Raw genomic sequence first — 57671 nt, forward strand, 5'->3', positions numbered from 1 at the left:
TGTTCGCCTGCTGGGCCATACGGAACAGTGCCCGTGCGTCGGGCTCGAAGCCGTGCTTGTCCCTGTAGTCGGCGACCAGCTGGGAGAGCCTGTGGGTCACCTCGCGACGGCGGGTGCTGAACTCGGCGACCTGCTCCGGGGCGACCCCCGTCAGCGACCAGCCCTGCCCGTCCGGGCGCGGCACCCACTCCGTGCCCAGGGTGCGGGTCAGCCGCTCCATGAGCGCACGCTCACCGACCGCGCTCGCCTGCGCGCGGACGCGGAAGACGGCCTGCCCGTCCAGGGAACGCCAGACGCCGTCCTCACACGACTGCCGGTTGAGGACGGCCTGGTGGACGTGCAGCTGGGGATCGCCGTTACGGGAGGTGTGCTGCAGGAAACTCGCGACGACCCACCCTCCGGCGGGGATCCACCGGCCCGTGCTCTGGCCGTTCACCTTCTTGCCGTGACGACCCGCGCGCGCCCACCCGGCCAGTCGCCGCGTCTCCTCCATGGCGACGGCCGCGCCTTCCTTGAGCGCGTCCTCGACCTCGCGCGCGGCCCTGCGCGCCCGCTCAGCCCGCTCGGCGTCGCCCGAGGCCTCCGCCTCCTGCGCCAGGGCGAGCAGCCCGGCGTGCAGGAGGGTGACCGTCTTGTCCGCCGAGAAGGTCAGGTCGAGGAACTGGAGCGCCTTGCGCTCCTCCCTGCGCGCCTCGATGCGCAACTGCTCCCGGCGCTCGGGCGAGGCCTCCGGCTCGGCGGCGAGCTTGGCCTCGAGGAGGGCGTCGAACGAGGCGTAGGTGGCGGGCTTGCGCCCCAGACGGGCCTTCGCCTCCCGGGGGACCGCGGAGTTCCGGAAGGCGGGGTCGCGCGGATCGAGGAAGTCCCCGTAGAGCTCCTCCATGACCGCCGGGTCGACCTCCGACCCCGCCCGAAGACCGAGCTCCTCCGCGCCCGGACCCGACCAGAGACCGGGCGGCTCACCGTAGGCGTGGGCGGCGTCGAGGTAGAGGTTCTCCGCTCCCGGGGCGACGGTCCTGGCGAGGTAGAGGGGGTCGTAGCCCTTACCGACCGTGAGGATCCCGCCCACGCCCCACCCCCTTCGTCGCCCTGGATCCGCTTCGAATCCACCCCACCGCACACACTTATATTACCCGAAATTTACTAATGCATCGGTGTGAAGCCACCGAGGGAGTCGGATGCACGACTACCGTGGGTCACGGCGGGGTCGTTCCACCGTGACCCAACATGGTACCTCTTTTTGGTCACGAGCCTTCGGGCTCGGTGTACTCAAGCTCGCCGCTGGCGAGCTTGGCGGCCTCGGCCCGTGTGACCGGACGGACCTCGACCGCGAGAATGCTCGCAGCCTTCAGCTCCCGCGCGATGGCGGCGGCCTTCCTTCCGCTCGCCGCGTACTGGCACCCCTTCTCCTGGGTGTTGGGGTCGTCGTAGACGACGGCCTTCGGTTGCGCCACACCCTTACGGGAGGAACGGGGTTCGGGCTGGGGCGCGGACTCCGCCCCGGACCCGTCGCAGCGCTGGAACCCGTCGCCCTTCCTCCAGTCCCACACCACCGTGTACCCGAGCAAGTGGGCGTCGATCTCGGCGGGCTGCATCTTGCGGAACGCGATGTTCCACGCTCCCCGCGCACGCAGATCCTCGTGAACCTCACGACGGGCCTCGACCTCGACCATGGGCTTGACGCACGTTTCACCGTTGATGGTGTAACGGACCTTGTACTCACTGTTGGTGGGGTTCACGCTTTCCGCCTTTCGTCGTCCCGACCGCCTTACACTTAACATGATACCTCAATAGCTGGCGGTTCAACCCACGAAAGAGGCATCATGTTAAGTGACGCGCGTCACACAGCGGGTGTGGAGTGTGCGGCGCCTGCGCCGCACGTCGTCCCGTCCGCTTCCTCCCGTCACCCGTCATCCACGCTTCGCGCGAGCGCGCCGGTCGTCGGGGTGCATAAAGGAGGAGGAACGACGACTGTTGCGCCTCGGCGGGCGGTGTGCTGGTCTCCGATGGATGACGGGTGACGGGAGGAAGCGGACCCCCAGCCACCGACCGGGGTGCCGTGACAGCGGTCCCCCTCCCTCCTCGATCCCCGATTCCCCGCCGGAGGCACCTCGGTGACGCCCGCCCTGTGGGAGGAGGGCACGCCGTACCGCCGAAGAGGCCTCAACGGGCCGGCGTCACCGCCGGTCGCCGATCTTGGCCTTGAGGTAGACACCCGCACTGACACACTTGGTGAGGATGTCGCCGTCGTCCTCCCGCAGAGTGAGCCGCCAGCACTCCGAGCGCGTCTCGCGGACCCGCTTCTGACCGACGACGACCTCCCTGCACCGGCGGTTCTTCCCGGTCCCGGTGCACCGTGTGACGGTCTTGTCCTTCGTGACCCAGGTCGTGCCCCGGGGGATGTACGTCTTGTCGATGACGGTCGCGGGCTCGGAACCGCAACCCGTGAGGATCAGGGCCGCGACGGCGCCGGCGGTACCGCTGACGAGGCGGTGGTGGGACTTCATGGGGTTTCCCCTTCCTGGGCGGTCTGTGCTCGGGCCGAGGGCCTGCCCCGGCACAGGACCGCCCGGCGGGGGGGGGGGGGGGGGGGGGGGGGGGGGGGGGGGGGGGGCCGGCGGCGGGGGGGGGGGCGCGCCCGCCCCCCCCCCCCCCCCCGCGCGCGCGGCGCGGGGGGGGGGGGGGGGGCGCCCCCCGCCCCCGGCGCCCCCCCCCCCCCCCCCCCCCCCCCCCCCCCCCCCCCCCCCCCCCCCCCCCCGTCTGCCAGGTTCTCGGTGCTGGACAGGCCTCCACGCCAGAACTGACCACCCGGGAAGGCGCGAAGCCACGGGACCGGCCCGCGAGGATCGATACAGTGCACGGGACCGGGGCACGGCTCGGCCCGCGGGGGTCACGCCCGGGAACACGGGTCCGGGCACACGGAGTGGCGGGGATTCAGCACCCCGCGGGACGCTCCCCGCCAGCTCCCGCGGAACGCTCCTCGACGGAGTCGCGACGTTCGCGGGGCATGCGCGGACGGTCGGACGTCCCCGAGGTTCCTCCGGCGGCGCGGGCCTCGCCAGTCGGGGGTCGGGGGCACGACGAGGACCCGTCGCGGGACAATGCCGGAGGTTTTCGGGCGAGCGCACTCGCCTCGCGTGCGGTGTGCCGATCAGCTCTCCGGTGGTGTGTGGTGGGTGCCCGCCAGGGCACCGCGTGGGAGGCCGCGCCAGCGGGCTCCCACCGACAAGAACTGCCGGCCCCGCCAGGGGCCGACCACGGCCCGGCGGCCCGCGCCCCCGACCCCTTGCCGGACACCGGCCACCCTCGGCGCGGAACACGCCGCCGGGCCACCGGGCAGCCGGCCCCGCCAGGGGCCGACCACGGCGGGGCGGCCCGGGCCAGAAGACGGAAGGCCCCCCAGGGCCTGACGACTTCGGGCACGGAGCACGCCGCCCCGCCACAACACAGCCGCCCCCGCCAGGGGGCGACCGCTACACCACGCCGCCGGGGGCGGGGCCGTCGGCCCCGCCCCCGGCCGGTGCGAGGGTTACACCTCGGCTTCGATGCGGACCTGGTCGGCGTCAGCGGGCGGATCGAACTCCAGGGAGCGAGCCCCGATGACCACGTCCGCGTACCTCCTGCCCTTGAAGGTGGTGGCGGCACCGCGAAGGCTGGCGGGGCGGATGCGGATCTTGGGGGTGCCCTGCACCTTCCAGTCACCACCCTTGGCGTGCGTGGGGAACAGCCGCTTGACCTCGTCGTACTGGTCGCCGGGACCCCAGACCTTCATCTTCTGGATGGTGCGGTCACCGTTCTTCCCGAGCTGGGCGACCCCGATCTGCAGGCGGATCCAGGGCTTGCGGGGGTCGTCGGAGTAGCTGATACCGAGGATCTTGCCGATGACGGCGGCGTCCTTGAGGCCGTCGCGGACCGCGATCCCATCCTCGTCGTACCTGACCAGATCGGCCGCCTCGGAGGGGTTGAATCGCAGGCTCGCGGGCGTGATGTTCAGTTGAGCGTCGCGATCGGCCCTGCTGTCGAGTTCGGCATTGATGGCGGCGGGACGGATGAGGACCCGGTGACTTCCGGAAGGCTTCCAGGAACCGACGTTGTGGTGGCCGCGGAACCGGCTGACGATCTGGTCGATCTCGCGGGTCTCGCGGGCCCACACCTTGAACTCGCCCTGGTAGGTGCCGCCGTCCTTCTTGGACTGGGTGACCAGGACCACCATGAGCGCCCACTCGCGGTTCGGACCCTCCGGGTACCTGACCCCGACGACCCGGCCCGTGATGGGGGCCGCGTGCAGGCCGTCGGCGTGGGTCTGGGTCTCGGAGAGCTTGATGTTCGTCATGCGGATCTCCTCCTGTCGGGAAGGGCGGTCGCCTGGTGGCGGCCTGTGGAGGGTTCGCGGTTCCCTTCCCGGCTGGCTGCCGTCCGCGTCGCGCGGGGTGGTCGCGCAACCGGTCCGGCCGCAGGTCGGCGGCCAAGATGTTCTGCGCCGCAGCCAGGGAGGAGGAGTGCCGGCGCAGCCGGCTCCTCTGAGCTGCGGCGCAGAAGATCTTGGGCGAGGTTGCGCGTCCACCCCGCGTGGCGCAGGCTTGCCGGTGCCGGGGAGGGGGCTGCGTGCCCACCATCCGCCCATCAGGCGTGACCCCGGCCCCGGCGTCGGGGCCGCGTGGCGGACGTCGAATCCTGGGATCGGTGCCCGCTCGCCCGCAGGGGAACGCGGAGGCCACCCGCGGTGGTGTCGAAACGTCCGCTTTCCGCCGCGGCACAGCCCCCAGCCACGAGGCGTCGCCTTCCCGCGCTCAACCACGGGCCGCCCGGACTCGGGGACCGGAGCCCGCACGGCACCGGCCCCCGCCGTCGGGGCCGGAGGTGGAGCACCGGGACCTCCGGGTTTCCGCCGAAGGTCCCGGCCCCGCTAGGCGGCGAGCCTCGCCAGCATGACCGCCACCCCGGCGTCGTCGAGCGAGGCGACCTGGTCGGTGACCGCCCGGATGCGGCCGACCTCGCAGGTCGCCTTCTCGAACTCCTCCCGGAACTGGGGCCGCATCGCCTTGTCCGGGGCCCCGAGCAGCCCGTGGGCGAGCTCGGTCAGCTGCTCGCGCTGGCGTGCGCGGCGCGACTGCTCCTCGGGACTGTGGATGACGTACAGGTGGTGAAGCGCCTTGAGGACGTCGCACTCCAACCGAACCCGACGCGGAACAACCAGGTCGCAGCGGTACCGGGCGATCCGACCCCTGCCGTGGGCCCTGCGGGTCGCCTCCTGGGCGGCCGAGCAGAACCGGCCGATGAGCTGGCTGGTGGCGTACTTGAGCCGGGCCTGGTCCTCGTAGGAGTCGTAGCCCGTGGCGAGGCACGGCCACCACCGCTGGTGAACGAGCCGGTCGAGAGCCTCACCCAGTTCAGCGGTCTCGGTGCCCTCGGGCGCGTACCGTGCCGCCGCGAACTCCAGGAGCTCACCGCGTCCGTCCCCGGACGTGAAGTCGGCCGTCGACAGGCGCCCGGCCAGAAGGCCGTCCTCCAGATCGTGCACCGAGTAGGAGACGTCATCGGCCCAGTCCATCACCTGGGCCTCGACGCAGCGGCGGCCGTCGGGCGCGCCGGACCTCATCCAGTCGAAGTCGGACCGGTCGTCGTCGTAGACACCGAACTTCGGCGAGTCGGGGGCGCCGGGCTTCCCACCGCGACCCCACGGGTACTTGGTGGCGGCGTCCAGCACGGCCCTGGTCAGATTGAGACCGCGGCCTCCCGGCGACTTCGGCTCCAGTCGGGTGAGGATCCTGAACGTCTGGGCGTTGCCCTCGAACCCTCCGGCGCTCCTGGCGAACTCGTCGAGGGCCAGTTCCCCGTTGTGGCCGAAGGGAGGATGACCCACGTCGTGCGCCAGGCACGCCGCCTCGACCAGGTAGGTGTCGCAGCCCAGTACGGCCCCCATCTCGCGACCGATCTGGGCGCATTCGAGGGTGTGGCTGAGGCGGGTGCGTCGGCTCTCGCTGAACGGCTGACCCTTGAACACGGGCGTGGTCACCTGTGCCTTGCCGGTGAGTCGGCGCAGGGCGGCCGAGTGCTGGATCCGTGCGCTGTCACGTTGGAAGGGGGAACGCCCGGAGAGGTCGTCCTCACGCACCGGGCGCTCCTGGTCGTGGGCGGTGTAGGCGCGTGTGAAGAACTGTGCGGGACTGCTCACTCTTGCCTCCTGGCGGGGAACCGGGAGAGCCCGACCGCCTGCGGCGGTCTGATTCCGTGAGACTCCTCCCGAGAGCGCGGGCACACGCACTGCGCGGGGCAAGGGTCCGCAACCGGGCGCGTCCTTTGCGCCCGGTTGCGGACCCTCCCGCGTGGTGCAGACTGACCGCGCCGGGAGGAGGCCACGGATCAGCCGCTGGACGTCTCCGGTGCGCGATGGGAGCCTCGGACGTCGGCGTCTCATCGGCGCTGTCGGGACCTGCGGAACGACGGTGCCAGCCGCCGCGGACGCGGCCACTGGGATCTCCCGGCCGGGGCATCCAACACCCGGCTCACGTGCCTTCCGGGGTTCGGACGGAACGCGTGGGCGTCGTGACCGCCTCGGCGACACGCTCTGTCCGCGACACCGTCGGCGCACCGGCCTGGAGATCCGGCAGTCACCGAGGGTGGCGCTCCCCCGCCCCCGCGGGCGGAGGAGTGCGCGTCCACGACCGGCATCCCACTTCCCCGGTGGGGGGCCGCGCCAGCGGGCTCCCACCGACAAGAACCGCCGGCCCCGCCAGGGGCCGTCCACGGCGGGGCGGCCCGGGCCAGAAGACGGAAGGCCCCCAGGGCCTGACGACTTCGGGCACGGAGCACGCCGCCCCGCCACAACACAGCCGCCCCCGCCAGGGGGCGACCACGGCCCGGCGGCCCGCGCCCGGGAACGGAAGGCCCCCAGGGCCTGACGGTCCCAGGCACGGAGCACGCCGCCGGGCCACCAGGCAGCCGGCCCCGCCAGGGGCCGACCACGGCGGGGCGGCCCGGGCCAGAAGACGGAAGGCCCCCAGGGCCTGACGACTTCGGGCACGGAGCACGCCGCCGGGCCACCAGGCAGCCGGCCCCGCCAGGGGCCGACCGCTACGCCACGCCGCCGAGAGCGGGACCGACGGCCCCGCCCCCGGCTGCCGGACTCGTCCGAGGGGATCTCAGAGAAGGTCGGCGAGGTCCGCCCGCAAGGCGTCCAGTTCGTCCAGGACCGTCGTCACGGCGATGTCCCGGTTGGTCCAGTACTGGGTGTTGTCCTCCTGGACCTCCTTCACCGGGTTGGGACGATGGTAGTGCTCATACACGCCGTACAGGGAGCACAGGGCGTGCAGCGCCATCATCAGCGGCGCCGCGAGGAAGTCGTCGGGTGACAGGTGGGGATTGGCCCGCCTGTAGCCGTACGCGCACGCCAACGCCGACTCCCGCCACGTCGGCGAGGTCGCCACCGTGAGGGAGTCGAACGCGATCCGTCCCAGTTCCCAGGCGAGCGGAACGTCGTCGCCCAGGAAGTCCAGGACTCCGGCGACGCGGTCCCCGCGCCAGAGCAGGTTGACCCGGGAGTAGTCGCCGTGCCCCAGTCCTCGCGAGATGGTCCGGGGCAGACTCCGGCGCAGTTCGGGGAGGGTTCCAAGGTGCTCCACCCGGCGCTGGAGCCGCTCGCGCCTGTCCAGATCGGCGGTGCTGGGATGCGGCAGGGACTCGATCGTGCTCATCAGGTCGTGGGCACGGGTGATCAGCGGACCGGAGGCACCCTCGATCCAACCGTCTCCCCGTTGGCGGCGGGCCTGCGCCGGGAGTTCCGCGAACCTCGTGTGGAGACGTCCCAGGATCCTTCCCACGTCTTCGGCGCGGTCCGGCGTCAGCGGATCCGTCTGCGGGTCCGCGTCGATGAAGTCCCACACGGTGAGCACCCCGTTCGACGTCCTCGTGACCAGACCGCCCGCCCTGTTCCGGCGCACGGCCGGAGCCGGGACCCCGGAGACGCGGGCGGTCTCCGACAGTTCGGCGCCGCTGTGGGCTTCCGCGTGGCCGTAGCGGAAGCCCGGGTCGGGACGTCCGGCCTTGACGAACACCGTCTCTCCCGAGGGAAGGTCGCCGCGGTGGTTGTCGGTCTGACTGCCGGACGCCAAACGGCTGAGTCGGATCCCGGTCAGCCCGTAGGCCTCGGAGAGGACGTTCCTGAGTTCGGTTGTCGACACGGTGTGCTCCTCGGGTGTGTGGGATAGAAAGGGGGAGGCCCCGGCGGGATCTCTTGGGCTGATCCCGCCGGGGCCTCGTTGGCGCTCAGGACCGGGAGAGGTCCTCACGCAGGCGCCGCGTCCGCTCGGCGAACCCGGACGCTCCCATCGCCAGACGCTCGACGCGCTGGATGGGCCACTCCCCGTCCCCGTCCTCCCCGGGGTTCGGGTAGGTGTCCAGGGCTTCCCTCACCAGCGCGTAGTAGCCGACGGCCTCGTAGTAGACCTCCGGACCGAACTGGTCGCGGTCGACCGGCATCTGGTTGGAACCCACGTACCGGCACGCCGCGAACAGCGCCCCGGCCTGGGTCGGGAACCTGTCGCTCTCCCACCGAAGGGCGAAGGGCGTGGCGGGGCACAGATGAGGCGAACGGAGCATGTGCTCCATCTGGTTGCGGTCGGGGTCCTGCACGATCTTCCAGCGGCGCTCACCCGGCTGGTAGTCGGCGTAGGCGACGTCGTCGCCGGGGTTGTGGATGTTGCAGAGCGACACCACCCCGTTCCCTTCGGGACCGTCGTTGCCGAAGACGTACACCTGCGGAGCCCCCAGCGCGGGGCAGACGTGCACCGGCTTGGTCGAGGGGCGCCCGGCCTCCATCGCGTCGACGTGGTCGAGGTAGGAGGCCGTGGTGGCGTCGTCGCCGATCACCCTGGTCCGGAGCTCCTCCTCGGTGAAGTAGAGGAACGGGATGTTGAAGTGCTGGAGTTCCTCGCGGTGCTGGTCCTTGAAGCGCAGGAGCTCCTCGGCCAGGACCCTCCAGGCGAGCGGATCGACGATCCCCAGACCGTGCTGCTCGGGGGAGTCCACCCCCTCCACCGATCCGGAGTGGAACGCGAAGGAGCGCACCCCCTTGTCGAAGAGCTGGCGCACCGAGTCCAGGATCGTGGCGTAGTTGAGCGGCCACACCGTCATCTGCACCTTCAGCGGAGCCCCGCGCTCGACCAGGTGCCAGATGGTCTCCAGAGTGCGGTCGAACGCGAAGGCACGCCCCCGGAGCCTGTTGTTCACCTCCTTGTCCATCGAGTCCAGGCTCACGTTGAGCTTGTAGAAGAGGTCCGTCTCCAGGGCCTCCCCGAACGTGGCCTCCAGTCGGTCCCGACGGACCGCGCCGTTGGTGATGGACATGTGGGGAAGACCTCGGTCCTTGGCGTAGCGCAGTTTGGCGGCGCTGCCCGCCGGGTCCATGGTGGGTTCGGCTCCGATGAGGAAGAAGTCCTGCAGGCCCTCCCCCAACCCCTCGATCTGCCCGGTGAACTCTCCGTGCGGGACGACCTTGCGTCCGCCCCGCTCCAGGACCTCGGTCAGGGAGGCGACGAGCCGATCGCCGGTGAAGCAGCCGGGGCACTGCAGCTGGCAGCGGTCGTCGCCCTGGTAGGTGACGCGCAGGACCTCGCGCTCGTCCAGGTGCGCCGGGGTGAACGGGTCGGCCTCCTGCGGCACCCGCTCACGGGCGGGCGGGAAGTGACCCGACTGCGGTTCCTGGATGCCTCCGCGCTGCTGGAGCGGGCTGTAGGAGTCGTCTTCCTTCCAGACGATCTCCTTGGAGATGGGGTCATGGGATGTCTTCTGCGGGTCGGTCACGTCGGCCCCTTTCGGGTGCCGGGAGTGCAGGCCCGCGGTCGCGGGCTGGGGCTGCTGGCTCCCGGCGCTGGGCCGACCGGTGGTCGAGGGGAGGGGAGGCAAAGTGGAGCGCCCCGCTGGACGAACGACTTTGCCGCCCCTCCCCTCGACCGCCAGGCTCAGAGCGCCGGGGACCAGCGGCCCCGTGGCCGGGGCCCGCACGCACTCGCGCCGAGGGGGCCGAGGGGAACGGCTCGTGTGACACCGGTCCTGAGGAGGTGGCGGCGACCTCCGGATGTCGGAGGCGTCGGGTTGACTGGAACGCGCGGGAATCCCGATCGGAGGGGATGGGGTTGGCCAGAAAGCGCGAGTTCGGTCCGGTGCAGTTGGCCAGGTGGTTGGGGCTCAGGCCCCGAGATCTACGGAGGGCGTGGGCGCTGGGGCTGGTTCCCCCGCCCGACGTGGACGGACGGCGCTGGTCGGAAGAGCTCGCCAGAACGCTGCCCGACCGCACCGAACACATCCGCGCCGCCCTGGCTCGACAGGACAGCGCCGTCGGGCCCCCGCCGGTGAGCACGCCCGGGGGCAAGGGCGAAGGCAAGGGTTCGAGCACTCGCGGATTCGGGCCGATTCAGCTGGCCAGGTGGTTGGGACTGGAGAACTGGCAGGTCGGGCGCGGGGTGCAGAAGGGGCTGATTCCCCCGCCCGACGTGGACGGACGGCGCTGGTCGGAAGAGCTCGCCAGAACGCTGCCCGACCGCACCGAACACATCCGCGCCGTCCTGGGAGACCACCCCGGACACGGATCGGTCGAGGCCGCCAAGATCCTCGCCGCACGCACGGGGTTGGACGTGGTCCGCGACGACGTGTTCGCCCTTCAGGAGCAGGGCACGCTCGCCCCCGCGGGCGAGTTCCGGGGCTGGCCGATGTTCGCCGGTGCCGACCTGGCGTCCCTCGGTCCCGACACGGTCGCGACCGTGGTCCGGGAACGCCTGGACTGGCTCGACGCGAGCCTGAGCCCGGAGGAAGCCGCTGACCTCCTGGGCTGGCCCCAGGGCCGGTTCGAGGTGACCGCAGAACGGCAGGGCGTCCAGCCGGGCAGGTTCGGCCGCTTCAAGCGTGCCGAGGTCGAGTCCCTGGCCGAGGACGAAGGGCACGCATAGCGGCCCCGTGAGCGAGCCGAACTAGCTCCGCTCCCTCCGGCCCGTCGCCTTGCGGTAGCCCAGCCTGCTGCCGGGTCTGCTGTTCCACCACAGCAGCAGGTCGCCCAACCGGTACCTGGCCCGTGGGTAGGGCCGCGCCCCGTCAACGGTGTCGGGCAGATCGTCGGGGGTCTTGGAGGTGTACTGCGACACCGTCTTACGGTTCACACCGATCAGGTCCGCGAACGCCCCCAAGGTCACCTCCAGCGCCGGATCCTTGTCCGGCAGCTCCACCGGCGTGGGACGCCGGGGTTCGAACCGCGCGAGCTTCGCCGCGTCGTACAAGGCCGCCTCGGCAGTGCCGCCCTGGGGTCGCGGAACCCTACGGGTCATCCCCGGCTCTGGCTCCGGGAAGTCCTCGTAGTACTGCCGCATGCGCATCATGACGTAGTCGTAGGAGAAGCCGTGCCTGTCGGCCCACTCCCGCAACGTCACCAGGTCGGGAACCATCGGAGACCTCCTCGCTTCCTCGGGGCACTCGAGTGGAGCGCACCGGCCCCGCGGCATGCTCGCTCGCTCCCGCTCCCAGGAGCGCACGCACCCCAGGAGCGCACGCACCCCACCGGACTTGACATGGTACCTCAATGCGATTGCCGATCACACGTCGCGCCGGGCGCCTGGGGGCGCGCCTTTAAAGGAACCGTTCGCTATAACTTGCTCCCTTTTGTCGTACCTAGGGTTGCCCAGGGTTGCCCAGGGTTCAGTGGGGAGAGGGAGTCAGAGGAGGGTTCGGTGACGGGTGTGGCCGATGGCGTCGGGGTGCGGCCCCGTCCGTCAGGGGGCGAGGACCACGGGGTCGCCGAAGGGGCACGGGTCGGCACCGGTTCGGGGGAACGTGTTCCGGCCGTGCTTCCTCGCGGATGGGGGACGAGAGTGGGCGGACGATCGCGCCGGGTGTCAGCAGGGGCGGGGGCTCAGTCGGTCCGACGACACGGGCCCGCGACGGCGTCCGGGCGAAGGCCTCCCGCCCGGGGTGGTCACAACGACGGGGACGCGGCGTCCCCTGGATCGCCGCCTCCCCGTCGTGTGAGTCCCTACCGCGAGACGCCGGTCTGTCGCAGGGGCACGTCACTCCTGCGCGCCGCGGGAGCCGACTGTGCGGAGGTCCCGCGGCCCCGAGGCGCACCCGCACGAGGACGCCCGCGGGGACTGTCCAGTCGGGTGATGTCTCCGGCCGCCCTCCGCTCGTCGTCGGTCAGGTCCGCGGGCGTCCACACCTTGAGCCCTCGTGCCTGGACCGCGGACTCTACCCTGTAGGGCGCCAGCACCTCGCGGATGCGGCGGGCGTCCAGATCACCCCTGCGGACGAGCTCGCCCGCCAGCTCCTTGGTGGCCTCCCACAGCCGGGGGTTGTAGATGAGGATCCTGGCGTCCTGGACGGCGCGTTCCTTGCTGACGAAAACCCTGGGATGTCCACGCCACCGCTGGTACATCCCGTTGATGATCCGACTGTCCCCTCGGGAGTTGAAGGTGTAGCAGTTCCTGAAGAACTGCGGGTGGGACCTCTCGTCGTAACCGAGCGCCCTGACCGCCCGCTCCTCAGCCACAGAGCCCGCCCTGAGCCAGGTGAGCGCGTGCTGGGCCAGACTCGTACCCTCCACGAAGGACTCACCCTGTGTGTTCAGCGTCCGGTCACGGGTCATCCACATTCTGACCGGCCTGAACCCCAGAGCCAGAGCTGTCACCATGTGGCCCCCCTCGTGTACGGACAACGCCCGGTGGTGCTCTGCGTCGGTCAGATCCGGATTCGCCCTCAGGGACAACCACCTCCACCGGTTCCCGCGTAGTAGGGCCGACACGTCGATGGCTAGCCTAGGGTCATGGCCGAACACGAGGATGAGCAGCCCGGATCCGAGCCCCTACGACTGCCGGGCACGGAGCTGCGGCTGACCGGGCGCCCCCATGAAGTCTCGGGGTTCTTCACCACCTCTGAGTGGATACCGCCAGTCGACGAGCGGACCCGGCCGAGCGCCACCGCCGACGGCGACCCGGGTGACCCGTCCTCGGACGGCTGAGCGGAGATCCTCCGGGCCGCCGTGGTCCGCTCAGTCCTGGGGACGCCCGGGCCCGCCGCCCCGCGCGCGTCCGGCCGCTCCGCAGGGGCGCCCAGCGCCGTCATCGGCCTCGACCCTCGTCGAGGCGGTCCCGCATGGAGCCCACGCCCCGCCCCGCCACCCGCGCACGCCCGTGTTCTCGCACTGGGCCCGGCGGGTGAGGTGCCACAGCTCCCTGTTCCGCGCGACCGCGGCGACGTAGGCCCAGGCCATCAGTTCGCACGACGGTCGCGTCGGTCTCCCGGATGGCGCCGGCCAGGCCGAGGTGGTAGCCGACGACTCCTGTGTCCGAGGGAGACGCGTCGAACGTACTCCCCTCACCCGACGATGATCTTGTCGACCGCCGTGTCGACGTCGGCGAGGAGTTCCCCGTAGTGGCGCTCGCGCTCCTCACCGGTGAGGTCCTGCCCCTCGCTGTCGAACAGCACCGCCGTCCGCACGTCGAGGATGCCGCAGAACTCCGAGATCCCCCGGCGCAGCGGCCCGTCGAGCAGTCCGGTGATCAGATCCGCGTTCGGGTCCCGCGCGGTGAGTCCGGCCAGACCGAGCCACAGCATCCGCTTGTCCGCCATCCCCGACTCCCTGCGCCCGTAGGCCAGTCCGTAGTTCCACACCCGGTCGAACCAGCCCTTGAGCAGCGCCGGGAGGCCGAACCACCAGACCGGGAACACGGGGACGACGACGTCGGCGGCCCGGACCCGCCGGAAGTGGGCGTGCACCTCGTCGGAGTAGGTCCTGTCGCGGTCGTCGTAGTCGGGTTCGTCCTCCACGCGGTTGCGCGGGTCGAAGCCCTCGGCGTGCAGGTCCAGGAGGTCGACTCGGTATCCGGCCGCCGCGAGCCGCGCCGCCGCGCGCTCGCCCACGACCGCGGTCAGCGAGTCCGGCCGGTGGTGGGAGACCACGACCAAGGCGGTCGGCTCGTGGTTCGCGGGATCAGGTGTCTGTGAGGTCATGGACCCAGTACAGAGCAACGGCCGTGGACGATCCATGGCCCAGAAGCTCCATTCCTTTGGTGATCGTCTACGCTTGCGCCATGGATCCCTTGAGTGACATGCTCCGCGGCATCCGGTCGGAGGGCGCCTCCGTCTTCCAGACGTCGCTGCGGGCGCCGTGGACGACCCGCTGCGCCGAGGGAGCGCCGCTGACGATGATCACGGTGGTCAGCGGTGGGGCGTCGGTACTCCTGGAGGGCGGCTCCCGGCTCCGCGTCGGCGCGGGCGACACCGCGTTGGTGCGCGGACCGGAGCACTTCCGCCTCGTCGACGACCGCGCGGAGACCACCTCTTTGGTGGTCGGCGTCTACCAGGTCACGCGCGGACGCCACGAGCGGCTGTTGCGCACCCTTCCGCCGGCGCTGGTCCACCGCGAGGACATCGACGACGTCAGCTGGCTCCAACCGGCGCGCCAGGCCCTGGCCGTGCGGCACGAACCCGGCGCCCAGGCGCTGATCGACCGCGTCCTCGACCTGGGACTGGTCTGTACGCTGGGCTGCTGGTTCCAGGAGCGGGGCACGGACGCCCCGGCCTGGTACCGGGGGGCGCTGGACCCCGTGGCCGGACCCGCGCTCGAAGGCATCCACGAGCGCCCCGACCACCCGTGGACGGTGGAGGCCCTGGCGGCCAGGGCGAAGGTGTCCCGCGCGCACTTCGCCAAGCGGTTCACCGAGGTGATGGGGCAGTCTCCGCTGGGATACCTCACCGAATGGCGGATGGAGACCGCCGAGGAGCTGCTGTCGGAGTCGGATGCGAGTGTGCGGCAGGTGGCCAGAGCGGTCGGGTACGGCGACGCGGCCGCGTTCAGCACCGCCTTCAAGCGACGGCGGGGGGCGAGCCCGACGGCGTTCCGAGCAGGGATCGCCGCGCACGCCGCCGCCTTGCACTGAATATGTAGATCGGTCTAGTCTCCCCGCCATGGGCACCAAGGGAACCGCCACGCGGGCACGGCTGGTCGACGGCGCGCGCGAACTGCTCGAAGCGCACGGCTACTCCGGGACGGGACTGAGCCAGGTGCTGACCGTCAGCGGGACGCCGCGCGGCTCCCTCTACTTCCACTTCCCCGGCGGCAAGGACGAACTGGTCACGGCCGCCCTCCGGTCGGCGGGCGCCGAGGTCGGGGCGGTGCTGCGGGACCTGGCCGGACAGGCTCCCGACACGGTCGGCCTCGTCCGGGCGTTCATCGACCACTTCGCCGACCGGATGGAGGCCTCGGCGTTCACCAAGGGGTGCCCGCTGGCCGCCACGGCACTGGACGTGGCCGCCACCAACGACGCCGTGCACGAGGTCTGCCGCGAGGTCTACGCGTCGTGGCAGCGGGCGCTGGCGGACCGCCTGGTCGTGGACGGACGGGGCCCCGCCGAGGCGGACGCGGACGCCTGGTCGGTGCTGTCCGTGATCGAGGGCGCCCTCCTCCTCGCGCGCTCGACCCGCAGCCGCGCACCGCTCGACGCCGCCCGGACCACCGTCGCCCGGCTCCTCGCGAGGGACTGACCCCTGGCCGGAGATCACCGGCCCGGCCCGCCGCGCAGGGCCTCGGCCAGCACGGGCCCGATGACCCCGAGCGCCCTCGGGCGCAGCATGTGCAGGTGCTCGTCGTCGACGGGGACCGCGTGCACCTTCCCCGCGATGTACGGGGCCCACCGCCGCGCGGCGTCGCCGCCCAGCTCGCCCGTGGTGGACTCGAAGAGCAGCACGGAACCGTCGAAGACCTCCGGGGCCCCGGCGCTCCCGGCCTCCGCCAGCAGTCGGACGTTGTTCCGGGTCACGCGCAGCAGCGCCGCCTCGGCCTCAGCCCCCATGCCTTCCAGGGCCGCGCCGCCCTCGAACGCCACGGCGCGGACGCCCTCCGGTCCGGAGACCGCCTCCGCCCACCCGGTGCCGTGCGTCCCCGCCGGACCCTCCGACGCCGCCCCGTGCCCTGCGTCGGCGGGCCAGGCGTCCACCACCGCGAGCAGGCCGACCTCGTGGCCGCCCCGCCGCAGCCGCGTCGCGATCGCGTGCGCCGCCGTGCCGCCGAACGACCATCCCAGCAGCAGGTACGGCCCCCTCGGCTGCGTGTGCGTGATCCGCGCGCAGTAGTCCTCGACCACCTCGGCGAACCCGCCCGGCAGCTCACCCGAACCGTCCAGCCCCCGTGACTGGAGCGCGTACACCGGGTGCTCCCTCGGCACGTACGGCAGCAGTCCGGCGTAGCTCCACCCCAGTCCGCCGCCCGGGTGCACGCACCACAGCGGCCGTCCTCCGCCCTCGCGCAGGCGCACCAGGGGCCCCAGCAGTTCCTCGCCGGAGGACCGCTCGCCCAGCAGACCCGCCACCGTCGGCTGACTGAACAGCCGTCGCACCGGGATCTCCAGCCCGAGGGCGTCCCTGGCCCGCGCGATCAGCTTCGGCACCAGGAGGGAGTGCCCGCCCAGTTCGAAGAACCCGTCGTCGACCCCGACCCGCTCGCGACCCAGCACCTCGGCGAACACCTGGCACAGCGCGGTCTCCTCGGGGGTCCGCGGCCCCCACGTCCCCGTGTCCGCCGCCTCGTCCTCCGGCTCCGGCAGGGCGTCCCGGTCCAGTTTCCCGTGCGCCGTGTACGGCAGCCGCTCCACGGCGACCACGGCCGAGGGCACCATGGGCGCGGGCAGCCGTCCGGCCAGCGCGTCGCGCACGGCTTCGGCGTCCGCGTCCGCGTCCGCCGGAACCACGTACCCGACGATCCGCCGGTCTCCGGGCACCGGCTCGCGGACCACCGCGGCCGCGCGTGCGACGCCCTCGCACGCCCGCAGCGCCGCCTCCACCTCCCCCAGCTCGATCCGGTGTCCCCGCACCTTGACCTGGTCGTCGACGCGGCCCGCGAACTCCAGGTCGCCTCCGGTCCGCCACCGGACCAGGTCGCCCGTCCGGTACATCCGCGTTCCCGGCGCCCCGTACGGATCGGCGACGAAGCGCGCGGCGGTCGAGCCCGGCCGTCGCAGGTAGCCCCTCGCCAGACGTCCGGTCACGTACAGCTCGCCGACCACCCCCGGCGGCACGGGACGGAGGCGGTCGTCCAGCACCCGCACACGCACGCCCGTGACCGGCCGCCCGATCGGCACCGCCCCCGAAGGCGTCGGGTCCCCCGGGGCCAACCGGTACTCCGTGCAGGTCACGGTCGCCTCGGTGGGGCCGTAGCAGTTGTGCACCACGGCGTCCGGAAAGCGCTCCCGCCAACCGGCCAGGGCGGACCCGGTGAGGGCCTCCCCGCCGAGGAGGAGGGTCCGGCTCGGCGACGCCGTGTCCGGCAGCTCCGCGAGCAGCTCCAGATGGCCGGGGGTGCCGCACATCATCGTCGGCCGCGGCCCCTCCGTCGCCTCGGGCCCGGTCAGGTCCGCGATCCGGACGCACCCTCCGCCGACCAGGGTGGGGTACAACGACGGCACCGACGCGTCGAAGGAGAAGGACAGGACCACCGCGCTCGACCCGTCCGTGCCGGGGTACGCGTCCCGGCCCCACCGCACGTAGTCGGCCATCGCGCCGCGCTCCACCACGACCGCCTTGGGACGGCCGGTGGAGCCGGACGTGTAGATCACGTAGGCGGGGTGCGCGCGCCGGGGCGCCGACGCGAGCTCGGCGTCGGCCAGGTCGTGTCCGGGGAGCGATCGGCCCTCCCCGGTCGTCCAGCCGTCCAGGACCAGGCGGGGGGAGCCGTCCTCCGCGATCCGCCCGGCGAGCTCCCCGGTCGTGACCACGAGTGCCGGACGGGCGTCCGCCAGCATGAGGCCGACGCGCTCGTCCGGGAGGTGCGGGTCGATCGGAAGGTAGGCCGCTCCGGCCTTGAGCACCGCCAGCGTCGCCACGACGGTGTCCGCGGAGCGGGGGAGCAGGAGCGCGACGACCCCCTCCGGTCCGATCCCGCGCCGCACCAGCCCCCGGGCCAGCCGGTTGGCCCGCGCGTTCAGGCTCCGGTAGTCGAGCTCGACCGCGCCGCACGCCACCGCGGGCGCCTCCGGGGTGCGCGCCGCACGTTCCTCGAAGAGCCGGACGAGCGCTGTCCCGTCCCCGGTCCGCGCGACGGGGTGCGTCTCCTCCGCCAGCCACACGCGTTCGTCGGGGGTGAGCACGTCGACCGCGCCGATCGGCTGGTCCGGATCGGCGGCCACGCTCGCCAGCAGCCCGGTCCACCGCCGGACGAGCCGCTCGGCGGTGTCGGCGTCGAACAGGTCGCACGCGTACTCCAGCTCGCCCTCCAGCCCCGCGGCCTCCCCGGAGGCCGTCTCGGGCAGCTCGACCAGCTGGAATCCGAGGTCGACCTTGGCGCTGCGGTACTCGAGCCGCTCCTCGGCGGCGCGCACGCCCGGCAGTCGCAGCTCTTCCCCCAGCCCCTCCTCCACCGCCAGCATCACCTGGAACAGCGGGTTCCACGACGCCGACCGCGCCGGGCGCAGGACCTCGACCAGCCGGTCGAAGGGCAGGTCCTGGTGGGCGTAGGCGGTCAGGTCCGTCTCCCGCACCCGGGCGAGCAGCTCCCGGAAGGTCGGGTCCCCACCGGTGTCGGTGCGCAGGACCAGCGTGTTGACGAACATGCCCACGAGGTCGTTCAGCGCCTCGTCGGTGCGGCCCGCCGCCGCCGATCCGATCGGGATGTCGGTTCCCGCGCCCATCCGGGTCAGCAGCGCGGCGAGCCCCGCCTGGAGCACCATGTACAGGCTCGCCCCCTCCTGGCGTGCCAGGTCCCTCAGGTCCCGGTGCAGGGTCGGCGGGATGGCCACCGCCGCGAGTCCTCCCCGGTGCGAGGCCACCGCGGGTCTGGGACGGTCGGCGGGCAGGTCGAGGTGGTCCGGGAGTCCCTTCAGCGCGCCGCGCCAGTACTCCAGCTGCTCGCGGCCGAGGCTGTCGGGGTCGCGGTCGTCGCCGAGCAGTTCCTCCTGCCAGAGCGTGTAGTCGACGTACTGCACGGGCAGCGGCTCCCAGTCGGGCGCCCGGCCGTCGAGCCTGGCGGTGTACGCGGCGGCCAGATCGCGCAGCAGCGGCCCGCGCGACCATCCGTCCGCCGCGATGTGGTGCAGCAGCACGAGCAGGACGGACGCGCCGCCGCCGAGGTCGAACAGCCAGGCGTGCACGGGCGGTTCCGCGGCGAGGTCGAAGACGTGCCGCGACGCCTCTCCCAGCCGCTCCCCCAGCCCCGCCCGGTCGGTCGCCGCCTCGGTCAGCAGGGTCCGGCCGTCCGGAGGGTCCAGCACGACCTGGTGCGGCGTCCCGTCGGTCTCGGGGAAGACCGTGCGCAGGCTCTCGTGCCGCTCGACGACGTCCGCCAGCGCCGACCGCAGCGCGGAGGTGTCCAGGTCGCCCGAGAGCCGGTAGGCCATCGGGATCCGGTAGCGCGCCCCGCCGTCCACCCGGTCGAGGAACCAGATCCGGGACTGGGCGAACGACAGCGGGATCACGGCCGCCTCCCCTCACGCGGCATTCGCCGCAACGCCGGTCTCCGTGTGGGACGGCTCTCGGCCAGCCGTGCCGCGAGGGCCTCGGCGGTGGGCGCCTCGAACACCGTCCGGACCTCCAGGTCGACTCCCAGGGCCGCCCGGGCGCCGCTCACCAGGCGGGTGGCGAGCAGCGAGTGTCCGCCCAGCTCGAAGAACGAGTCGTCCACCCCCACCCGCTCCAGGCCCAGCACCTCGGCGAACAGGGCGCACAGGACCTTCTCCCGTTCGGTGCGCGGCTCCCGCGACGAGACGGTCTGGGACAGGTCGGGTTCGGGGAGCATCCGCCGGTGCACCTTCCCGCTGACCGTGAGCGGGAAGGACTCCAGGAACACCACCGCGCTCGGCACCATGAACTCCGGGAGCGCCGCGGCGACGAAGGCGCGCAGCGCGGCGCCGTCCGCGCGGGCGCCGGGCTCGGGCACCGCGTAGGCGACCAGCCGCTTGGCCCCGGTCCGGTCGGTGCGCACGACCACGGCCACGCGCGCCACGTCCGCGTGGCGGCCCAGGACGGCCTCGACCTCCCCGGGTTCGACCCGGAAGCCGCGGATCTTGACCTGGTCGTCGACGCGGCCGACGAAGTCCAGCGCCCCGTGCGCGGTCCACCGCACGAGGTCGCCGGTCCGGTACATCCGCTCGCCCGGCCCGTCGAACGGGTCGGCGACGAACCGCCGCGCGGTCAGCCCCGGCCGTGCCCAGTACCCGCGTGCCAGCGCCGCCCCCGCGATGTACAGCTCACCCGTCACCCCGGGCGGCAGCGGGCGCAGGCGCGCGTCGAGGACGTACATGCGGGTGTTGGGGATCGGCCCGCCCACCGGAGCGGTCGGGGAGTGCCAGCGCCTCAGGTCGGAGGGGAGGGTGAACGCGGTGACCAGGTGGGTCTCGGTCGGGCCGTAGAGGTTGTGCAGCCGTCGCCCCGGGACCGCGGCCAGGAACTCGCGCACGCGCGGGGTGAGCTTGAGGACCTCGCCGCCCTGGCTGAGGTCGCCCAGCGTCGGCAGGGTCAGTCCCTGGGCGAGGGCGGCCTCGCAGATGCCCTCCAGCATGACGTTGGGCGTGCAGATCTCCTCGACGCCCTCCTCGTCGATCCACCGCGCCAGCCGCTCCGCGTCGCGGCGGACGTCGGCGTCGGGGACGGCCAGCCGCTTGCCCGCGGCCAGGGTCTCGATGATCTCCCACGCCGAGACGTCGAAGCTGAACGCGGAGAACTGCGCGACCGCGCCGTGCGGCGAACCCGACTTCCCGTCGTTGATCCACGCGGTGTGGGCGAGGACGAGGTTGACGAACGCGCCGGAGGTCATCACCACGCCCTTGGGGGTACCGGTCGATCCGGAGGTGTGGATGACGTAGACGGGGGTCTGGGGGCGCAGTGGGGCGGTGCGGTCGTCGTCGGTGAGGTCGGCGTCCGACCGCGCCGCGAGGTCGGCCGCGGTCGCCGCGTCGTCGAGCAGGACGCGGGGTACGCCCTCGGGGAGACCGGTCGCCGTCTCGGCCGTCGCGAGCAGAACCGCCGGGCGCACGTCGTCGAGCAGGAACGCGGTCCGCTCGGCGGGGTACTCCGGGTCGAGGGGCATGTACGCGGCTCCCGCCTTGAGGACCGCCCACACCGCGACCGGGAGGTCGGCCGACCTCGGCGCGGCCACGGCGACCACGCTCTCGGGGCCGACGCCGCGCGCGGCCAGCAGCCTGGCCAGCCGGTTGGCGCGGGAGTTGAACTCCCCGAAGGTCAGGCGGCCCCCGGGCGCGGAGACCGCGGTGCGCTTCGGGTCCTCGGCGGCCCGGGCCTGGAGCAGTCCGGGCAGCGTGGTGTCGGGGACGCTCCGGGAGGTGTCGTTCCAGCGCTCCAGCACGCGTTCGCGCTCGCCGGGGAGCCACAGGCCGATCTCCCCCACCCGTCGCCCGGGGTCGGCCACGACCGCCTCCAGCAGCAGGAGCAGCCGGTCGACCAGCGCGACCGCGGTGTGGCGGTCGAACAGGTCCGCCCCGAACTGGACGGTGCCCTGGATCGCGGTGTCCGCCCCGGCCTCCCGGGTCTCGTTGTCGAGTTCGAAGGCCAGGTCGAACGGGACCGCCCCGGTCTCGACGGCCTCGGCCCGCGCCTCCACACCGGGCAGGTCCAGTGTTCCGGCACGGCCGCCGCGCATCGCCAGCACCACCTGGAACAGGGGGTGCCGGGCCAGCGACCGCTCGGGCAGCAGGTCCTCCACGAGCGCCTCGAAGGGCGCCTCCTGGTGGGCGTAGGCGTCCAGGCAGGTCTCCCGCACCCGGTCCAGGACCTCGGCGAAGGTGGGGTCGCCGGTCAGGTCGGCGCGCAGGACGAGCATGTTGGCGAAGAACCCGACGAGGTCGTCCGCGGCGTCGTCGGTGCGTCCGGCGACCGGCGAGCCGACGGGGACGTCCTCGCCCGCGCCGAGCCGGGACAGCAGGACCGACACGGCCGCGAGCAGGACCATGAACGTGCTCGCGCCGTGCGCCTCGGCCAGCCCGTCCAGTCCGCGGCGCAGGCGGGGCGGGATCACCAGGGGGACGGAACCGCCGCGGTGGGAGGCCACCGCCGGACGCGGGCGGTCGGCGGGCAGGGGGGTCTCCTGCGGGAGGTCGGCCAGGGCCGAGCGCCAGTACGCCAGATGACCGGCCAGGGGGCTGTCGGGGTCGTCGCGGTCGCCCAGCACCCGCCGCTGCCACAGGGCGTGGTCGGCGTACTGGACCGGCAGCGGCTCCCATGCGGGGGCGTGCCCGTCGCGCCGGGCGGCGTAGGCCGAGGACAGGTCGTCGAGGAGCGGCCGGACCGACCAGCCGTCGCCGGCGATGTGGTGCAGCACCAGCAGGAGGACGTGGTCGTCGGGGCCGAGGACGAACAGGCGTGCCCGCAGCGGCGGGTCGGCGGACAGGTCGAAGGGCTCCCGCGCGGCCCGGTCCAGCTCGGCGTCCAGCCGGGCGCGGTCCAGGGGCACCGTCCGCACCTCGGTACCGGGGGCGCCGGGGTCGAGGATCCGCTGGTGGGGCTGGCCGTCGGCCTCGGGGAAGACGGTGCGCAGCGACTCGTGCCGCGTGACCAGGTCGCGCACCGCGGCCGTCAGCGCCGACACGTCCAGTGGCCCGGACAGGCGCAGGGCCATGGGGTGGTTGTAGGTGGCGCTCGGCCCCTCCAGCTTCCCCAGGAACCACAGGCGCGACTGCGCGAAGGACAGGGGGATCCGCTCGGGGCGGCGCTCCGGGGCCAGGCCGGTGCGCGCCCGGCCGCTCGATCCGAGGCGCTCGGCGAGCCGTGCCGCCGTGGGCGCGTCGTAGACCGTCCGGATGCCGATCTCGCGGCCCAGCTCCGTCCGGATCCGGCTGACCAGCCGCGTCGCCGTCAGGGAGTGGCCGCCGAGCGCGAAGAAGGAGTCCTCCGCGCCGACCCGGTCCAGCCCGAGCACCTCGGCGAAGAGCGCGCACAGGGCGGCCTCCTCGGGGGTGGCGGGCTCCCGGGTCCGGGTCGTGGCCGCCGGGTCGGGCGCCGGAAGGGCGCGCTGGTCGACCTTGCCGCTGCCGGTCAGCGGCAGCGCGTCGAGCACCACGACCGCGCCGGGGACCATGGGGGCGGGCAGGAGCGCGGACACGGCGGCGCGCACCCCGGCGGGGTCGACGTCCGCTCCCGGTTCGGGGACGACGTAGCCGACCAGGCCGGGCTCGCCCGTGGCGTCCTCCCTGACCGCGACGGCCGCGTGGTCCACGCCCGCGCACCGGGCCAGGGCGGCGCGGACCTCGCCCGGCTCGACGCGGAAGCCCCGCACCTGGACCTGGTCGTCGGTCCGGCCGACGAACTCCAACTGGCCCGCCGCCGACCAGCGCACGAGGTCGCCGGTGCGGTACATCCGCTCCCCGGGCGGGCCGAACGGGTCGGCCGTGAACCGCTCCGCCGTCAGGCCCGGCCGTCCCAGGTACCCGCGCGCCAGACCGGGTCCCGCGACGTACAGTTCGCCGACGGCGCCGGCCGGGAGCGGGCGCAGGGCCCGGTCCAGCACGTAGGCGCGGGCCCCGGTCACGGGTCGGCCGATCGGCGGGTCCACCGCCCCGGCTCCCGGAGCACACCGGGCGCGCGTGACCTCGACGGTGGCCTCGGTCGGTCCGTAGCCGTTCCAGAACTCGCGGCCTCCCACCGCCCACCGGTCGACCACGTCGGCGGCGAGGGTGTCTCCGCCCGTGGTGGCCAGGCGCAGGTCCGGCAGTTCCTCCGGGCGGAGCGCGTAGGTGACGGCAGGGGGCATGTGGGCGACGGTGACCCGTCGACGCGCGAGCAGGTCCTGGAGCAGGTCGGCGTCGACGCGCTCCTCGTCGTCGGCGAGGACCACCGCGGCCCCGGCGGCGAGGGTGACGAGGAGTTCGAGCAGGCAGGCGTCGAAGGCGAAGGTGGTCGCGGCCAGGACGCGGTCGTCGGGGCGCAGGCCGTAGGCGGGCGCCGCGCCGCGCGCGAACCCGGCGATCGCCCGGTGCTCGACGACCACGCCCTTGGGACGGCCGGTGGAGCCCGACGTGTAGATCACGTAGGCGGGGTGGTGGGGCGCGACGTCCTGCGGGGTCGCCGCGGCCGGCCCGGCCTCCGCCTCCGGGCCGTCCAGCGCGAACACCGGCGTGCCGGGCGCCATGGCGGCGACGCGGTCGGCGAGGTCCGCCACCGTCACCGCGAGGACGGGCCGTGCGTCGGCGAGCATGAACGCGATCCGCTCGTCGGGGTGGCCCGGGTCGAGCGGGAGGCAGGCCGCCCCCGCGCGGAACACCGCGAGCATCGCGACGACCGCGTCCGCCGACCGCGGCGCCAGCAACGCCACGCGACGCTCCGGACCCGCGCCCCGAGCGGCCAGGGCCCGTGCCAACCGCTCCACGCGCGCGTCGAGTCCGGCGTGGGTCAGGCTCGTGTCGCCGTGGACGAGCGCCGTGGCGTCCGGGTGGAGGGCCGCGCGCTCGGCGAGCAGGGCGGGCAGGGTGGTCGGGGCGGGGGGCGCGTCGGAGCCCCGCACGCCGCGGGGGCCGCCGCTCCGCCCCGCGACGCCGCCCCACGTCTCCATGACGCGCCGGGTGTCGGACTCGGCGAGGAGGTCGGCGCGGCCGATCGGGGTGCGCGGACCGACGGTCGACACCCACTCCAGAGCCCGTTCCACGAGGTCCGCGACCCCGTCGTGGGCGGCCTCGCCGTAGAGCTCGGGGTCGGCGTCGACCATGAGCTCCAGGCTCCCGTCCGGGGCGGTGTCCCACAGCGCGACGGCGACGTCCTCGAAGGGCCCCGCGGCCAGGTTGTGCGCGGTCACCGGCCACCCGCCCAGGGTCGCGGGGTAGTCGAGCCGCAGGATGTTCACCGACACGGACCACAGCGCCTCGCCGGGGAGCACGCCGAGCTCGCGCCGCAGGTCCTCGTACCGGTAGCGCTGGTGCCTGACCGCCGCGCGGACCCGCGCCGAGGCGTGCTCCACCAGCTCGCCGACGGACATGTCCGGTCGTGTGCGCAGGCGCACCGGCACGATGTTGGACATCATGCCCGGAGCCCTCGTCTCCGCGCCGCGGCCCCGCCCCGGGACCGCGAAGCCGAGGACCACGTCCTCCTCGCCGGTGGCCCGGCCCACCGCCAGGCCCGCCGCGGCGACCGTCAGCCGCGCCAGGTTGGCGCCGAGCCCCTCGGCCGCCGCCCTCAGCCGCGCGGAACGGCTGGAGTCCACGTCCCGCAGGCGCCGCCGAACGGTCCTCGCCGGTCCCCGCGGCGGCCGGGTGCTCAGGCTCACGGGTCTGGGACGGTCGGCGAGGGCGTCGAGCCAGTACCGCCGGTCCTCCTCGTGCTCGGGCGACCCCCGGTAGGCGGCGTGGCCGTCGACCAGCGTGCCGACCGGTTCGAGGGGCTCTCCGGCATCGGTCGACCCCGCGGCCAGGGCGTCGTAGACCCGGGCGAGCCGCCCGGCGACCAGGGCGAAGCCCAGACCGTCGTTGTGGATGTGGTGGTAGCCCTGGTACCAGTAGTGGCGGTTCGGGGCGATCCGGAACAGCGCGAAGGCCGCCTGGGGACCCGCCTCCAGGTCGCGCGGTCGGGCGATGTCGGAGCGCATCCACGCCAGGGCCGTCCCGTGCGGATCGGTCGCGGCGGTCAGGTCGCGGAAGAGGAGCGGGTGGTCGACGGAGGCGTCGAGCCGCTGGACCAGGGTCCCGTCCTCCTCGCCCAGCCGCAGCCGAACGGTCTGGGCCTCCCGGAGGGTGCGCCGGAGCGCCTCCTCCAGGAGCGGGACGTCGACGGGGCCGCGGATGTCCAGGTACTCGGCCACGTTGAGGATCGTGCTGGTCGGGTCGAGTTCGTGCGCGTACCACAAACCGCGCTGTCCCGCCATCAGGTCGATACGTTCGAAGCGACGGTCTGGCATGTCACACCCCCGGTCACACGGTGTCGTTCGCGGATTCCCGCGCCGAGCGGACGAGACTCTGCGGCCGCATGTCGGTCCAGTGCTCCTCGACGTAGGCCAGGCACGCGTCCCGGGCGTCCTCCCCGAACACGACCCGCCATCCGTCGGGCACCTCCGCGAACGACGGCCACAGCGAGTGCTGGTTCTCGTCGTTGCGCAGCACGAGGAACCGTCCGTCCTCGGCGTCGAACGGGTTGTCCATGGATCCTCACCTCCTCTCCGCCGTCATCGGTCTCCGTCGAGGTACGACTCCAGCTCGCCCCTGCGCCGGACGTCGAGCGTGGCGCAGTGGAACGAGCCGCCGAAGCTGTTGAAGTTGCGGAAGTCGCACGGGATCGGCGTGAAGCCCCACCGCTTCATCGCCTCGATCACGGGCTCGTCCTGGCGCTCGACGACCACCCTCTGTTCGTCGAGCATGAGGATGTTCATGTTGATCCACTTGCTCGTCATGTAGAGCGGGTGCCCGTCCGGGATCACCGGCGTGGGCGCGCGGAGCACGTCCCAGCCGCGGAAGAGGTCGGGGACCCTGCGCACGCGTTCGGGGTTGACCAGGAGCTTGCCCGGCGCCAGGGGCGCGATGGTGGCGTCGATGTGCATCGGGTGGGGGTCGTCGAACTCCAGCACGTGGATCCGGTAGGCGTCGCCCAGGTGGCGGCGCAGCCACTCGATGCCGAACGCGTTGGTGACGTGGCTCCGCTGGGCGACGATGTCGCGTCCGAAGCGGGCGAAGTCGGCGGCGTCGAAGGTCGGCTCGAACTCCGTGACCGCGGTGCGGACCCGGCCGCCCGCCGACCCGTGCGCGTCGGCGTGGTCGAGGTCGTACTGCTCGTCGGTGAGCTCCGGTTTGGGTCCCGCGCTCCACCGCGCGCCGCCGTGGAAGTACTCCTTGAGCAGGGGGCGGTAGGCGAGGGACTCGTAGTACCGGGAGCGCCAGGCCATCGGGCACTCGATGATCTCCTCGCCGACGACGAGCAGCGCGTCGCGCGGCATCGCCGCGTACATGCCGGTGCTGGACCAGTCGAGGGTGGTGTAGGGCCGGCGCTGCGGAATCGGTTCGGGACGGCGGACCTTGACCCCCTCGCCCTCCAGCACGCGGACGAACTCCTCCAGCTCGTCGGCCGCCGCCCGGACCAGCTCCGGCGGGAACGGACGCCCGGCCCGGCGGCGGAAGGTCGTGTGGTGCTGTTCCGGGAGCACGGGCGCCATGGCCTCGTGCCAGGGCGGGAAGGCAGCTCCGTCGACGACGCCGACGACCACCTCCTCCAGCGGATCCCACTCGGTGTGGGAGCGCACGGGGCTCGGCGCGCGCTCGATCCGCCCGGCCGATCCGTGTCCGCCCTGGTCGGGCCCGGTCCGATGCATATCGCATTCCTCGCTTACGGAGATCGCCGTGAATATCGCCTGCCAGCGGCGGCACGGACGGGTCCATCCATAACACCCGGGACATAATGCCAGGTGAAAACCGGAAAAGACCGACACGGGAGCACCCGTTATCCCGACACCACCACTGGAATTCCCATCAGACCAATAGTGCCCGACCAAACGATTCCCGATCGTTCTCACCCGCCGAGCCCATGTCAATATCAGCCCAATGTGACGTAGATCACCTTTGAAACTCGGTGCCGTTTGGGCATTATCGGCAGAGCAGTCGCCCATTCCCCAACCCCCACACAGCGGTCATCCCCCATGCGGTCAGAGATTGCTCGCCCCGCGCGGCGAACGCAAAACAGCACGTCGGAGCGCAGGTGGCGATATTTCGGACTCGGGGCCAATCAGCACACCCGCATCCAAGAATTCAGTCACTTTCCGTAAGCCCATAAATTCAGCGGGCATCCACAACACCAGGAGTGCGCGGTATGACCACCGGAGACCCCGGGAATACTGTTGCGTACATCTACAACTCGGCCGTGGCGGCCTCGGCGGTCAGCGCCGCCTGGGAACTCGGCGCCCTGGACCAGCTCGACCAGCGGGGCTCCCTGGACGTGCACGAGTTCGCCGCCGACCACCGCCTGGACGTCCCGGCGACCCTCGGTCTCTTCCGGGCGCTGGCCTCCGTCGACATCGTCCACCGCGAGGACGCCAAGGTGGTTCCGGGCCCGCACTTCGCCGAGACCCTGCGAACCAGGTCCTTCTTCCACTGGCTCACCCGCGGCAGCGCCGAACTCTTCCGCCGGATGCCGGAGCTGTTGCGCGAGGAGAACCGCGTGGGCGACTTCCACCGGCGCGACAGCGCCGCGATCGCCCGCGCCTGCCGCGAGATCAGCGCGTTCTGCTACGACCCGTGGTTCTGGGAGGCCGTCGACGGGCTCGACTTCGCCGTCTCGGCCGTCGCCGACCTGGGCTGCGGCAGCGGTGACCGGCTCATCAAGCTCCTGGAACGCCGACCCGGCGCCCGTGCGGTGGGCGTCGACATCGCCCGCCCCGCGCTGGACGTCGCCCAGGAGGCGGCGGCCGCGGCCGGCCTCGCCGACCGCGTCACCCTGCTGGAGGCGGACGTCCGGACGATGGAGGCGCGCCCCGAACTGGCCGGCGTCGACCTGCTCACCTGCTTCATGATGGGCCACGACTTCTGGCCGCGCGACCGCTGCGTGGACACCCTGCGCCGACTCCGCGCGCTGTTTCCCGACGCCCGCCGATTCCTGCTGGGCGACGCCACACGGACAGTCGGGGTCGCCGACCGGGACCTGCCCGCGTTCGCACTGGCCTTCGAATGCGGCCACGACATCATGGGCACCTTCATCCCCACCGCGGGCGACTGGGAATCGGTGTTCGAGGAGGGAGGGTGGCGTCTCCTGCGAAAACACTCCATCGACATCGCGGTCGGCGAGGTGATATTCGAGCTGGAACGGCTCTGACCGGCGACGTAATACCCCACCGACGACGACCGGACCGCGAGGTGAAAAATGCCCACCCAGCCCCCCGCGCCACACTTGCACCACATCGCCCTCCAGACATTCGACCTGGACAACTGCATTTCCTGGTACCAGGACTTTCTCGGGTGCCGCCCCACCTGGTCGACCGACCGTTTCTCCGACCTGACGCGCGACCGCCTTCCCGGAATCACGAGAATGGCCGAGGTCACCGTGTCGGGAACCCGGTTCCACCTGTTCGAACGCGGCGGACCGGAGGCGCCCGACGCGCGCCGGAGCGCGCCGCAGTTCCAACACGTGTGCATGGCGGTCCCCTCCTCCGAGGAACTGCGCGCGTGGCGGACCCGGTGGTTCGAGGTCCGCGATTCGGGGCGCCACACGTTCCTGGGATCGGAGGAGCCGACCGGGATCGTGGTCGACGACGACCTCGTGGAGAGCTTCTACTGCCTCGACGTCAACGGGCTGGAGTTCGAGTTCTCCCACGTCCCGGAGGGTCCGCGGTGAGCGCGCGGTCCGCCGAGGCCGCCCTCGCACCGCCCGGACCGCACGGCTGGGACTTCAGCGACTACCCCTTCGGGCTGGAGCCGATGACGCTCCCGCACCCCGGAGCGACCGTCACCCCCGAACCCGGATCCCTCCCGGAGGACGTGCTCGACGCCCACCGCTCCCTGTCGGTCCAGCACGAGGCCGGGTTCGAGCCCACCGCACCGGCCGGCGACGACCTCGAACGCCTCTTCTGGTTCCGGTGGATGATCGGCCACCACGTCTCGTTCGCGCTGTGGCGTCTGCTCGCCGACGCCCTCGCCCGCGTCTCCCCGGGCTCCCCGGACGGCGACGACCAGCGTGAGCTGGCCAGGGCGATCACCCAGTACGTCCGGGCCTACTGCGGGATGCTCCTCTACACCGGGTCCTCCACGCGGCAGGTCTACAACGCGGTCATCCGTCCCAGCATGTACCGCCTGCACAGCACCTTCAGCGGAACCTGGGCCCCGGACTACCCGGCGGTGCGCAGCCTGTTCCGCGGCCGCAGGACCCCGCCGGTGCACGGCGCGGAGATCGGCGCTCTGGAACGCGAGGTGCGGCTGAGCAATCTGATCCACCTGGGAGTGTCCTCCAAGCTCGTCGTCGACGGCCGCTCGCTGCTCCAGCACTCGATCGACACGCCCGACACGCACCAGCCGCGCATGTGGGGCGCGATCTTCGACTGCTACTTCCTTACCCTGCGCGCCCCTGTCACGCCCGACCGCGTCGTGGCGCAGCTGCTGCGGCGCGTGAAGGCGATCGCGATCGACGTGGCCACGAACGGCCTGTACCCGGGCGCGGCGCACAGCGCCGAGGAGTCGCCGGAGGAACTGGCGCGGCCGGAGGTCCTCGCGTGCGAGCGGGAACTCACCGCCACGCTCGTGGGGGTCGCGGGGCTGGCCGCCGGGCTCGTCCCGGAACCGGGCGGCGCCCCGACCGTTCCGTGCGCCGCCCACGCCTCTCCCGACCCTCACAGCCTGGGCGGTCCAGGCGGCCCGGACATCCCGAACGTTCCGGAAGGAGGGTGAGGGCCGTGCGGCACGGAGTCATCCTGTTGCCCGAACACCGCTGGTCGCGGGCCCGGCGACTGTGGGCGCACGCCGAGGCGCTGGGTTTCGACCACGCGTGGACCTACGACCACCTCTCGTGGCGCTGGTTGCGCGACGAACCGTGGTTCGGCACCGTCCCGACCCTGACGGCGGCCGCCACAGCGACCTCGCGCATCACCCTGGGCACCATGGTGGCCAGCCCGAGCTTCCGCCACCCCGTGGCCTTCGCCAAGGACCTCATGACGCTGGACGACGTGTCCGGCGGCCGCCTCGTCTGCGGCATGGGCGCGGGAGCCCCCGGATACGACGACGACGTACTGGGCGCGCCCTCCCTGTCGCCCTCCGAACGGGCCGACCGGTTCGCCGAGTTCGTCGTCCTCACCGACGCCCTGCTCCGCCAGGGCGAGACCGACCACGAGGGCCGGTACTTCACCGCGCGCGGCGCGGTCATGCGACCCGGGTGCGTCCAGTCCCCGCGCGTCCCCTTCGCCGTCGCCGCGACCGGCCCGAGGGGCATGCGCCTGGCCGCCCGGTACGCCGACGTCTGGGTGACCGCCGGTCCGCCGGGATGGGCCGAGCCGCTGCGGTACGACGGGGCGCTGCCCGTCCTGCGCGAGCACGTGGCGGCGGTGGAGGAGGCCTGCGCCGCGGTCGGACGGGATCCCGCGAGCCTGCGCCGCCTGGTCGTGGTCGGCGCGGTGATCCGGGGGGTGACCTCGTCGGTGGAGTCCTACCGGGAGGCCGCGGGGATGTTCGGCGACCTCGGTTTCACCGACCTGGTGACGCACTGGCCGAGGGACGGCTTCCCCTACCAGGGCCGACTCGACGTACTGGAGGACATCGCCGCCGGCGTCCTCACCCCGGGAGGCGGCGCGTGATCGGGTACGAGGTCGTCGACATGTTCGCCGAACGTCCCTACGCGGGGAGCCCGCTCTGCGTGGTCCCGGAGGCGCAGGGGCTGTCGGGGGCGGCGATGCGGGCGATCGCGGCGGAGGTCAACACCGCCGAGACCGCGTTCGTCCTCCCGCCGACCGTCCCGGAGGCCGCCTACCGGGTCCGCGTGTTCACGCCGCTGCGCGAGTCTGCGCACGGAGGCCACTCCGCCGTCGGGACCGCGGCCACCCTGGCGCGGCTCGGTGTGCTGCCGCCCGGCCGGACGGTGCAGGAGTGCGGCGCGGGTCGGCAGGAACTGGTCGTGGCCGACGGGCGTGCGGAACTCCTCGGGCGCGGCGCGCTCCCCGGATCGCCGCTGGCCCCGGGACCGCTTCTCGCCGCGGCCGGGCTCTCCGAGCACGACCTCGCCGACGCCGAGCCGGGGTCGGCGGGGTACGGCGGTGGGTTCGCCTTCCTCCCCGTACGCGCGGACGCGGTCGCCGGGGCCCGGCTCGACCGCGCCGCACTCGCCGCCGCGGGACTCCCCGCCCTCTGCCTCGTCGCCTGGGACTCCGATCGGCGGTGCGCGCACACCCGCCTGTTCGCCCCCGGATTCGACCTACCGGAGGACCCGGCCTGCGCGCCCGTGGCCATGGGGCTGGGCGTGTGGTTGGTACGCACCGGGTGGCTGCCCGGCTCGGACGGGACACACGCCTACACCGTCCGCCAGGGGGAGGAGGTCGGCCGACCCGCCCGCCTGGAGTGCACGGTGTCCGTCGAGGGCGGAGAGGTCGCGCACGGCGGGGTGACCGGGGACGTCGTCCCCGTCGCGCTCGGCCGCGCCGTCGTCCCCGTCGAACCGGCCGACGGACAGCCCCTCCGGGCCACCTAGACACCCCGCGAGCCGCACCCGGCGCTCCGGGCGCGGAAGCCCCAGTTCCAGACCCGACAACCCTAAGGACACTCCGTGCTCTCTCGACCCGAGCTCCACGGCACCCGCGGCGCCGTCGCGTCCACCCACTGGCTCGCGTCGGCGGCCGGGATGGCCGCGCTCGACCGGGGCGGCAACGCCTTCGACGCGGCCGCGGCGGCCGCGTTCGTCATCCAGGTGGTGGAACCGCACCTGAACGGACCCGCCGGAGACGTCCCGATCCTGGTGTACGACGCGGCGGCCGAGCGGGTGAGCGTCATCTGCGGACAGGGGCCGATGCCCGAGGCCGCGACCCCCGCCGAGTTCCGGCGGCGCGGCCTCGACGCCGTGCCCGGCTCCGGTCTCCTGGCGGCCTGCGTGCCCGGCGCGTTCGGAGCGTGGCTGCGGCTGCTGCGCGACCACGGGCGGCTGCGCGTCGAGGACGTGCTGGAACCGGCGATCGGGTACGCCGAGGACGGTTATCCGCTGCTGCCGAAGGCCGCGGCGATGATCGGTGTCCTCGCTCCGCTCTTCCGCGACGAGTGGGCCGAGTCGGGGCGCACCTACCTGAGGCAGGGGCGCGCCCCGGCCCCCGGCACACGCGTGCGCAATCCGGCGCTGGCGGCGACCTTCCGGCGCGTCGTCGCGGAGGCGAGGGCCGCCGGGCGGGACCGCGAGCGCCAGGCGGACGCGGCGGTCTCCGCCTTCTACGAGGGCTTCGTCGCCGAGACGATCGACCGGTTCATGGCCGCCGGCGAGTACGCCGACTCCACCGGGCGCCGCAACGGGGGCCTGCTGACCGGCAAGGACATGGCCGACTGGCGCCCGGGCACGGAGGAGCCGGTGGCCCTCGACTACAGGGGCCTGCGCGTGCACAAGGCCGGGCCGTGGTCGCAAGGGCCGGTCTTCCTCCAGCAGCTGGCCCTCCTGGAGGGCTTCGACCTGGCCGCGGCGGGGTTCGGGAGCGCCGACCACCTGCACACGGTCGTGGAGTCCGCCAAGCTGGCCTTCGCCGACCGGGAGGCCTGGTACGGGGACCCCAACCACGCCGACGTACCGCTGGCCGCCCTGCTCGACCGCGGCTACGCGGAACGCCGCCGGGGGCTCATCGGCCCCGAGGCGTCGGCCGTGCTGCGGCCGGGCTCCCCCGACGGCCGGGAACCGTGGATCCCCCCGCTGCCGGACCCCGCCGTTCCCGGGGGACCCGACTGGGCGGCTCAGCTGGACAGCGGCATCCCCACCGTGGTGGCGCGCACGGCCGCCCAGGGGGACACCTGCTGCGTCAGCGCCAGCGACCGGGACGGGAACATGGTGGTCGCCACGCCCAGCGGAGGCTGGCTGAAGAGCTCGCCGGTGGTGCCGGGGCTGGGCTTCCCCCTGGGGACCCGGGGGCAGATGGCCTGGCTCGCCGAGGGGCACAACAACTCGCTCGCCCCGGGCAAGCGCCCGCGCACGACGCTGAGCCCGAGCCTGGTCCTGAGGGACGGCCGTCCGTACCTGGCGTTCGGAACGCCGGGGGGCGACCAGCAGGACCAGTGGACGCTGCACTTCCTCGTCAACCACGTGGACTTCGGGATGGGGCCGCAGGCGGCGGTGGAGGCGACCGCCTTCCACACCGACCACGCGCCCGCGTCGTTCACCCCGCACCGGTCCCGGCCGCGCTCGGTCGTGGTCGAGGAGGGGTTCGAGCCCGGTGTCCTGGCGGAACTGCGGCGGAGGGGCCACGAGGTGGACGTGGTGACGGCGGGAACGCTGGGGAGGGTGTGTGCGACCGGTGTGACCGCCGACGGGGGCGTGGTCGCCGCGGCCAGCCCGCGGGGGGAGCAGGCCTACGCCGTCGCCCGCTGACGTCCGGGGCGGGCGTCCGCGAACGGCGGGGACGAAGGGTGTTCGGGTCCTCGGTCGGCGAACGGCCGGGCCCGCCCGAGTTGTACGATCGGGACGGCACGACCCCGCCCCGGCAGCCCGCGGCGGGATCCACGGCGACCACGGAAACGGACGGGCATGGACGCTGAGGCAACCCAGGTGATGACCAGGACCGGTCAGTTCACGACCACGAGCGTCAGCTGGGAGACCCCCGTACGCAGTCGGCTCGCCGCCGCGATCGACCGCCTCTCCGGCCCGCTGGCCGAGCTCGTCGAACGCGACGCCAACGAGGGCGACACGCGGATGCTCGTCGCCGACATCCTCAGCGTCGGCATGAACTACAGCAAGTACCAGGACCTGACCACGGAGTACCGCACGGGCGGTGAGTCGGTCGACTACGCGATCGTCCGCGACGGCGCGCTCTTCGCGCCCGTCGAGGTCAAGGGCATCGCGCAGGACTTGGACGTGCGCAACATCCAGACCGCCCGCCGGGTGGCCGCCGAGCACGAGGCCGAGTGGATCGTCCTGACCAACGGGCGGCTGTGGAAGGCCTACCACCTGCGACCCGCCGAGGACGGCGAGGGCGCCCAGCCGGTCCTGATCGTCGACGTCGACCTGATGGACGCCGCGTCCCACGACCGCGGCATCGACGCGCTGTTCCACCTCACCCACGAGGCGGTGGAGCACGGCCGCCTGGAGACGCTGCGCAGGTGGAACGGGGCGCTGGAGGCCGAGCCGCTCGCGGCGGTCCTGCGCTCGGAGGCCGTGGTGGCGGCCGTGCGCGCGGAGGTCCGCAGCGCGACCGGGCACCCGGGGCACAGCGGCGACGCCGACCAGGTCCTGCGCGCGCTGACCGACTCCGTCATCGCCCGGGGTCTGCTGCCCGAGGAGGAGTAGGGGCGACCGGACGGGTGCCCAGGTAGACCGTGTTCGCCGACGGCTCGTCCCGGTAGGGGTTGGCGAACGCGACCACCTCGGCGCGCACCCGGTCCAGCGCCGTGCCGAGGACCTCCAGGTAGGCGTCGTCGGGCGGGTCGTCGGACCACAGCGCGAACACCCCGCCGGGGCGCAGGTGGTCGGTGAGGCGTCGGGTGCCCGCCTGCGTGTAGAGCTCCGCGTGTGATGGGTCCAGGACGTGCCGGGGCGAGTGGTCGATGTCCACGACCAGGGCGTCGAAGACGCGGTCGGGCTCGTCCGGGAGCAGACCGCCGGGCGAGGCGACCTCCGCGAAGAAGTCGGCGCGGACCAGGCGGCAGCGCGGATCGGTGGACAGCGCCCCCGCGTCCGGGACCAGGCCGCGCTCGTGCCAGTCGACCACGGCGTCCAGGACCTCGACCACGGCCAGGGAGCGCACGCCGGGGTCGTCGAGGACGGCCGCCGCCGTGTAGCCCAGCCCGAGGCCGCCGACCACCACGTCGAAGCCCTCGGTGCGGCCGCCCGCGCGCAGTTCGGCCAGGGCGAGCCGCGCCATCTCCTCCTCGGCCGCGGTGAACAGGCTCGACATGAGGAACGCGTCGTCGAGCCGGATCTCGTGGACGTCGGTGCGGGCCACCGGGTCCCACCGGCGGCGCAGGCTGATCTCACCGATGGGGGTGGGGCACCAACCGAGCTCCTCGATCCGGGGTTTCGCCACGAGCACTCCTGACGTGGAAGGAAGCGGGTCCACGGCGACCCTACGGCACCGCTTCCCCCGGTGTGGGAAGCCGCAAGTTTGCAGAAATTTTCTGGAAACTCTTGCAGGAGGGGCGCGGCCCTCATTACCGTTCCGGTGACCGCCCCAGGCGAGAGGACGACTCCCCCCATGAGACCTCCGTGGCACCGGACAGCCGGCCCCGAACGCCGAGACCGCCCACGACCGGGGCGGACGATCGCCTCCGGACTGATCGCCCTGCTGGTGGCGCTCCCACCGCTCGCCGCCTCCCGCAGCGCGACGGCGGCGGCGGAGCCCGTCGGAACGGACCTCACCGCCCAGCGCGCGCACTGGATCGAGACGGACACCCTGCTGTGGCCCGCCGCGCTCGACCCCGACCGCACCTACTCCCTGGTCTCCTCCCGGGGAGCGGACCTCGACGCCTCCGACGGCGCACTCGACGGCTCCGACATCACCGTGGAGCTGAGCCCGGATCCCGACGGCCTGACCGACGCCCAGCGCGCCGCCTGGCCGCACCTGGCCGACCTGACCGTCCTCACCCCGGACCGCGTCGTCACCCCTCAGGTGCGCAGGGCCCTGACCGGCCAGCTCGCCGTCGTCGAACAGGACGGCGACGGACGGGTCACCGCGGCGACCGGTGTCCAGATCCCGGGAGTCCTCGACGACCTCTACGCGGACGCCGCCGACGCCGACCTCGGCGCCGTCTGGGACGACCTCGGCCGCCCGACCGTCTCCGTGTGGGCGCCCACCGCGCGGTCGGTCAGCCTGGAGCTGTACGACGACTCCGCCACCGACGCGTTCCGCTCCGTCCCGATGCGGTTCGACCGGCGGACGGGCGTGTGGTCCGCCACCGGCCGGGAGGACTGGCACGGCCGCTACTACACGTTCGACGTGCGCGTCTTCGCCCCCACCACCGGACGGGTGGAGCACAACCGGGTCACCGACCCCTACGGCGTGTCGCTGGCCGCCGACTCCGCCCGGTCCCACCTGGTCGACCTCGACGACCCCGCGCTCGCTCCGCCGGGCTGGGACGACCAGGCCAAACCCGAGGCCGTGCCCGTGAACGAGGCGGTCGTCTACGAACTCCACGTCCGCGACCACTCGGTCAACGACCCGACCGTGCCCGAGGACCTGCGCGGGACGTTCGGGGCGTTCGCCGAACAGGACTCCGAGGGGATGCGGGACCTCGCCGCGCTCGCCGAGGACGGCCTCGACTACGTGCACCTGCTGCCCGCCTACGACATCGGTTCGGTCCCCGAGAACCCCGCCGACCGGACCGAACCCGACTGCGACCTGGCCTCGTTCGCGCCCGACTCCCCCGGACAGCAGGCGTGCGTGGGCGACGCGCGCGGCGGGGACTCGTTCAACTGGGGCTACGACCCCGTCCACTACACCGTGCCCGAGGGCTCGTACGCGACCGACCCCGACGGCTCCGCGCGTGTCGCCGAGTTCCGCTCCATGGTGGGCGGGCTCAACGACGCGGGTCTGCGCGTGGTGATGGACGTCGTGTACAACCACACCTACGCGGCCGGACAGGACGAGCGTTCGGTGCTCGACCGGATCGTGCCCGGCTACTACCACCGGCTCCTGGAGGACGGCTCGGTGGCCACCTCCACCTGCTGCCCCAACACTGCCCCGGAACACCTGATGATGGGGCGGCTGGTCGTGGACTCGGTGACCACGTGGGCCCGCGCGTACCGCGTGGACGGCTTCCGGTTCGACCTCATGGGCCACCATCCGAAGCGGAACATGCTGGACGTGCGCGAGGCGCTGGACGCACTCACCCCGGAGGAGGACGGGGTCGACGGCTCCGACATCATCCTGTACGGGGAGGGCTGGAACTTCGGCGAGGTCGCCGACGACGCCCGGTTCGAGCAGGCCACACAGCTCAACATGGCCGGGACCGGCATCGGTACCTTCAACGACCGGCTGCGCGACGGCGTGCGCGGCGGGGGTCCCTTCGACGCGGACCCGCGTGTGCAGGGCTTCGGCAGCGGCCTGTACACCGACCCCAACACGTCCCCCGCCAACGGCACGGAGGAGCAGCAGCGCGACCGCCTGCTCGCCTACCACGACCTGGTCAGGGTCGGGCTGACGGGCAACCTCCGCGACTACCGGTTCACCTCGTCCTCCGGCACGGAGGTGACCGGCGCGGAGGTCGACTACAACGGAGCCCCGGCGGGCTACACGCTCGTCCCCGGCGAGGCGGTGACGTACGTCGACGCGCACGACAACGAGACCCTGTACGACGCGCTCGCCTACAAGCTGCCTCCGGACACCCCGATGGAGGACCGGGTGCGCATGCAGTCGCTGTCGCTGGCCACGGCGCTGCTCGGGCAGGGGACGGCCTTCGTGCACGCGGGTTCGGAACGGCTGCGGTCGAAGTCGCTGGACCGCAACTCCTACGACTCCGGTGACTGGTTCAACCGGTTCGACCGGGACTGCGGACAGGGCAACAACTTCGGGGCGGGCCTGCCCCCGGCGTGGGACAACGAGGACAGGTGGCCCTACGCCGGACCGCTCCTCGCCGACCCGGCGCTGGTCGCGGACTGCACGGCCATGGAGACCAGCCGGGAGCGGTTCGGCGAGCTGCTGCGGATCCGCGAGTCGACCCCCGCCTTCTCCCTGGGCACAGCCGAGGAGATCCAGGCCCGGCTGACCTTTCCGACCAGCGGCGCGGACGAGACCCCGGGCGTCATCACGATGCGCGTGGACACCGCGGGGCTCGACGGAGCGTGGGAGTCGGTGACGGTCGTGTTCAACGCGGGCGTCGAGCCCGCCGAGGAACGCGTGGACGCCCTGGTCGGCGCGGACGTCGGCCTGCACCCGGTACAGGCGGACTCCACGGACCCGGTGGTGCGCGGGTCGGCCTTCGATCCGGCGACCGGCACGCTCACGGTGCCGCCCCGCACCGTCGCCGTGTTCGTCGAGGACTGACCGACCGCTCCTGATCCGGTGGAGCCGCCCGCCGCCCCCGACGGGGAGGCGGGCGGCTCCGCGCACACGCGGTCGGCGGGCGTCAGTCGACCCCGGCCCGCTGCTCCTCCGCCGTCCGACGGCCGAGGACGACGACCACCGCCGTGGACAGCGCGACGAGCCCCGCCAGGGCCAGCGCCACGGCGTGGAACGCGTCGGTGAAGGCCGCGCCAGACAGGCGCCCGCCGGTGAGGACGGCCAGCACGGCGCCCACCGCGGCGATGGAGATCGTCTCCAGGGTCAGGCGGGAGGCGTTGAACACGCCCGCCGCGGTCCCCGCGCGTTCGGCGGGCACAGTAGCCAGCGCCAGACCGTCGATCAGACCGTTGGTGAGCCCCACACCCATTCCGACCAGGAGGAACGGCACGAGGAGCCGCGGGGGTGCGGCGTCCGGCCCCAGTGCCGTGAGGCCGAGGGCGCCCGCCCCGCACAGGACAAGGGCACCGACCACGACCGCCGTGTGCGGGAGGCGCGCGGCCAGCTCGGCGCCGACGGTGGGCAGCACCAGCGTGGGCACCGTGAGCATCAGCAGCCACAGACCTGCCTGCCCGGGCCCCAGGTCGACCACCGCGACCAGGTAGGACGGCAGGTACACCAGCAGCGGGACGAGCACGGCCATGAAGGTGGCCGCCGCCAGCGCGTAGGCCGCGAACCGCCGGTTGGCCAGGACCGCGACGTCGACGAGCGGGTCCGGTCGGCCGCGCTCCACCAGGGCGAACACGGTGAACAGCAGTGCCGACACCGCCAGTGCGCCGACCGTCAGGACCGGGCCGCGACCGGGGCCCTCCACCAGCGCGGTGATCAGGGTGAGCAGCGCGCCCGTGAACAGGACGGCGCCGAGCACGTCGACGCGGCGACCGGTGCCCCGGACCGCGGGCAGCAGCGGCACCAGGAACAGGACCGCCCCCGCCACCACGGCGGGAACGGCGAAGGCGGACCGCCATCCGAGGGTGTCGACGCACACCCCCGCCACGGCCGGACCGAAGGCGGTACCCGCCCCCACGACCGTGCCGAGCAGGCCGAACGCGCGGGCACGCGCCGGGCCCTCGAAGACGGCCGTGAGCATCGAGGCGCCCCCGGCGACGACGGCCGCCGCACCGGCGCCGCCCAGGGCCCGGACGGCGATCAGGACGGTGATGTCCTGGACGAGCAGGCTCGCCAGGCCGCTGACGCAGAACAGCACGATGCCGACGGTGTAGATCCTCCGGCGGCCGACCGCGTCGGCGACGGAACCGGCGGACACCAGGAAGGCGGCGAAGCAGGCGTTGTAGGCGTTGACGACCCACTGCGCGCCGGCCAGCCCGCCGCCGAACTCCGCCTGGACGGCGGGAAGGGCGGCGGAGGCGCCGGTGATGGACAGTGGGAGGACGAAGACAGAGGTCAGAACAGCGGCGAGGACGAACTCGCCGCGCTTTCGAGCGGGCAAGGAGGGTGCTCCAGGAGTCGGGATCGGAGCCGGGCAGCACTAAGCGCCGCACCGGCGTGGAACGCTGACGCGGCGGGGCTGACGTGGGGAGGTCGGCCGCCGCTAGGCGGCCTGGTCATCCGACTCGGGCACGGGGGGAAGGCTAGCGGGACCGTCCTGTCCGGGGCCACCGGATTTTCCTCCGCGGACGACGGTCAGGGGATGCCGTGCCGATGAGGGAACGGGAGGCGGAGCGCCGCAGAAGCGGAAACCGGAGAGCCCCCGGCATCGGAGTCGTCGAGCCCGACGAGCAGCTGGAGCACACGGGTGAGGGGGCGTCCTCCCCGGCCCGCGGACGACCGCCGGGTGGGGCCGCCCCCGCGGCCCCACCCGTGCGCGTCACGCGTCCTGGTGCCTGTCCACCCAGGCCGTGAGCGGCTGCCCCTGGATCGCGGCCGCCATCAGCTCGGGGAACGCGTCCGGGGTGCACGCGAACGCGGGCACGTCCATCGCGGCGAGCGCCGCCGCGTTGTCCCGGTCGTAGAACGGCGCTCCCTCGTCGGACAGCGCCAGCAGCACCACGACCTGCGTCCCGGCAGCCTTCATCGCGGCCACCCGCCTGAGCATCTCCTCCCGGACACCGCCCTCGTACAGGTCGCTGATCAGCACGAACACCGAGTCGTTCGGCTTCGTGACCAGCCCCTGGCAGTAGCGGATGGCCTTGTTGATGTGCGTGCCGCCGCCCAGCTGGGTTCCGAACAGCACCTCCACCGGGTCGGTCAGCTGCTCGGTCAGATCCACCACGGCGGTGTCGAAGACCACGAGCGACGTCTTCAGCGAGCTCATCGACGCCAGCACCGCGCCGAACACGCTGGCGTACACCACGGAGGCCGCCATCGACCCGCTCTGGTCGATCGCCAGCACCACCTCCTTCTGCACGCCCCGGCTCCGCCGCCCGTACCCCACGAGGGTCTCCGGCACGATCGTGTTGTGCTCGGGCAGGTAGTTGGCCAGGTTCCGGCGGATCGTGGCGTTCCAGTCGATGTCCGACACCCGGCGCGGCCGGTGCGTGCGCGCCGACCGGTCGATCGCTCCCCGCACCACCGAACGGGTCTTCTGGGCGACCCGCTTCTCCAGGTCATCGACGACCTTGCGCACCACCGCGCGCGCCGACTCACGGGCCTCGTCCGGCATCACCCGGTTCAGCGACAGCAGCGTCCCCACCAGGTGCACGTCCGGTTCGACGGCCGCCATCATCTCCGGCTCCAGCAGGAGCTGGTGCAGCCCCAGCCGCTCCATGGCGTCCTGCTGCATCACCTGCACGACCGGTGTCGGGAAGTACTCCCGGATGTCCCCCAGCCAGCGGGCGACCCGGGGCGCCGAACCCCCGAGCCCCGCGCTTCGTCGTCCGGAGGAGCCAGCGGGTGCGTCGGACCGGTTGTACAGGGCCTCCAAGGCCCCGTCCATCCCCTGGTCGGCCGCGCTCAGCCCCGAGCACTGGGCCTCCCGGCCGAGCACCAGCCGCCAGCGGCGCTCACGTTCGTCCACGGCGTTCACCCGCGGCTCCTTCCGTTGGTGAGGATGGCCGCGACGGCGGCCAGGGCCGGGGCGGCCCGCTCGTCGTCGACGGGCCTGCGCTCGGTGCTCCGGCTCCGCACGCCGCCACTTCCGATCCGTGCGGCGGCCTCCCCGATCTCCCGCCGCTCCGGGGCGTCGAACGCCCCGAACGTCCGTCGCAACAGGGGCAGGACCGATGTGAACCGGTCCTCCGGAAGTCCCAGCAGCCAGGAGTCGATCAGCCGGAGCAACCGGTCGTCGTGCACGAGGATCAGTCCGCTGCCCTGGAGGAAGCCCTCCACCCAGGCGGCGGCCTCGGCGGGTTCGGTGCCCGGCGACATCGCCAGTCCGAGGCGGCGGCGCAGCTCCTCGGGCGCCAGCAGGGAGGCGTCCGACAGCATCCGGTTGACCCGGCCCGCGATCCGCCCGGGCAGGGTGTCCCGCGTGGACAGGGAGACCAGCGTGTCCCGCCACGCCAGCTCGCCCTCGCCGCCGAGCAGTCCGGCCGCGGAGTGGGTCGCGTCGATCCGCGTGACGAACTCACGCGCCGCGTCGTCGTCCAACCCGTGCACCGCCGGAGCCAGCCCGACGCACACCCGCCGCAGGATCTGCTCGGCGACCGTGCGCAGGCGCCCGCTGTCGGTGCCGCGCACGTCCCCGTACCGGGCCGACCTCGCCAGCGGCGGCAGGGCCTCCATCAGGTGGGTGACGTCGCTGTCGGTCGCCGCCCGGTCCATGAGCAGGGAAAGCACCGCGGGCAGGGCGTCGCCCAGCTCCGCGAACAGGCACTGTTCGGTGAGCGCGGTCAGCGCGGGCAGCGGCGCCTCACGCGCCTGGTGCACCACCCTGGCCGTCGCCGCCGACGCCACGGTGGTCCCCCACTGGCTGGCCTCGATCAGCGCGACGTCCATGTCCGGCTCCCACCGGATCCGCCACGACTCCCGGAACGTGCCCTTCTGACCGCCCTCGGGGATCCGGGGCACGCCCCACTCGACCCCGAGCAGGCGCAGCCGGTGCAGCAGCACCCCGCGTTCGCGCTGGCTGTCCTTGCGCAGGTCGAGGTCGAGGTCCCGGTCGAACGGCTCGGGTGTGAGCCGCAGCCGCTTCTGCGCCGCCATGACGTCGCGCTGCAACGGGACCATGGGGGTGGAGGGCGGCACCGACCCCATGCGCTCGCCGACCGACATGCGCCCGTGGACGAGCGCCGCGCGGGTCGGTTCGCCCTCGCACAGCACGGCGGTGAGCGCCTCGGACACCTCGTCGAGCCCGGCGAGCGGGCGGCCGCGCAGGACCGCGAGGCTCTCGGCCAGCCGCACCCCTTCGATGACGTGCGACGACGACACGTGCTGCCCCTCCTCGCGGAGCATCCGCGCGGCGTCGGTCAGCCACCGCTGCACCGGCCGGTCGGGGGCGGTGAACAGGTGGTGGTACCAGCCGGGGGCGGTCACACCCGCCCCGTAGCCGCTGGCCGTGGCGAGGCGGCCGTGTGTCCAGGGCACCCACGTGGCGGTCACCTTGACCTTCGGCAGCCCCCTGAGCAGGGCGGTGTCGTCCTTGACCGGGTAGTCCGCGACGTCGCGCAGCGCAGGGGCGTGCCAGGCGCCGCACACGACGGCCACCCGGTCGTGGCCCTGCTTCAGCACGGCGCGCAGGGTCTGGCGCATGTACGCCTCGCGGCGCGCGTCCCGACCGGTCTCCGGCCCGGCCTCGGCCCGGACGGCGGCCATGGCGTCCGCGATGGCGGGGAACGGTGAGGGTTCCCCGTCGCCCCGCTGCTCGACGACGTCGTCCCACCAGCGTTCGGCGTCGTCGTACCCCGCGGCCTCGGCGAGGACGCCGAGCGGGTCGGCACGGACCCGTTCGTCCCGCTCCGCCGTCGGCGGGTCGGCGGACGCGGGCTCGGCGTCCGACCCGGGGTCGCCGCCGGGTGCGCCGTCCGCCTCCGGCGGGTCGGCGGCGGCCGTCTCGGCGCGGGCGACGCGCTCGGCGAGCGTGTGCGCCGCGGGAAGGTCGCAAAAACGCACCGGCACGTCGTGGGAGACCGCGTGGCGCAGTGCCGCCCACTCCGGGGAGAAGCTCGCGAACGGCCAGAACGCCCACCCGTCGCGGGACCGGCGACCGTCGGCGGCCTCCGCCGCCGAACGGCCGCCCCTGGGGGATTCGTTCACGTAGGCCAGCAGCGCCACCGGGGGCTCCAGCTCCCCCACCAGGCGCGTGAGCGCGTCCGCCTCCGGCGGCCCCTCGATCAGCACCATGTCGGGCTTGATCTCCTCCAGGGCCGCCCGGACGGCCCGGGCCGAACCCGGGCCGTGGTGCCGCACGCCCAGGACGTGCAGGCCGCTCGTGTCCAGTCGGGCTCGGGCCATCAGGCGCCCACCTCGCGGCACGCGCGGTAGAACTCGCCCCACCCGTCGCGGGCGCGCGCGACGGTCTCCAGGTACTCCCGCCAGACCACGCCGTCGGACACCCGGTCCTGGACGACCGCGCCCTGGATCCCGGCGGCCACGTCGGCGGGCCGCAGTCGGCCGTCGCCGAAGTGCGCGGCCAGCGCGATGCCGTTGGTGATCACCGAGATCGCCTCGGCGGTGCTCAGCGTCCCGCTCGGCGACTTCAGCTTGGTGCCGTTGTCCTCGGTGACGCCCGCGCGCAGTTCGCGGAAGACCGTGACCACGCGCTGGATCTCGGTGAGGCTGGTCGGCACCTCCGGCAGGTCCAGCGCCCGGCCGAGCTGTTCCACCCGCTGGGTGACGATGCGGATCTCGTCCTCCACGCTGTCCGGGACCGGCAGCACGACCGTGTTGAATCGGCGGCGCAGCGCGCTGGACAGGTCGTTGACGCCGCGGTCGCGGTCGTTGGCGGTCGCGATGATGTTGAACCCGCGCTGCGCCTGCACCTCGATGCCCAGCTCGGCGACGGGCAGCGCCTTCTCCGACAGCACGGTGATCAGGCCGTCCTGCACGTCGGAGGGCATGCGGGTGAGCTCCTCGATCCGTCCGATCGACCCGCGCGCCATCGCGGTCATCACCGGGCTCGGCACCAGCGCCGCCTCGGACGGCCCCTCGGCGAGCAGTCGGGCGTAGTTCCAGCCGTACCGGACGGCCTCCTCCGAGGTTCCGGCGGTGCCCTGCACGAGGAGGGTGGAGTCACCGGCGATCGCCGCCGCCAGGTGCTCGGACAGCCAGGTCTTGGCCGTGCCCGGGACACCGATCAGCAGCAGCGCGCGGTCGGTGGCCAGGGTCGCCACGGCGACCTCCACGACCCGGCGCGAGCCGATGTACTTGGGCGTGATCTCCGTTCCGTCCTCCAACACGGAGCCCAGCAGGTACTGGGTGACGGCCCAGGGGGAGAGCTTCCAGCCGGGCGGGCGCTGGCGGTCGTCGGTCTTGGCCAGCGCCTCCAGCTCGGCGGCGTAGGTCTGTTCGGCGTGGGGGCGCAGAGCCTGGGACGCGTCGGTGCTGATGGAGGGGGTGGTGCTGGTCAACTAGAGCTCCTTGTGCATGTCGAGACGGAAGCGGAGGAGTTCCCTCAGAAGCAGGAAGGCCTCGGCCTCGGATCCGCCGCGCGGCGGATCGTACGGCAGGTCGGCGATGTGTTCGGGGGGCAGGTGCTGGCCCGCCAGCTCGCAGAGGGCACGGTAGGCGGACGGGGTGCGGCCGTGTTCGGGGGGCGGACCGCCCAGACGGTCGAGGACCAGCTCGCACAGGTCCCGGTTCCAGGCGGTGCCGACCGCGTGTGCGAGGTGGGCGAGGTCGGTGTCGCGCGTCTTGGCGCGGCTCCGGTCGCGCACGGCGGCCAGGGCCACGGCGCAGCGTTCCTCCGCGGGGAGCACGCCCAGCAGGGCCTCCGCGTTGACGGACTCGCGGCCCCGGGCGGTGTCGGCGAGCTGTCCGACCAGTCCCCCGCCCAGGAAGCGGAGGAGGGCGCGCGCCCACTCCTGATCGCGCTGGAGACCGATGGCGTTGGCGAAGGCGTCCCGCAGGCGGGTCTCGCGCGCGGCGTCGGCCGCCGCGAAGACGACGTCGGGGGTGGCGTCGAACAGGTCGGTCCACACGTCCAGGGGCGCGTGCGTGATCAGGGACCAGGTCCGCTCGAAGACGTCTCCGGAACGGGCGGACGCGGGGGCCACCAGAGCCAGGTCGCGGAGGATGTCGGCACGGGTCGCGGCGATGTCGTCGACCTCCAGCTCCCCGCGTCCGCCGAGTCGGGCGTGCTCGCGGACGTAGCCGCGCAGGCGGTCGGCGTGGGCGCTGTCGGGGAGGCGGGTGAGCAGGGACAGCGCCAGTCCGCGTACGTTGGCGGCCTTGTCGTCCAGGACGGTGTCCAGGAACGCGGCGTCTCCGGGGACGGGGCCGGTGGAGAACGTGTCGAGCAGTCGGCGCCGGAGGTCGGACCTGCCCAACCCGTCCCAGCTCGCCTCCAGGAGGGCGCGGGCGGCGTCCGGGTCGTCGGCGCGCAGGGCGGCGAGGGCGCGACGGCGTTCGTTGGCGGTGCCGTCCGTCCACTCCTCCTCGGCGAAGGCGTCGCCGGGCAGGCGCTCGGCGGTCACGTACGCCCAGTGCTCGTTGAGTCCGGCCAGCCAGCGCCCCCGGGCGCCGACGGCCGCGGCGATGGCGGGCCTGAGGCGGGTGTCGCGCGCACCGTGGTCGAGGAGGGCCGGAATGTTGACGCGGTCCACCTCACGACCGCTGGCCGCGACCATCGCCAGCCACTCGGGGAGGACTTCGGACCGCTGGGCCACGATCAGCGCCAGCCGCTCCGCGGCCGCGGCCGGGATCCGGGGCGGTTCGCCCCCGGGGTCCGGGGCGAGGGGTTCGGCGGTACCGGGCGTGTACCCGGCGTTGCGCCGGACAGTGGCGAGGGCGGCGCGGTCGAGCAGGGCCTCGGCGCCCTCCGCGGCGGAGACGGCGGGCAGGTCGGGGGTGCCGGGGACGGAGCGCCGGGAGGTGCCCACGAGCGCGGTGGAGACCAGGAGGTCCCAGGAGTCTGCCGGGGCGGCGGCGTCCGGGGTCCGGGGGGCGGGTGTCACAGTGCGATGGCCTTTCCGTCCGCGTCCCACACGGTGAGGGGGACGAGTCCGCTTCGGGGTGACCACTCGGCGGCGACGGTGGAGGGGTGGCCGCCGGTGACGGCGAGCAGCCGCCAGGGGTCCCCCGTGCCGAGCGGAAGGGCGGCGCCGACGCGGTCGACCAGGTGCCAGGCCCCGTCGCGGGCGGGGGTGGCGCCGTCGAGGACGACCGGCCAGGACTCCCGCCAGGGGTCGAGCGCGAGCGCGGCGGCGAAGGCGTCGAGCGCGTCGGCCACGGTCTGCCCCTCGGGCGGGGACGCGACGCGGGTGTCGCCGTCACCCGCGGGGACGACGCGGTGCCCGTCGGGGTAGAAGGCGAGCTCGGCGGTCACCTCCGTTCCGACGCGGAAGACGGTGGTGGGGGCCTGTCCCGACCGTCCGAAGCTGAGGAAGAGGGCGACGCGTCCGGTGTCCGCGCCGCGCAGCCACACGCGGCGGGCGGTCATGTCGCCCTCGGAGGCGGGTGCGTCCCGCCGCCCCAGGACCCGCCAGGTGTCGCGGACGCGTTCCCCGTTCGCCAGGACCTCGTCCGCCTTGGTGGTGATGCCGACCCGGGCCCGGACCACCCCGCGGAGGCGTTCGTCCAGGGCGTCCCCGGCGCGGTGCGCGCCGACCAGGAGGTGGATCATGCTGAGCCGCTCCAGAAGGACCTCGGGCCAGCTCCGGGCGCGGACGGCCTGGGGGAGTTCGGCGACGGTGGAGGCCGCGCCGCCCGCCTTCGCGTCCACGAGCCGCTTGGCCATGCGGTCCCAGTGGTCGTAGCCGTGCTTGGGCGCCTCGGCCAGACCGGTGTCGATCTGGTCCGTGAGCCAGAGCCGGAGCTCGTCCATGCCGTTCGCGACGGCCTTCTCCCTCTCCCTGAGGGTGGTCTCGGCCCGCGCGGGGTCGGCTGGCCCGGCGGCCTTCCCCTGCGCCCTCTCCTCGGCCTTGGCCTGGCGCGCGGAGCGTCCGGTCAGCCACGCTCCGACCCACTCGGGGCGCTCGTCGCGCACGTGCACGCCGTCCTGCGCCCACAGGACGAGCAGGGCGAGTACGTGCTTGCAGGGGATCTTGCGGCTGGGACAGCTGCACTTGTAGGCGGGTCCCCCGGCGCCGTCCAGGTGGGCGGCGGCGAGGTAGGGCTTGGCGCCGCTCCCCTTGCACTCGCCCCAGACGGCGGAGGTGGTGCCGGAGGGGCCGGCGACCACTCCGCTCTGGGGCCAGGAACCCGCCTTGGCGACCTTGAGCGCCGCCTTGCGGGACGAGGGGTCCGGAGCCAGAGCCCAGACGTCGTCGGTACTCCATCGATCGCTCACGGGGACAACGCTAGGGAGCGGCACCGACAGTCCGGGGCCAGCGGGACGGCGCGGCGACGGGCCGGGCGCGAAGACCACGCGGATGATCCGACCAACCCCTGAATCGAATGGTCGCCGAGAATACGACAGAAAGGAAACGGGCGACGGTAGCGCCCGAATTCACGCGCCGTTCCCCCGTGTCTTCCGAGCGCCACGACAACGCATTTCCACAGGCTGTTGAGGAATGGCCCGCGGCCGCTCTAGAATTTCACGACCAGGGCGGTCGCCCCGATTTCCGCCGTGCCGGGGACGCTCCCCGCACGACCGCGTCCCCCGCGCGGACCACGCCCTCGGACCACGGGACCGCCCGCTCCTCCCCTCCCGTCACCGCAACGACGCGTCTTCTCCTGGAAGGGAGGGAGGCGGCCCCCGGGGCCGCGCACCCGATGACGACCACCCGACCCGACGGCGGCGACCCGCCGACCGGCCCGTGCCCGCACCAGCTCGCCCGCCTGTACGGACCCCAGCCCGACACCGGACTGGACGAGCTCTGGGAGGGGCTGCGGGAGCGCCACGGCGCGGTCGCGCCCGTGGAGCTGGAGGACGGCGTCCGCGTGTGGGTCCTGCTGGGATACCACGAGAACCTCACCGTCCTGCGGAACCAGCGCCTGTTCTCACGGGACACCCGCCGCTGGCGCGAGGTGGTCGAGGGCCGCGTCGACCTGGCCACGTCCCGCCCGATGCTGTCCTGGCGCCCCAACGCGCTGTACTCGGACGGCCCCCAGCACACACGGCTGCGCACACCGATCGTGGACGCCCTGGCCAGAGTGGACCTGACCGCGACCGAACGCGTGGTCCGGCGGATCTCCGACGACCTGGTGGACGCCTTCGTCGCCGAGGGGAGGGCCGACCTCGTCGCCGAGTTCGCCGGTCCGCTGCCGGTCCTGGTGGTCAACCGCCTGTACGGGCTGTCCGACAGCTACGGACACATGCTCGGCGACCTGACGTCGATCGTCTTCGAGGAGGACACCAAGCGCGGCTCGGACGCGGTGTCGCGGCTCCAGCAGTACTTCGCGGGGCTCGTGGTGCGCAAGAGAGAGCGGCCCGGCGCGGACCTCGTCTCGTGGATGCTGGCGCACCCGGTGGGCCTCAGCGACCACGAGGTCGCCCACCAGGCCGCGCTGATCAACAACGCCAGCCACCAGCCCACCACACACCTCATCGGCAACACCGTGCGCACACTCCTGACCGACCCCGCGATCCGGCAGGCCCAGGCCGACGCACGCGTGTCGATCCAGGACCTCCTCGACCACGTGATGTGGACGGACATGCCGTTCCAGCTGCTCCCCGCGCGATTCGCCCTCCAGGACGTACGCATCGGCGGCGCCGACGTGCGCGCGGGCGACGCGCTGCTGATCGGTTTCGCGCCCGGCCACCGCGACCCCGCGGTCCGGCACGCGCCGGAATCCGGCGACTCCGGGATCGCCCTCGGCAACCGCGCGCACCTCATGTTCGGGGCGGGACCGCACGCGTGCCCGGCGCGGGAGCTGGCGCGGATGATCGCCGCCGTCGCGGTCCGCACGCTCACCGAACGGCTCACCGGGCTCCGGTTGGCCGTGCCGCCCGAGGACCTGCGCATGGTGCCGTCGGTGTTCGTGCGCGGACTGCGGGAGCTCCCGGTCGCGTTCGTACCGGGCGAGCCCCTGCGGCAGGCGAGGCCCGACCCCGCGGCGCGCGGCTCCCGCTGCCCCGCGCCGCGCCCGGCGGCGGAGGACCACCGCGAGCCGGATCTGCTGGACCGCCTCCTGTCCTGGTGGCGTGGGCCGCGCCAGAAGGCCTGACGGACTCCGGAACCGCTCGCGGGGCCCGGCCGCGCCTTCCGGAGTGCGCGCCCCGGCAGTCCGGCGGCCCTCCCGCGCGTGGCCTCGGGAGGGATGCGCCCAGGGGAAAGCCCGCCACGGGAGAGGGTTCCGCGGCGGGCCTTCTCCATGGGGACGTACGGGCGTTCGACTACCTGACGGTGTCGCCCTTCACTTCCCCAAGGAAGGAACTCCACGCCGAGGGTGTGAAGCTCAGGTGACCAAGGTCCCGATTCTCGGTGTCGCGCACGAGGACGGCGTGCGACATCTCGTTGACCTCAACGCAGCTATGCGCACCCTGGCTACTGTACGTGGATGTGTGCCACTCGTTCACAGCGCGTCCTTCCGATCTTTTATCTTCTGCAGCGAAGCGTCAGGGGACAGAGCCCATGCCTGGAGTTTATTGTACACCGACTCCAGATATCGGACATGGGTGACCTCGTCGGTGATATGTTCGCCAACGGAATGATCGGAACAGATTATGGGACTTCGGTCCTCAAAGTAAATGAGGCGGAAGGCGCCGACGGTCCAGGCGAAGTCGCTGATCCCCATCGGGAGGACCTGGACGGAGACGAACTCCCCCTGCGCCTCCTGGATCAGCCGTTCCAGCTGGTCGCGCATCACCTCAGGACCGCCCACCGGCTGGGTGAGGACGAACTCGGGGACGACGACGGAGAGGACGAGATCGCCGTCCGTGCGCAAGCGTTCCCGCCAGGCCCTGCGTGTCTCGACGGCACGCCGCACGGAGTCGCGGCTGCCGACGGGGACCGAGTGGGTGGCGATCACCCGGGTGTAGCTCTCGACCTGGAAGAACCCCGGAACGACGAACGGATGGAAGAAGCGGATCTCCGTCGCCTTCTTCTCGTACTCGTCCGACTGCTCGTACCAGCCGGGGTCGGTCTCGGCGCGTTCCGCGTCCCGCCACATTCGCAGCAAAGCCCCGTGTGTACCGAGTTCCCGGTCCAGGGCCTCCACAATTCCGGCATTGGGAACGCGCACCGCACGCTCGATCTTGCTGAGGTACGTGGCCGAATACGTCGTCAGCCGCGCCAACCGGTCCAGTGAGAGGTTCGCCTGCGTGCGCAAACGCCGCACGTGTTTGCCGAACTCCACCCACCCTGGCCGCTGCCGGTCCACCATGTACCGATCGTGTCAGCCTCTCGGTACCGACGTGTACGGAACTGCCCAGAGCGTGATCTCTTTGTATCCTCCCTTCCCTCGCGTCCGCGCAGGTGGGAACCTCTCTCCATGACCAGTACCAGTGCCGATGCGGTGACCGCGCCATGAACGCCGCCCTGACCGCCCGACGGGACGACGCGCTCAAGGAGTTGTACGCCGCGCTCAGGCGTGCCGACGTTCCCGGAGCCGCCCTCGACCTGTACGGCGATCCGGCGGTGTACACGAGCAACACCCGCACCTGGGTTCTCGGCCGGTACTTCCTCACCCAGCGCGTCGCGGGCAACGGGGCGGTTCTGGAGACCGGTTCGGTGCCCACCCAGCACACGGGCGCGGCGGTCGACCTCATCCGCGCCATGGCGTCCACCGGGCGCGTCGCCTGAGCGCACGAGCGCGGCGGCCCGGGGTTCCGGTTCTCCCCGAGCCGCCGCGCGCCCGTCGTCAGTCGTGGAAGTCGAGCTCCTCGGGCGAGAGCCGCTCGAAGTCGGGCTCCTCGATGGGCCCGCCCGCCCGGTCGGTGACCCGTGCGTCCTGGACCAACCCGATCTCACCGCCCTCCTCGTACTGGACCACGTAGACGCCCTGGTGGCCGCCGTGGTCGTCACCGGAAGAGCTGAACGGCACCAGCCCCGGACCGCTCCACTCCTGGGCCTCCAGCGCGTCGACGAGCGACTGCCGGGTGAGGTCCTCGCCCGCCGACCGCAGGACCTGCGCGACCATCACCGCCTGGCTCATCCCGAACAGGTGCGTGTTGGTGAGCGTGCCGCCGTCCCCGTACTCCTCGTGCACCTCGACGAAGAACCGCGACCAGGCGTCCTCCTCGTCCTCCACGCGCGGCAGGTAGCTCGTGATGATCAGCCCCTCCAGGAAGGCGTCCGCGGGCACGTCCTCGGCATCGCCGCCCTCGGTGAACTGGGCGAGCAGCCCCTGGAGGGTCGCGGTGTCACCGCCGATGCTCGACACCACCCACTGCGGCTCGTAGCCGATGCTCGCCGCCTCCAGCAGTCCCAACGCGACGAACGCCGGGATGCAGGAGCACACGACCACCTCCGCGCCGGACCGCTCCAGCTCGGCGATCTGCGCCCCGAGGTCGGGCACCTCCGACTCGTAGTGCTCGCGCGCCACGACCTCCTCGCCGAGGTACTGGTCGAGCCCTGCCTGGGCGTCGACGCCGATGTCGTCGTTCTGGAACAGGTAGCCCACGTCCTGGCCGGGGAAGTTCTCCGCGATGTAGGCGCCCTGGATCTTCGCCTCCTTCGTGTAGTCCGTCTGCCACCCGTACGTGAGCGGGTGCTCGTCCGCGTTGTTCCAGGCCAGCGCCCCCGACGAGGGGAACACGTCCGGGACGCCCTCCTCGTTGAGGTAGTCGAGGACGCCGCTGTGCGTCGGCGTTCCCAGTCCGCCGACCATCGCGAAGACCTCGTCCTCGATGACCAGCTGACGGGTCACGTCGATCGTCTGGGCGGGGTCGTAGGCGTCGTCCTCGACGCGGTAGTCGATCCGCCGCCCGTGCACACCGCCCTGGTCGTTGACGTACGCGAACACGGCCGCCGCCCCCTGGGAGACCGACGCGTACCCGGGCGCGGCGGGTCCGGTCAGCGGCTGGTGGCTGCCGATGACGACGGCCTCGTCGGTGACCCCGGGCGCGACGTCCAGGTCGACGGCGTCGCCCTCGGTCACCTCGCCGGCGCCGGAGCACGCGGTGGCCAGCAGGGCCAGGGCCAGGGCCGCCGAGACGGCGGCCGGTGTTCCTCTGCGGATGCGCATGGAGTTCTCCTTCTCAGGGGGTGGGTGTCGGCACGGGGGAGCCGCGCCGGGTGGAGACGCGCTGGACCAGACCCTGGATCCCGAGGGGCCAGAAGCGCAGGACGAGGATGAGGACGACGCCGAAGAACACCACGGGGAGGTTGTTCTCCACGTCCCGGCCGAGGTCGAGGGAGCGGGCCAGGTCCGACGCCCACACCTCCAGGTAGACCAGGGCGAGGGCGGCCCACAGCGCGCCCCAGACACTGCCGATCCCGCCCAGGACCAGGGCGGCGAGCAGGCTCAGGGACAGCGCGAGCGTGAAACTGCCGGGGGTGACCGTGCCCAGGACGTAGGCCTGGAGGCCTCCGGCCAGGCCGCCGGCGGTGGAGGCGATGACGAACGCGGCGACCTTGGTCGACCCGACGGGCACGCCCGCCATCGCGGCGGCGGTCTCGTCGTCGCGGACGGCGCGCATCCGGCGGCCGAGGCGGCCCCTGGAGATCGTGGCCAGGACGGCGAGGGACACCAGGACGGTCGTCCACACGGCCAGGGCCCGCCAGTCGCTGGTGCTGACGGCGCCCTGGAGGAACGGCGGCGCCCCGGCGGTCCGGATGTTGAGGCCGTTGCTGCCGCCGAGCAGCTCGTGGTAGCGGTGCGCCAGTCCGGGCAGGCCCACCGCGAGGATGAGCGTGGCGCCCGCCAGGTAGGGGCCGTGCAGGCGCGCCGTCGCGATGCCGACCGCCACCCCGGCCACGGCGGAGACCGCGACGATGATCGCCAGGTTGGCGGTGAGGGGCAGCGCCGGCTGGTGCAGGACCAGCAGCGCCATCCCGTAGGCGCCGATCATCATGAACGCGCCGTGGCCGAGCGAGACCTGGCCGCTGCCTCCGACGAGGAGCTGGAGACCGGCGACGGCGAGCAGGGTGTACCCGACCGCGGCCAGGCGCAGCGCGGTCAGGTCTCCGGTGACGAGCAGCAGGCCGCCCACGCCGACGAGTGCGAGCGCGGCGAACAGCAGGTGTCGTAGGACGGGGATCACGGCGGCTACACCTTTCGCGCGGTCGGACGGGACAGGATGCCGCCGGGTCGCACGCTCAGGACGGCGACGACGACGGCGAGGGCGGCGAGGGTCGCCACCTCGGGTCCGGCGTAACCGGACACGTAGGACATGGCCAGGCCGATGAGCATCCCGCCGAGGAGGGCGCCGAACGGACTGTCGAGCCCGCCGACCACGGCGGCGGTGATGCCGAACACGAACGCGGCGTCGAAGGCGTTGGGGGAGATGAACGGCGGACCGGCGAGCATCCCCGCGAGGGCGCCGATGAAGGAGGCCACGGCCCAGCCGGCGGTCAGCATCAGACCGACCCGGACGCCGCTGAGCCGGGCGGCCTCGGGGTGGAACGCGGCGGCGCGCATGCGCAGACCGAGCGGGGTGAGCCGGTACAGGGCGAACAGGAGTACCGCCACGCCCGCGACCGAGGCCAGCGCGAAGGCGTCGGCGGCGGAGAGGCGTCCGACGTAGCTGAACGCGTAGCCCAGGGCGTGCTGCTCGTTGCCCCACACCATCCCGACGCCGCCCTGGACGACCAGGAGGAGTCCGAGGGTGACGATGACGGCGTTGAGCTCCGAGGTCCGGGCGATCGGCCGGATGACCACCCGTTCCACCAGCGCCCCCGCGAGCAGACCGGCGGCGAGGGCCGCGGCGAAGCCGAGCCAGTAGGAGCCGGTGAGCCGGGTGACGGTGTAGGCGGTGTACACCGAGACCAGGGCGAGCGCGGGTTGGGCGAAGTTCACCAACCGGGTGGCCTGGTAGATGATGACGAGGGACAGCGCGAGTGCCGCGTAGACGGCCCCGGACGCCAGCCCGTTGAGGGTCAGGTTGACGAAGTGGGTCATGGAGGTCTCCTCAGAAACCGAGGTAGGCGTGGCGCGTGCGGTCGTCGGCGAGCAGGTCGGCGGAGGCGCCCTCGACGGCCACGCGTCCCCGGCCCAGGACGAAGGCGTGGTCGGTGACCGCCAGGGCGGCGGCGGCGTTCTGCTCGACGATGACGACGGTGAGCCCCGTGCCGTCGCGCAGGTCGCGCAGGAGGGTGAGGATCCGCTCGGTGACCAGGGGCGCCAGTCCGAGGGAGGGTTCGTCGAGGAGCAGGACGCGGGGTCTGGCCATGAGCGCCCGGCCGATGGCGAGCATCTGGCGTTCACCGCCGGACAGGGTGCTCGCGGACCGGTCCCGGCGCTCGGCGAGGGGCGGGAACAGGTCCATGACCTCGTCCATCGCGGCCTTGTCTCGGCGGGAGGAGCGCCAGAGCGCCCCCAGCCGCAGGTTCTCCTCGACGGTCAGCTCGACGATCACGCCGCCGCCCTCGGGCACGTGCGCGAGGCCGCGGGTGATGACGCGCTCGGCGGGCATCCGGGTCAGGTCCTCCCCGTCGAGCAGGACCTGGCCTGAGCTGGCCGCGTGCAGACCGCTGAGGGTGCGCAGCAGGGTGGTCTTGCCCGCGCCGTTGGCGCCGAGGACCGCGCACACGCCTCGGGCGGGAACGTCCAGGGAGACTCCGTCGAGGGCCCGGACGGCTCCGTGGTGGGCGTGGAGGTCCACCACGCGCAGGAGGGGGTCGGTGGTCATCGGGCGGCTCCGTCGTCGGTGCGGTCGGCGGGGTCGGTGCGGGAGGCGTCGGCGGATCCCGCGGGAGCGGCGTGGGGAGCGCGTGTGGACTCCGTGGCGGGTTCACCCAGGTAGGCGCGGGTGACGGCGGGGTCGGACCGCACCTGGTCGGGGGTGCCCGTGGAGATGACCCGGCCGAAGTCGAGCACCACGATGTGGTCGCACACCGCCATGACCAGGTCCATGTGGTGCTCGACGAGCACGACCGCCATGCTCTGGCGAAGGTCGCGGATCCGGTCGGCGAGCGCATCCATCTCCCGGGCGGACAGCCCGCTGGCGGGTTCGTCGAGCAGGAGGAGTTCGGGTTCGGCGACGCAGGCACGGGCGAGGGCGACGTGTTTCTGGACGCCGTAGGGCAGGGTGCCGGGCAGCCGGTGGGCGTGGTCGGCGACCCCGAACCGGTCGAGCGCGGCCAGGGCGCGGGCCCGGAGTTCGCGCTCGTCCCCGTGGTGCCGCCCCAGCCCGGTGACCAGGGACAGCGGACCTCCCCGGGCGAGACGGTCGGCGCCCGCGACCACGTTCTCCAGGACCGTCATGGTCGGGAAGAGGTTGAGGCCCTGGAAGGTGCGTGCGATCCCGGCGCGGGCCAGGCGGTGGGGACCGCGTCCGGGCGGGGGCTTCCCCTTCCAGGCGAGCGTTCCGGAGTCGGGGCGCAGCACACCGGAGAGGACGTTGAACAGCGTCGTCTTCCCGGCCCCGTTGGGCCCGATCAGCCCGGCGACGGTCCCGGGCGCGACACGGAGCCCGACCCCGTCCAGGGCCGTCAGTCCGCCGAAGCGTACGGTCACCCCCTCCGCGCTCAGGAGGTGGTCGTCTGCGGTCGTGGTCATGGCTGCCTCTCTCACGGTTGGCGACCGATACGCCGTACCGACTGGTTGGTACGGCTAGCTGACCCGACCACGCCGTCGTGTTCGGGTCCCCGGGGATCGGGAGCGGCCGTGTCCGGCCCGCCCCGCGTCAGTTGAGCAAACGGGCCAGGTCCACGCGGGACCTGATGTTGAGCTTGCGGAAGATGCCGCGCAGATGGTGTTCGACCGTGCGCGGGCTGATGAACATGTGCGCGGCGACCTCGCGGTTGGTCGCGCCGTCGGCGACCAGGCGGGCGATCTGCTGCTGTTGGGCGGTCAGGTCGCCGGTGGCGGGCGGGTCGGGGTCGCGTTCGGCGGTCCCGATCGCCCGCAGCTCGGCCCGCGTCTGGCGGACCCAGAGCCGCGCGCCGAAGCGCTCGAAGGACTCCAGCGCGTCGTACAGGTGCTCGCGTGCCCGGCCGGGTAGGCGGGCCCGGCGCAGGAAGGCCCCGAAGAGCAGGTGGGTCCGGGCCTGCTCGACGTCGTCGTCACCGCAGTCCCGGTGCAGGGCCAGCGCGTTCTCGAAGTGGTCGGCGGCGTCGTCGCCCGTCGCCAGCAGGCCGCGGCCGCGTGCCGCGAGGGCCCGCGCGGCCGGGCTCCCGACCGCCTCCGCCCAGCGCTCGTACCCGGCCAGCGACGTGTGCGCCCACTCGGTCTCGCCCATCCTGATGGCCGCCTCCACGAAATGCGGCGCGGTGAGCAGACGCATCGTGGGGTGTCCGTGCCCGGGACCGGCGTGCACCAGGGCGCGCAGCCGGAAGAACGCCTCCGCCGCGTTGCCCCGGGACAGCTCCAGAACGGCCAGCGCCCAGGCCGCCAGGGCGGCGGGCAGCCCCAGGCTCAGCTCGCCCGCCTGCGAGGTGACCGCGCGCGCCCGGATGCGGCAGGTCTCCACGTCGCCCTGGATGGCGGCGGTCATCGCCAGCGAGGCCAGGTGCTGGGTCGCCCAGACGGGCTGGCCGTACTCGCGCGCCGACTTGAGCCCGCTGAGCGCGTGCCCCGCCGCGGAGGGAAAACGCCCGCTCCAGAACTCGGAGAAGACCTGGAAGCCGAGCGCCGCCGGAAGGGTCGCGTACTCCCCTTGCGCGGTGCCCGCCGCCACGGCGCGCGCGGTGACCGCGCGCACGAACGGAGCGTCGCCCAGACGGAGCCCGCCGACGCTGGCCCAGATCAGCTCGGAGGGCTTGTCCAGGCCCTCGGACAGCCGCATGGCCTCGCGCAGGAGCGGGGTCGAGGTCGTGTAGTCGCCGCGGAAGGACAGGGAGCACCCTTCGAGGAAGGCGGCGACCAGTCGCATCGACACGGAGTCCTCCGCGCGCACCAGCGGAACGGCCAGTTCGGCGGCCCTCCTGTGGCGGACCGGGTCGCCCGCCAGGGAGGCGGAGTCGGCTGAGCGCACCAGGGCGCGCAGGGCCAGGGCGCGGTCGTGCGCGACGAGTTCCCGGCCGACGGCGTACAG

At 73.2% G+C, this 57671-nt stretch carries 43 protein-coding genes (2 of these 43 cut by a window edge); 14 read left to right on the forward strand and 29 right to left on the reverse strand.

From position 1 onward, the window contains the following. From mobF to ACIBFB_RS12630, 7 genes are all read right to left on the reverse strand, one after another. On the reverse strand, positions 1–1069 hold the start of the coding sequence (gene mobF, locus ACIBFB_RS12600; protein WP_397229372.1) for a MobF family relaxase. The gene continues 3344 nt to the left of window position 1, outside the view; 1069 of the gene's 4413 nt are visible here — the first part of the coding sequence; it begins with the start codon at positions 1067–1069; the stop codon falls past the left edge of the window. A gap of 175 nt (positions 1070–1244) precedes the next feature. After that, entirely contained in the window at positions 1245–1739 is a 495-nt protein-coding gene (locus tag ACIBFB_RS12605) for a hypothetical protein (protein ID WP_397229374.1), read from the reverse strand. Positions 1740–2177: 438 nt separating this feature from the next. Beyond that, positions 2178–2507 (reverse strand): hypothetical protein, encoded by a 330-nt coding sequence (locus ACIBFB_RS12610; RefSeq protein WP_397229376.1) that lies wholly within the window; start codon positions 2505–2507, stop codon positions 2178–2180. Positions 2508–3529: 1022 nt separating this feature from the next. After that, a complete protein-coding gene (locus ACIBFB_RS12615) occupies positions 3530–4333 on the reverse strand; it encodes a hypothetical protein (protein WP_397229378.1) in 804 nt (267 codons plus the stop codon). Positions 4334–4906: 573 nt separating this feature from the next. Further along, positions 4907–6175 carry a deoxyguanosinetriphosphate triphosphohydrolase gene (locus ACIBFB_RS12620; RefSeq protein WP_397229380.1) on the reverse strand — a complete coding sequence of 423 codons (1269 nt, stop codon included), beginning with the start codon at positions 6173–6175 and terminating at the stop codon, positions 4907–4909. 967 nt (positions 6176–7142) lie between these two features. Continuing rightward, the gene (locus tag ACIBFB_RS12625; RefSeq protein ID WP_397229382.1) at positions 7143–8180 is read right to left on the reverse strand and encodes a phosphotransferase enzyme family protein; all 1038 of its coding nucleotides are present in this window, start codon (positions 8178–8180) and stop codon (positions 7143–7145) included. 85 nt (positions 8181–8265) lie between these two features. Then, positions 8266–9801 (reverse strand): radical SAM protein, encoded by a 1536-nt coding sequence (locus ACIBFB_RS12630; RefSeq protein WP_397229384.1) that lies wholly within the window; start codon positions 9799–9801, stop codon positions 8266–8268. A 332-nt stretch (positions 9802–10133) separates the two neighbouring features. Here ACIBFB_RS12630 and ACIBFB_RS12635 point away from each other — a divergent pair, with 332 nt between their 5' ends. Further along, the gene (locus tag ACIBFB_RS12635) at positions 10134–10943 is read left to right on the forward strand and encodes a hypothetical protein (RefSeq protein WP_397229386.1); all 810 of its coding nucleotides are present in this window, start codon (positions 10134–10136) and stop codon (positions 10941–10943) included. Between the two features lie 21 nt (positions 10944–10964). On the opposite strand, the gene ACIBFB_RS12640 is transcribed toward ACIBFB_RS12635, so the two are convergent. Beyond that, the gene (locus ACIBFB_RS12640; RefSeq protein ID WP_397229388.1) at positions 10965–11432 is read right to left on the reverse strand and encodes a hypothetical protein; all 468 of its coding nucleotides are present in this window, start codon (positions 11430–11432) and stop codon (positions 10965–10967) included. A gap of 584 nt (positions 11433–12016) precedes the next feature. Further along, the gene (locus ACIBFB_RS12645; protein WP_397229390.1) at positions 12017–12583 is read right to left on the reverse strand and encodes a hypothetical protein; all 567 of its coding nucleotides are present in this window, start codon (positions 12581–12583) and stop codon (positions 12017–12019) included. Positions 12584–12802: 219 nt separating this feature from the next. Here ACIBFB_RS12645 and ACIBFB_RS12650 point away from each other — a divergent pair, with 219 nt between their 5' ends. Further along, positions 12803–12997 (forward strand): hypothetical protein, encoded by a 195-nt coding sequence (locus ACIBFB_RS12650; protein ID WP_397229392.1) that lies wholly within the window; start codon positions 12803–12805, stop codon positions 12995–12997. Between the two features lie 356 nt (positions 12998–13353). Here the strand turns inward: ACIBFB_RS12650 and ACIBFB_RS12655 are convergent, their stop codons facing one another. Continuing rightward, the gene (locus tag ACIBFB_RS12655; protein ID WP_397229394.1) at positions 13354–13989 is read right to left on the reverse strand and encodes an NAD(P)H oxidoreductase; all 636 of its coding nucleotides are present in this window, start codon (positions 13987–13989) and stop codon (positions 13354–13356) included. Positions 13990–14069: 80 nt separating this feature from the next. On the opposite strand from ACIBFB_RS12655, the gene ACIBFB_RS12660 reads away from it, so the two are divergent. Beyond that, positions 14070–14918: an AraC family transcriptional regulator gene (locus ACIBFB_RS12660; RefSeq protein ID WP_397229396.1), complete on the forward strand. Its 849-nt coding sequence runs from the start codon at positions 14070–14072 to the stop codon at positions 14916–14918. A gap of 28 nt (positions 14919–14946) precedes the next feature. Continuing rightward, a complete protein-coding gene (locus ACIBFB_RS12665) occupies positions 14947–15522 on the forward strand; it encodes a TetR/AcrR family transcriptional regulator (RefSeq protein WP_397229398.1) in 576 nt (191 codons plus the stop codon). Positions 15523–15536: 14 nt separating this feature from the next. Here the strand turns inward: ACIBFB_RS12665 and ACIBFB_RS12670 are convergent, their stop codons facing one another. Genes ACIBFB_RS12670 through ACIBFB_RS12685 form a run of 4 tightly spaced genes read right to left on the reverse strand, consistent with a single transcriptional unit; the run spans position 15537 to position 27262 of the window. Continuing rightward, positions 15537–19442: an amino acid adenylation domain-containing protein gene (locus tag ACIBFB_RS12670; protein ID WP_397229400.1), complete on the reverse strand. Its 3906-nt coding sequence runs from the start codon at positions 19440–19442 to the stop codon at positions 15537–15539. Next, positions 19439–25861, reverse strand: a complete 6423-nt coding sequence (locus ACIBFB_RS12675) for an amino acid adenylation domain-containing protein (protein WP_397229402.1) — start codon at positions 25859–25861, stop codon at positions 19439–19441. Before ACIBFB_RS12675 ends, ACIBFB_RS12670 begins: the two co-directional genes overlap by 4 nt. 13 nt (positions 25862–25874) lie before the next feature. After that, entirely contained in the window at positions 25875–26102 is a 228-nt protein-coding gene (locus tag ACIBFB_RS12680; RefSeq protein ID WP_397229404.1) for an MbtH family protein, read from the reverse strand. 23 nt (positions 26103–26125) lie between these two features. Beyond that, positions 26126–27262, reverse strand: coding sequence for a serine/threonine protein kinase (locus tag ACIBFB_RS12685; RefSeq protein ID WP_397229406.1), 1137 nt, complete (start codon positions 27260–27262; stop codon positions 26126–26128). A gap of 494 nt (positions 27263–27756) precedes the next feature. Here ACIBFB_RS12685 and ACIBFB_RS12690 point away from each other — a divergent pair, with 494 nt between their 5' ends. From ACIBFB_RS12690 to ACIBFB_RS12720, 7 genes are all read left to right on the forward strand, one after another. After that, on the forward strand, positions 27757–28755 hold the full coding sequence (locus ACIBFB_RS12690; RefSeq protein ID WP_397229408.1) for a class I SAM-dependent methyltransferase: 999 nt from the start codon (positions 27757–27759) through the stop codon (positions 28753–28755). Positions 28756–28803: 48 nt separating this feature from the next. Continuing rightward, the gene (locus tag ACIBFB_RS12695) at positions 28804–29274 is read left to right on the forward strand and encodes a VOC family protein (RefSeq protein WP_397229410.1); all 471 of its coding nucleotides are present in this window, start codon (positions 28804–28806) and stop codon (positions 29272–29274) included. After that, on the forward strand, positions 29271–30320 hold the full coding sequence (locus ACIBFB_RS12700; RefSeq protein ID WP_397229412.1) for a hypothetical protein: 1050 nt from the start codon (positions 29271–29273) through the stop codon (positions 30318–30320). Before ACIBFB_RS12695 ends, ACIBFB_RS12700 begins: the two co-directional genes overlap by 4 nt. A 5-nt stretch (positions 30321–30325) precedes the next feature. Beyond that, positions 30326–31219, forward strand: a complete 894-nt coding sequence (locus ACIBFB_RS12705; RefSeq protein WP_397229414.1) for an LLM class flavin-dependent oxidoreductase — start codon at positions 30326–30328, stop codon at positions 31217–31219. Beyond that, positions 31216–32106 carry a PhzF family phenazine biosynthesis protein gene (locus ACIBFB_RS12710; protein WP_397229416.1) on the forward strand — a complete coding sequence of 297 codons (891 nt, stop codon included), beginning with the start codon at positions 31216–31218 and terminating at the stop codon, positions 32104–32106. The genes ACIBFB_RS12705 and ACIBFB_RS12710 overlap by 4 nt, the downstream gene beginning before the upstream one ends. A gap of 75 nt (positions 32107–32181) precedes the next feature. Continuing rightward, a complete protein-coding gene (locus tag ACIBFB_RS12715; RefSeq protein ID WP_397229418.1) occupies positions 32182–33972 on the forward strand; it encodes a gamma-glutamyltransferase family protein in 1791 nt (596 codons plus the stop codon). Between the two features lie 156 nt (positions 33973–34128). After that, positions 34129–34887 (forward strand): hypothetical protein, encoded by a 759-nt coding sequence (locus tag ACIBFB_RS12720; RefSeq protein WP_397229420.1) that lies wholly within the window; start codon positions 34129–34131, stop codon positions 34885–34887. Here the strand turns inward: ACIBFB_RS12720 and ACIBFB_RS12725 are convergent. Then, positions 34853–35623 (reverse strand): spermidine synthase, encoded by a 771-nt coding sequence (locus ACIBFB_RS12725; protein WP_397229422.1) that lies wholly within the window; start codon positions 35621–35623, stop codon positions 34853–34855. The two genes, ACIBFB_RS12720 and ACIBFB_RS12725, sit on opposite strands and share 35 nt — an antisense overlap. 168 nt (positions 35624–35791) lie before the next feature. On the opposite strand from ACIBFB_RS12725, the gene pulA reads away from it, so the two are divergent. Continuing rightward, entirely contained in the window at positions 35792–38578 is a 2787-nt protein-coding gene (gene pulA / locus ACIBFB_RS12730) for a pullulanase-type alpha-1,6-glucosidase (protein WP_397229424.1), read from the forward strand. Between the two features lie 82 nt (positions 38579–38660). On the opposite strand, the gene ACIBFB_RS12735 is transcribed toward pulA, so the two are convergent. From ACIBFB_RS12735 to ACIBFB_RS12760, 6 genes are all read right to left on the reverse strand, one after another. Further along, positions 38661–40043, reverse strand: coding sequence for an MFS transporter (locus tag ACIBFB_RS12735; RefSeq protein ID WP_397229426.1), 1383 nt, complete (start codon positions 40041–40043; stop codon positions 38661–38663). Between the two features lie 378 nt (positions 40044–40421). After that, the gene (locus ACIBFB_RS12740; protein ID WP_397229428.1) at positions 40422–41579 is read right to left on the reverse strand and encodes a VWA domain-containing protein; all 1158 of its coding nucleotides are present in this window, start codon (positions 41577–41579) and stop codon (positions 40422–40424) included. Beyond that, the gene (locus ACIBFB_RS12745) at positions 41576–43945 is read right to left on the reverse strand and encodes a DUF5682 family protein (protein ID WP_397229430.1); all 2370 of its coding nucleotides are present in this window, start codon (positions 43943–43945) and stop codon (positions 41576–41578) included. Before ACIBFB_RS12745 ends, ACIBFB_RS12740 begins: the two co-directional genes overlap by 4 nt. Beyond that, positions 43945–45060: an AAA family ATPase gene (locus ACIBFB_RS12750; protein WP_397229432.1), complete on the reverse strand. Its 1116-nt coding sequence runs from the start codon at positions 45058–45060 to the stop codon at positions 43945–43947. Before ACIBFB_RS12750 ends, ACIBFB_RS12745 begins: the two co-directional genes overlap by 1 nt. Beyond that, positions 45061–46605 (reverse strand): DUF5691 domain-containing protein, encoded by a 1545-nt coding sequence (locus ACIBFB_RS12755; protein WP_397229434.1) that lies wholly within the window; start codon positions 46603–46605, stop codon positions 45061–45063. Next, positions 46602–47831 carry an SWIM zinc finger family protein gene (locus tag ACIBFB_RS12760; protein WP_397229948.1) on the reverse strand — a complete coding sequence of 410 codons (1230 nt, stop codon included), beginning with the start codon at positions 47829–47831 and terminating at the stop codon, positions 46602–46604. Before ACIBFB_RS12760 ends, ACIBFB_RS12755 begins: the two co-directional genes overlap by 4 nt. A 533-nt stretch (positions 47832–48364) precedes the next feature. Between ACIBFB_RS12760 and ACIBFB_RS12765 the strand changes: the two genes are divergently transcribed. After that, positions 48365–49759, forward strand: a complete 1395-nt coding sequence (locus ACIBFB_RS12765; RefSeq protein ID WP_397229436.1) for a cytochrome P450 — start codon at positions 48365–48367, stop codon at positions 49757–49759. A gap of 169 nt (positions 49760–49928) precedes the next feature. Here ACIBFB_RS12765 and ACIBFB_RS12770 read toward each other — a convergent pair whose 3' ends face one another. Further along, positions 49929–50111: a DUF397 domain-containing protein gene (locus tag ACIBFB_RS12770; RefSeq protein WP_397229438.1), complete on the reverse strand. Its 183-nt coding sequence runs from the start codon at positions 50109–50111 to the stop codon at positions 49929–49931. Beyond that, positions 50108–50917 carry a helix-turn-helix domain-containing protein gene (locus tag ACIBFB_RS12775; protein ID WP_397229440.1) on the reverse strand — a complete coding sequence of 270 codons (810 nt, stop codon included), beginning with the start codon at positions 50915–50917 and terminating at the stop codon, positions 50108–50110. Before ACIBFB_RS12775 ends, ACIBFB_RS12770 begins: the two co-directional genes overlap by 4 nt. A gap of 143 nt (positions 50918–51060) precedes the next feature. Here ACIBFB_RS12775 and ACIBFB_RS12780 point away from each other — a divergent pair, with 143 nt between their 5' ends. Next, on the forward strand, positions 51061–51336 hold the full coding sequence (locus ACIBFB_RS12780) for a hypothetical protein (protein ID WP_397229442.1): 276 nt from the start codon (positions 51061–51063) through the stop codon (positions 51334–51336). A gap of 58 nt (positions 51337–51394) precedes the next feature. Here ACIBFB_RS12780 and ACIBFB_RS12785 read toward each other — a convergent pair whose 3' ends face one another. The 6 genes from ACIBFB_RS12785 to ACIBFB_RS12810 form a co-directional block, all read right to left on the reverse strand. Further along, entirely contained in the window at positions 51395–52720 is a 1326-nt protein-coding gene (locus tag ACIBFB_RS12785) for an ABC transporter substrate-binding protein (protein WP_397229444.1), read from the reverse strand. Positions 52721–52733: 13 nt separating this feature from the next. Further along, positions 52734–53735: a branched-chain amino acid ABC transporter permease gene (locus tag ACIBFB_RS12790; RefSeq protein ID WP_397229950.1), complete on the reverse strand. Its 1002-nt coding sequence runs from the start codon at positions 53733–53735 to the stop codon at positions 52734–52736. 8 nt (positions 53736–53743) lie between these two features. Further along, a complete protein-coding gene (locus ACIBFB_RS12795; RefSeq protein ID WP_397229446.1) occupies positions 53744–54595 on the reverse strand; it encodes a branched-chain amino acid ABC transporter permease in 852 nt (283 codons plus the stop codon). Positions 54596–54605: 10 nt separating this feature from the next. Beyond that, a complete protein-coding gene (locus tag ACIBFB_RS12800; protein ID WP_397229448.1) occupies positions 54606–55325 on the reverse strand; it encodes an ABC transporter ATP-binding protein in 720 nt (239 codons plus the stop codon). Next, on the reverse strand, positions 55322–56194 hold the full coding sequence (locus ACIBFB_RS12805; protein ID WP_397229450.1) for an ABC transporter ATP-binding protein: 873 nt from the start codon (positions 56192–56194) through the stop codon (positions 55322–55324). Before ACIBFB_RS12805 ends, ACIBFB_RS12800 begins: the two co-directional genes overlap by 4 nt. 127 nt (positions 56195–56321) lie before the next feature. Further along, positions 56322–57671, reverse strand: partial view of a LuxR C-terminal-related transcriptional regulator gene (locus ACIBFB_RS12810; protein ID WP_397229452.1) — the end only. Its footprint extends 1494 nt past the window's final position; the window shows 1350 of its 2844 coding nt (coding positions 1495–2844); its start codon lies off the right edge, out of view; its stop codon occupies positions 56322–56324.

The organism is Nocardiopsis sp. NPDC050513 (assembly GCF_044457925.1).
Taxonomy (GTDB): Bacteria; Actinomycetota; Actinomycetes; order Streptosporangiales; family Streptosporangiaceae; genus Nocardiopsis.

Coding starts and splice junctions, on each gene's coding strand:
- ACIBFB_RS12610 (WP_397229376.1), bottom strand. CDS start 2,507: ATGAAGTCCCACCACCGCCTCGTCAGCGGTACCGCCGGCGCCGTCGCG.
- ACIBFB_RS12615 (WP_397229378.1), bottom strand. CDS start 4,333: ATGACGAACATCAAGCTCTCCGAGACCCAGACCCACGCCGACGGCCTG.
- ACIBFB_RS12640 (WP_397229388.1), bottom strand. CDS start 11,432: ATGGTTCCCGACCTGGTGACGTTGCGGGAGTGGGCCGACAGGCACGGC.
- ACIBFB_RS12650 (WP_397229392.1), top strand. CDS start 12,803: ATGGCCGAACACGAGGATGAGCAGCCCGGATCCGAGCCCCTACGACTG.
- ACIBFB_RS12655 (WP_397229394.1), bottom strand. CDS start 13,989: ATGACCTCACAGACACCTGATCCCGCGAACCACGAGCCGACCGCCTTG.
- ACIBFB_RS12660 (WP_397229396.1), top strand. CDS start 14,070: ATGGATCCCTTGAGTGACATGCTCCGCGGCATCCGGTCGGAGGGCGCC.
- ACIBFB_RS12665 (WP_397229398.1), top strand. CDS start 14,947: ATGGGCACCAAGGGAACCGCCACGCGGGCACGGCTGGTCGACGGCGCG.
- ACIBFB_RS12675 (WP_397229402.1), bottom strand. CDS start 25,861: ATGCCAGACCGTCGCTTCGAACGTATCGACCTGATGGCGGGACAGCGC.
- ACIBFB_RS12680 (WP_397229404.1), bottom strand. CDS start 26,102: ATGGACAACCCGTTCGACGCCGAGGACGGACGGTTCCTCGTGCTGCGC.
- ACIBFB_RS12685 (WP_397229406.1), bottom strand. CDS start 27,262: ATGCATCGGACCGGGCCCGACCAGGGCGGACACGGATCGGCCGGGCGG.
- ACIBFB_RS12690 (WP_397229408.1), top strand. CDS start 27,757: ATGACCACCGGAGACCCCGGGAATACTGTTGCGTACATCTACAACTCG.
- ACIBFB_RS12695 (WP_397229410.1), top strand. CDS start 28,804: ATGCCCACCCAGCCCCCCGCGCCACACTTGCACCACATCGCCCTCCAG.
- ACIBFB_RS12720 (WP_397229420.1), top strand. CDS start 34,129: ATGGACGCTGAGGCAACCCAGGTGATGACCAGGACCGGTCAGTTCACG.
- pulA (WP_397229424.1), top strand. CDS start 35,792: ATGAGACCTCCGTGGCACCGGACAGCCGGCCCCGAACGCCGAGACCGC.
- ACIBFB_RS12745 (WP_397229430.1), bottom strand. CDS start 43,945: ATGGCCCGAGCCCGACTGGACACGAGCGGCCTGCACGTCCTGGGCGTG.
- ACIBFB_RS12765 (WP_397229436.1), top strand. CDS start 48,365: ATGACGACCACCCGACCCGACGGCGGCGACCCGCCGACCGGCCCGTGC.
- ACIBFB_RS12775 (WP_397229440.1), bottom strand. CDS start 50,917: ATGGTGGACCGGCAGCGGCCAGGGTGGGTGGAGTTCGGCAAACACGTG.
- ACIBFB_RS12780 (WP_397229442.1), top strand. CDS start 51,061: ATGAACGCCGCCCTGACCGCCCGACGGGACGACGCGCTCAAGGAGTTG.
- ACIBFB_RS12785 (WP_397229444.1), bottom strand. CDS start 52,720: ATGCGCATCCGCAGAGGAACACCGGCCGCCGTCTCGGCGGCCCTGGCC.
- ACIBFB_RS12795 (WP_397229446.1), bottom strand. CDS start 54,595: ATGACCCACTTCGTCAACCTGACCCTCAACGGGCTGGCGTCCGGGGCC.
- ACIBFB_RS12800 (WP_397229448.1), bottom strand. CDS start 55,325: ATGACCACCGACCCCCTCCTGCGCGTGGTGGACCTCCACGCCCACCAC.
- ACIBFB_RS12805 (WP_397229450.1), bottom strand. CDS start 56,194: ATGACCACGACCGCAGACGACCACCTCCTGAGCGCGGAGGGGGTGACC.